Genomic DNA, 57,671 nt, shown 5'->3' with positions numbered 1-57,671 from the left:
CAGCTTTAATGCTATTGGCAGTATTCGGTATCAGTGGTTGCACTGCTGATGGTCGTATGGTGCTGAAAAAGCACGATCCTCAATTAGTTTATAGATGCGACATGGATCCTTACAGGCCTGAGTGCGTCAATAAGTGACTCTAGAGAGGCGGCAGTGAAAACGACCAAGTTTTAATTTCAAAGTCCTCAAATAAAATTTTGACCCGCTTTGGCTTGGACATACGTCCCGGGACGAAGCCAAAGCGAGCCCAGCATAGCTTTCCCGTTCGCCTGTCATGGATGACCAGGTTGCCGTCATCCTGAATGACCATACAAGCGTTGTACCAAAGCGACTTGTCCCTGCTATGGCTACTTTCAGCAATCCATAAGCGTCTTCTGGATGGATCATAAAGAAAGCCACTATTAGCGATTACAAATTGCAGGGGCTCTCGCATTCTCTTTGGATACAAGGTTGCACTATAACGTTGATTGCTGTCTGCAATCCAGACGACAGTACCGCCGTCCTTGATAACCAAATTCCCATCAGCCTGCAATATCAGTCGAAACTTTCCGTTTGGGGACTGAAGAAACTGCCCCGGCGCCATTGTTTGATTGGGCGGAAGTAGCGGCGAGCCGTTGGCTCGAAATGGGGTGTAAGGAACAGCCGTGCTTCACCTCGTTCAATAGTTGTTGAACGCCCATTTGATCAAGAGGAGAAGCGGAAATGGCGATACATATATATTGTATGGAAAAAATAGTTGGGCGATGGTGACGATTCCGACGCCGTCTTCTGTTGGAGCGAGCCTGCTGGCGATGAGGTCCTTGCAGGCACCCAACGGCTGCCTGTACCCCTCGCCATCACCACCGTTTCCCCTTTAATCTTTCCTTAACCCACCCCCTCCAGACTGATGATCGTATTTCTCGATATTTCAAAGCGAAAATTTCCGCTTTAAATCGATAGATAACTCGCTAGTCTTGATCGCAGTTTTTACAGGATATGAGCAATGCAGCTTCGCAACTCTTCTTCTCGCTATGGCTGGGTCAGTATCGCTGTGCACTGGGGCGTTGCGCTGGTGGTGTACGGGTTGTTCGCCCTGGGTCTGTGGATGGTCGGCCTGGATTACTACAGCACCTGGCGCAAAGACGCGCCGGACCTGCACAAGAGCATTGGCCTGGTGCTGCTGGCGGTCATGTTGCTGCGGGTGGTCTGGCGGTTTGTCAGCCCGCCACCGCCGACCCTGCCAACCTATGGCCGCCTGACCCGCGTCGGCGCCAAGCTTGGCCATAGCGCACTGTATCTCGGGTTGTTTGCCGTGATGATTGCCGGTTACCTGATTTCCACCGCAGACGGTGTCGGGATACCGGTGTTTGGCCTGTTTGAAGTACCCGCGCTGGTGTCCGGACTGCCCGATCAGGCAGACGTCGCCGGTGAGATCCACTTCTACCTGGCATGGGCGCTGGTCATTTTTTCCGGCCTTCATGCGTTGGCAGCACTGAAACACCACTTTATCGACCGTGACGCGACCCTCAAGCGCATGCTGGGGCGCCAAGCCTGATGTTCAACCTCGACTCCAAAGGAATAGAAAGCATGTTGAAAAAGACGCTCGCCGCCCTGGCAATCGGTTCTGCCCTGCTGTCTGCCGGCCAGGCCATGGCTGCCGACTACGTCGTCGACAAGGAAGGCCAGCACGCCTTCGTCGACTTCAAGATCAGCCACCTGGGCTATAGCTACATCACCGGTACCTTCAAGGACATCGACGGCAAGTTCAGCTTTGACGCCGCCAAGCCTGAAGCCAGCAAGATCGAGTTCAACGTGAATACCGCCAGTGTGTTTACCAACCACGCCGAGCGCGACAAGCACATCGCCAGCGCTGACTTCCTGAACGCCAGCAAATTCGGCAAGGCCACCTTCGTTTCCACCAGCGTCAAGCCTACTGGCAAGAACGCTGATGGCAAGGAAACCGCCGATGTGACCGGTGACCTGACCCTGCTGGGCGTGACCAAGCCCGTCGTGGTCAAGGCTACCTTCCTGGGTGAAGGCAAGGACCCGTGGGGCGGCTACCGTGCTGGTTTCGAAGGCACCACCAGCATCAAGCGTTCGGACTTCGGCAAGCAGAAAGACCTGGGTCCAACCTCCGACGCGGTCGAACTGTACGTCTCGTTTGAAGGTGTCAAAGCGAAGTAACCTTCGCGCCTGACAAAAAAACGATACAGAAGAGTCTGTGGGAGCGAGCTTGCTCGCGATGACGGCAGTTCTGTCACATTGATGTTGGCTGATACACCGCTATCGCGAGCAAGCTCGCTCCCACATGGAACACATGGAATGTGTCGGGCCAAAAAAAGCCCCGGGTCGCGAGACCCGGGGCTTTTTCACGGCTTGGAAAAACTCAGCGATTGCGCGTCAGCAATGCCGGTTTCTCGCCCCGTGGACGGCTTGGCAGTTGATCCAGCTGTTCAGGTGTCGGGAAGCGGTCGGCTTTTGACTCCTTGTGCATGATCTTTGGCTGGTTGCCACGCGGGGCCTGCACGGCGGGTTCCTGGCGAGGCTGGTCGTCACGGGCCGGGCGGCGCGGGCGGGTGTCGTCGCGGCGGGCCTGACCGTCACGCGGGGCGCCGTTGCGTGGGCCGCTGCGCTTGGCCGGTGGTGTGCCGGTAGACGAGCCGTTGCTGTTGCGCGGACCGTTCTGACGACCTTGTGGCTGGCCACTGCGCGGAGCGCCTGCACCTGCGCCCTGTGCCGGGGCACCCGGACGGCGACCGCGGCCCTGTGCCGGTTTCTGCTGCGGCACGTAGTCGACGCGGTTACCGAAGTTATCGACATCGTCATCCAGGAACTCGTCCGGGGCACGATCGGCTGCGGCGCGCGGAGCCGGGCGCTGCTGCTCACGGGCTGGGGTGCCTTCGCGGGGCTTCTGCTCGCGGGCAGGGCGTTCGCCACGGCCATTGCTGTTGCTGGCCGATTTTTCCTTGCCCTTGTCCTTGCCTTTGTCTTTGCGACCGCCGCCGCCACCGCCGCCGTTCGGGCCGTCGCCGCGTGGGCCACGGGCATTGCGCGGATTACGCACATCCGGACGTTCGCGTACTTCAGGCTTCTCGGCTTCGATGGTACTGGCATCGAAGCCCATCAGGTCGCCGTCGGCAATTTTCTGCTTGGTCATGCGCTCGATGCTTTTGAGCAGCTTTTCTTCGTCCGGCGCGACCAGCGAGATCGCTTCGCCCGAACGACCGGCCCGGCCGGTACGGCCGATACGGTGAACGTAATCTTCATCCACGTTCGGCAGCTCGAAGTTGACCACGTGGGGCAACTGGTCGATGTCCAGGCCACGGGCCGCGATGTCGGTGGCCACGAGGATGCGCACTTCGCCGGCCTTGAAGTCGGCCAGGGCCTTGGTGCGGGCGTTCTGGCTCTTGTTGCCGTGGATCGCCACGGCTGGCAGGCCGTGCTTGTCCAGGTACTCGGCCAGGCGGTTGGCGCCGTGCTTGGTACGGGTGAAGACCAGGACCTGTTCCCAGGCGCCGGCGGTAATCAGGTGCGCCAACAGGGCACGCTTGTGGCTGGCCGCCAGGCGGAACACACGCTGCTCGATACGCTCGACCGTGGTGTTCGGCGGCGTGACTTCGATGCGCTCCGGGTTGTGCAGCAGCTTGCCGGCCAGGTCGGTGATGTCCTTGGAGAACGTCGCCGAAAACAGCAGGTTCTGGCGCTTGGCGGGCAGGCGGGCGAGGACTTTCTTCACGTCATGGACGAAGCCCATGTCGAGCATGCGGTCGGCTTCGTCCAGCACGAGGATTTCAACGTGGGACAAATCGACGCTGCCCTGGCCGGCCAGGTCCAGCAGGCGACCGGGGCAGGCCACCAGTACATCGACGCCACGGGACATGGCCTGGACCTGGGGGTTCATGCCGACGCCGCCAAAAATGCAGGCGCTGACGAACTTCAGGTCGCGAGCGTAGACCTTGAAGCTCTCGTGTACCTGGGCCGCCAGTTCGCGGGTGGGGGTCAGGACCAGTACGCGCGGTTGGCGCGGGCCATGACGCTGGGATTTGTCTGGGTGACCGTTGGGAAACAACCGCTCCAGGATCGGAAGGGCGAAACCACCGGTTTTACCAGTACCTGTCTGCGCCGCGACCATCAGGTCGCGACCTTGCAACACGGCGGGAATGGCCCGCTGTTGCACCGGGGTAGGCTGGGTATAGCCGGCGGCTTCGATGGCGCCGACTAAAGCCTCGGAGAGACCGAGGGAAGCAAAGGACATGAGTAATCCTGTTTTAGTGAGGGCCTGGCCCAATGGGATAGTCTTGCCGGGCGCGAATGACGTTCAACCAAAAGACGTCATCCCGTCCGGTCCTGCCGGGCCTCGAAGGCGGGTCCGGACAAGGCTCGCGCGGGCTGTAGGCTGCGCTGTAGCGGTGTCGGGATGCCTTTTGCAAGACCGGGCGTCCGGGCGTGAGCCTGGCGGGAAGGCCGGAGTATAACAGAGCAAACGCCCCGCGCCGCTTTCCTGCTGCTCAACGGTTCATTTCAGCGCTGGCCCGGCTGGGCGAGGTGGCCTTGGTCAGAGTGCCTGCGCCGTAGCGGGCGCTCAGTTCGGCATAGGCTGGTTCGCGCTTGAAACGCTTGAGTTCGGCATTGAAGCGCTGCACCAGCAAATCCATCCCGGCATTGCGCCGCACCGCCAGGTATTGGCTTTGACGGCTCACCACCACCGGGTTTTCGGTGATCTGATCGCCCAACTGCATTTGTTCGAGTACATGTCGGCCGACCCTGCGGTCGGTGATGAGCAGGTCGATCCGACCCAGTTGCAACTTGCCGAAGTTGGCTTCGTGGGTGGGCGCCGCTTCACGTTTGAACAGGGTCGACTCGCTGAAGGCCTGGCTGTACAGGTAACCGGGCGAGGTGCCAACGGTCAGGCCGCCCAGGTCGTCGAGCGTGCGAAACGGATGGGGGCGGGCGTTGGCGTAGAACATCACGAATTCCACGTCCGACAGCGGTTCGCTGGGGTAAAGCAACAGGGCATCGCGCTCATCGCTGTGGAAAATGTCCAGCGCTCCGTCCGCCAACCCTTGTTCCAGCATCGCCAGGCACCGCTTCCAGGGCAGGAACTGCCATTCCACATCAATGCCCAGGCGCTTGAACACAATGGCCGTGGTTTCGTAATCCAGGCCGAGCATCTTGCCGTTCTCTTCGTAGACATAAGGCGCCCAGGGTTCGGTGACAATGCGCAACTTTTCGGCCTGGGCGGTCACGCTCAGGCACAAGAGAAGAAGGGTGGTCAGCAGCTGGGCAATGACGGGCATGGGCCTGAGGTTACGACGAGAGCTCATCAAATAGCTAGAGCGCTCTGGCCTGTGCCCTGGTGGCCTGTTTGGTTAGTGAGTCAACTTCTGCGAATTTGAACTGACGAACTAACCACGCAGGCCACTAGTTGCCTTTTGCCTGCATCAGATGCGCATAGATGGCTTCGCGGCGTTCACCCAGCACGAGACGAATCAGCGGATGATCGAGCCAGCGTTTGAGTTCATGGTCCTGCAGGGATTTTTCCAGACGATGTTCGACGTTCTCCAGGGCTTTTTCCCACCAGACCGGGGCGCAGGCCTGGTCGAACTCGTTGGTATGGCGGTAGCAGCCATAGAGGATCTCGCGCATGAACTGGCGTTTATGGCTGGGCAGCCCCAGGGTGATGAACTTATAGGCCAGGCGTTGGAAGGCCGGCGGCCGAGGCAGGGTGGCGGTGACTTGGCTGGTTTCATCCAGGGCTTGGTGGCAAGTCGGTGCGGCACCGTGTTTGTCGAGCCAGGCTTTGGTCTTGGCGCGGAACAGCTGCTTGCGGCTCCAGTAGTGGTGGATCAGGTCCGGACACTCGCGCACCCGCACCGAGCGATAGGCCGCTACCGAAAGGCAGAACTCTTCCAGCGTGTAGGCACCCTTCGCCAGTGGATACAGCTCATCCATCAGGGCGATCGAGCGATCCAGGACTGACGCATCGACACAGTTGAGACCAATGACCCCGGAGTTCAACAAGGGCATGTCGTCGTCCGCCAGTTGCCGCTGGCGCAGTGTGTCGGCCAGTGTCAGGTAAAGCCCGGCGTCCTTGTTGGCGCCATACGTCAGGCCGAAGGCATTGCACAGCAACGTGCCAGGCTGGACGCGGCGAAACAGTTCGAGGGGGGAGCAATGGAAAAAAGTGTCGGTGTCGATCAGCAGCGCCACTTCGGCTTCTTCGAGCACTTTCTGCATCACCACGTGCTTGGCACGGAAGTGATACCCGTGGGGTTCGATCCAGGCCTGGCGGGTTTCATTGTCCAACGGGCGCAAACGCACCGGCAGCCCGGCGTACGGTGCGGGATTGTCGGTGAACACCTGGATATCCAAGGCTTCGTCCGGTGTCTTGCGCAGACCGGCCAACGCGCTGGCGATGCTGAACAACGCTTCCTGGTGATAGGTTTCGGCCCCGTAGACCAGATAAATGAGTTGTGGGGTCGTTAGCCTGTGACCATTGGGCATCTACTGCGATCCTCCAGATGTCTGTGTATAAAAAAAGGCCTTGGTTTTCGCCAAGGCCTCTTTGTACCACCGCATTAAGTCAATCAGCGCGGCAGCTTGAGGTTGTTCCATATCGCGAGGCTGGGCTCGGCCTGGTTAAGGGTATAGAAATGCAGCCCCGGTGCGCCGCCCTGCAACAAACGCTCACACATTTGTGTGATGACTTCCTCGCCGAAGCTTTGGATGCTTGAGGAGTCATCGCCATAGGCTTCCAGTTGTTTGCGGATCCAGCGTGGGATTTCTGCACCGCATGCGTCGGAGAAGCGCGCCAGCTTGCTGTAGTTGGTGATCGGCATGATCCCTGGCACGACAGGAATGTCGACGCCGAGCGTGCGGATACGTTCGACGAAGTAGAAATAACTGTCGGCGTTGAAGAAATACTGGGTGATGGCACTGTTGGCGCCAGCATTGGCTTTGCGTACGAAATTGCGAAGATCGTCTTCGAAGTTGCGCGCTTGCGGGTGCATTTCCGGATACGCAGCCACTTCGACGTGGAAGTGTTCGCCGGTTTCCTCACGGATGAAGCTCACCAGTTCGTTGGCGTGGCGCAGCTCACCGCTGGCCATGCCCATGCCCGACGGCAGGTCGCCACGCAGGGCAACGATGCGCTTGATGCCGGCGGCCTTGTACTGGGTCAACAGGCCGCGCAGGTCGTCCTTGCTGTCACCGACGCAGGACAAGTGAGGGGCCGCGGGAATTTTGACTTCGCTTTCGAGCTGCAACACGGTGTTCAGGGTGCGATCACGGGTCGAACCGCCGGCGCCATAGGTGCAGGAGAAGAAGTCGGGGTTGTAGCTGGCCAACTGGCGGGCAGTGGCGATCAGTTTTTCATGCCCAGCATCGGTCTTCGTCGGGAAGAACTCGAAGCTGTAGCGACGGTCTTGGGACATGGTCATATCCTTGGAAACTCGTAGGCCGGTGAGGCACTCAGGCTTATGTGGGAGCGAGCTTGCTCGCGATTGCCATCGCCTCGGTCCGGCAGTGGGCCGAGGTGTCTGCATCGCGAGCAAGCTCGCTCCCACAAAGAGCCGGCTCCCCAGGGGGAGCCGCGCCGATCAGTAGCGGTAAGCGTGCGGCTTGAACGGGCCTTCGACGGTGACGCCAATGTAGTCAGCCTGTTGCTTGGTCAACTTGGTGACCACGCCGCCGAAACCGCGGACCATTTCCAGGGCCACTTCTTCGTCGAGTTTCTTGGGCAGTACTTCCACGGTCAGGCGCTCGGCTTTCTGGGCCGGCGACAGGTCGGCGTATTTCTGGCCGAACAGGAAGATCTGGGCCAGGACCTGGTTGGCGAACGAACCGTCCATGATGCGGCTTGGGTGACCGGTGGCGTTGCCCAGGTTAACCAGACGGCCTTCGGCCAGCAGGATCAGGTAGTCGTCGTTCTGTGGGTCGAAGCTGCCGGTGCCGGTGCGGTGCACCTTGTGGACCTGTGGCTTCACTTCTTCCCATGCCCAGTTCTTGCGCATGAAAGCGGTGTCGATTTCGTTGTCGAAGTGACCGATGTTGCAGACCACGGCGCGCTTCTTCAGGGCCTTGAGCATGTTGGCATCGCAGACATTGACGTTGCCGGTGGTGGTCACGATCAGGTCGATCTTGCCCAGCAGCGCCTTGTCGATGCTGGCTTCGGTGCCGTCGTTGATCCCGTCGATGAACGGCGAAACCAGCTCGAAACCGTCCATGCAAGCCTGCATGGCGCAGATCGGGTCGACTTCGGACACCTTGACGATCATGCCTTCCTGGCGCAGGGACTGGGAAGAACCCTTGCCCACGTCACCGTAGCCGATCACCAGCGCCTGCTTGCCCGACAACAGGTGGTCGGTGCCGCGCTTGATGGCGTCGTTGAGGCTGTGACGGCAGCCGTACTTGTTGTCGTTCTTGCTCTTGGTCACCGAGTCGTTGACGTTGATGGCCGGGATTTTCAGTTCGCCCTTGGCCAGCATGTCCAACAGGCGGTGTACGCCGGTGGTGGTTTCCTCGGTCACGCCGTGGACCTTGTCCAGCACGGCTGGGTATTTCTTGTGCAGCAGCTCGGTCAGGTCGCCGCCGTCGTCGAGGATCATGTTGGTGTCCCATGGCTGGCCATCCTTGAGGATGGTCTGCTCCAGGCACCATTCGTACTCCTGCTCGGTCTCGCCTTTCCAGGCGAATACCGGGATACCGGCGGCGGCAATGGCGGCAGCGGCCTGGTCCTGGGTCGAGAAGATGTTGCAGGACGACCAGCGCACTTCGGCACCCAGGGCAACCAGGGTTTCGATCAGCACGGCGGTCTGAATGGTCATGTGGATGCAGCCGAGGATTTTTGCGCCCTTCAATGGCTGTTCGCCAGAGTACTTGCGACGCAGACCCATCAGGGCTGGCATTTCGGATTCGGCGATGATGATTTCGCGACGACCCCAGGCAGCCAGGGACATGTCGGCGACTTTGTAATCGGTAAAAGCTGCAGGCGTGATAACAGCGCTCATGAAGAGCCTCCATTCGTAATGTATGCGAATGGGCGCCGTTGTGCGTTTAGTGTTCGTGCGGGCAGGCCCGTACAAACAACGCCCCATCCGAGCCTGACAGGTCGAGCCTGCTGCAGCGCCCCTCGGACAGGTGGCGGGAACGATCCAGCGTGTGGACCGGGTAAAGCGGGGGCGATTATAACGGGCTAATCGGATCTTCCAAAAGGGTTTCTGTCGGCAAATCGAAATTGCCGATGACCGTCATAGGGGCCGCGACGTAGAGCCGGGCAGCCTGGTCTGCCATGATGCAGGCATTCATCGGCCAGACGCTCAGGAGTGAACATGAATTTCCACACCCGCAAATGGGTCAAGCCCGAAGACCTCAACCCCAACGGCACGCTGTTCGGCGGCAGCCTGTTGCGCTGGATCGACGAGGAGGCGGCGATCTACGCCATTGTCCAGCTGGGCAACCAGCGCGTGGTCACCAAGTACATCTCGGAAATCAATTTCGTCAGCGCTTCGCGCCAGGGCGACATCATCGAGCTGGGCATCACCGCCACCGAGTTTGGCCGCACCTCCATCACCCTGACCTGCGAGGTGCGCAACAAAATCACCCGCAAGAGCATCCTGACCGTGGAGAAAATGGTCTTCGTCAACCTCGGCGAAGACGGCCTGCCCGCGCCCCATGGCCGGACCGAGATCAAGTACGTCAAGGATCAGTTCAAGGATGATGTCGTCGAGTGAGATCGGCGCGCTGTCATCGCGAGCAAGCTCGCTCCCACAAGGGGGCTGCGGTGAGGTCAGATTCAGGTTTGCCGTCAACTCCCCTGTGGGAGCGAGCTTGCTCGCGATGACGATTGCACATTCAACACCGATGCAAACCGACCCACCGCTACCGCGAGCAAGCTCGTTCCCGCATCTTGTGTTTGGGGTGTCACTGAACAGCTCTGAGCGCCGCGTGTCGTAGGTATATCACGCCACGGGTTCAGGAGTTGCATGGACACTCATAAAGACGGCAAGACCCCAGACCTTTCGGCTCAGGAGCAGCACGAAGTCGACCGTAACCAGCCGCCGCGGGCGGCCGTGTTACATGAAATCATCCGCACCCAGGGCAATCTGGAGCTGGAGCGCAGTATCGCCGCGCTCTGGTGGTCGGCCCTGGCGGCGGGGCTGACCATGGGGTTGTCGCTGATGGCGATGGGTTTGCTCAACTCTCGGCTGCCGGATCACGAGGGCTTCAAGGTGATCGCCAGTTTCGGTTACTGCGCCGGCTTTCTCGCGGTGATTCTGGCCCGCCAGCAACTGTTCACCGAAAACACCCTGACCGCCGTGCTACCGATCATGAGCAAACCCACGCTGGGCAACTTCGGTCGGTTGTTGCGGCTTTGGGGGGTGGTACTGGTGGGCAACCTGTGCGGCACTTTGCTGGTGGCCTACGTGATGCTGCATCTGCCCATTTTCGACCCGCGCACCGACCAGGCCTTCCTGGAAATCGGCCGCAAGGTCATGGAGAACGACACCGGCCAGATGTTCGCCAAAGGCATCATTTCCGGCTGGATGATCGCCACCATGGTCTGGATGATTCCCTCCATGGAAAGCGCCAAGATGTGGATCATCATTCTCATCACCTATCTGATGGCGCTCGGGGACTTCACTCACATTGTCGTCGGCTCGGCCGAAGTGTCGTATCTGGTCTTTGCCGGGCAGTTGTCGTGGGAGGACTTCTGGATGGTGTTCGCTGGGCCGACGTTGGCGGGCAATATTGTTGGCGGGAGCTTTATCTTTGCCTTGATCAGTCATGCGCAGATTCGCAGCGAAGTAGGCCTGCCCAAGGATAATTCTGCCAAAGCGGCAAGGCAGCGCATCGACGCGGAGTAGATGGGAGCCTGAGCGCAGGTGCTCAGGCGATGACTGAAAGCGGTCTTAAACAGCGACTGCCGCCAAGCGCCGTTGTCGGTAGATATAGAACAACGCTGTCAACGTCGTCAGGCCGCCGACAGCTGCCCCGGTCCATGGTAAGTCCGCCAAGTCAGCCCCACTGGCCACCACCAACCCACCCATCCAAGCACCAGCCGCGTTGCCGAGGTTGAAGGCGCTCTGGTTCAGGGTCGAGCCAAGGTTCGGCGCTTCATGGGCCTGATCGATGATCAGCAGTTGCAGGATCGGGCACAGGGCAAAGGCGAAAATACCCCACAACACCAGGGTGATCGCCGCCGGAATCACCGACCGGCTGGTCTGGCTGAACGCGGCCAATACCAGCACCACGGCCAGGGCCATGCCCACCAGCGAGGGCAGCAGGCGCCGGTCGGCCAGGCGTCCGCCGAGGAAGCTGCCCGCCGTAAGGCCGACGCCGAACAACAGCAGCATGACGGTGATGCCGTGGGGGCTGACGCCGGTGATGTCTTGCAGGATGGGTGCGATGTAGGTGAACACGCTGAACAGGCTGGTGGAGGCCAGTACGCTCATGCCCAGGGCGAGCAACACGTTGACCTTGCCCAGGACCTTGAACTCGCTGGCCAGGTTGGCTTTGTCCATGGGAATGTCCTTGGGCAGCCAGATCCATTGGGCAATGGCCGCGATCACGCCGATGATCGAGACCGCCCAGAAGGTCGAACGCCAGCCGGCGTATTGACCCAGGGCCGTGCCCAACGGGACACCCAGCACGTTGGCCAGGGTCAGGCCGGTGAACATCATGGCAATCGCCTGGGCCCGTTTATTCGGCGCCACCAGCCCGGCGGCCACCACCGAACCAATGCCAAAGAATGCTCCGTGGCACAGCGCAGTAATGACCCGGGCAGCCATCAGCGTGGTGTAGTTCGGCGCCAGGGCACAGAGCACATTGCCGAGGATGAACATCAGCGTCATGCCCAGCAGCGTCGCCTTGCGCGGCATGTTGGCGGTGCCGATGGCCAGGATCGGCGCGCCAAACACCACGCCCAGGGCGTAGCCGGTGATCAGCAGCCCGGCTTGGGGAATGCTCACGGCCAGGTCCCGGGCGACATCGGGCAGCAGCCCCATGATGACGAATTCAGTCGTGCCGATGCCAAAAGCGGCAACGGCCAAAGCAAGCAAGGCGAGTGGCATGCGCAGGGTCTCTGTCTGTAGTCTTGACGCCCGGATCAGGCATACGCATGCCGGCGCCCTATTCGAGTGAACGGGACAACCGCGAGATTATTGGAATTAGGGGTATGCGCAACTGAGTGCGGCGTGATCGGCTTGAAGTATAAACGATAGCGAATCAATTCATGAGCCCGCTGATCGTAGGAGCTGTCGAGTACAACGAGGCTGCGATCTTTCCACTGACAATTGCGTCTGGCGTGAAAGATCAAAAGATCGCAGCCTTCGGTAGCTCCTACGGGCGGAGGGACAAGACAAGGAGCGTGCCGTGCTTGCGACGGCCTTGGTGTTGGTAGCGGCGCTGTTGCATGCGGCGTGGAATACGCTGATCAAATTCAGTGGCGAGCGTTTGCTGGTGGTGGCGTGCATGGACAGCGTCGCCCTGCTGTTCGTCGCGTTGGCCCTGGGTTTCGTGGCATTGCCGCCGTTGGAGATCTGGCCGTGGATCCTGGCCTCGGCGGCGTTCGAGCTGTTGTACCGTTATTTGCTGATCCAGGCTTATCGGGTTGGTGACCTGGGGTTGGTCTATCCACTGATGCGCGGCCTGTCGCCGCTGGTGGTGTTGGCCCTGACGTTTATTTTCGCTGGCGAAGCGCTGACGACCCAGCAGGTCATCGGTATTTTGCTGATCCCGTTCGGCATGCTTTGCCTGTTGTGGCAGGGCGGTGGCGGCGACCGGCTGCCCTGGTCGATGCTGCCGGTGGTGGCGTTGATCGGCCTGTGCATCGGTTGCTACACCTTTATCGACGGCCACGCCCTGCGGCGTTGGTCCCATCCGCTGGATTACCTGGTCTGGGTCACGCTGCTCAGTGCCTGGCCCTTCCCCTTGCTGGCGTTGGTGAGCAAGCGGGCGGCGTTCATGCGGTTCTGGCACGAACAGTGGCGGCTGGGGTTGGCGGTCGGATTCTGCGTATTGTTCAGCTACGCTCTGGTGCTATGGGCCATGCAACTGGGTTCGATCGCCGAAGCGGCGGCGCTGCGGGAGATCAGCGTGATCCTGGTGGTGCTGTTCGGCATGCGCTACCTGAAAGAACCTTTTGGCCGGCCGCGGCTCTTAGCCTGCGCACTGGTGCTGATCGGCATGCTGGTGATGAAAGCCTGACCGGCGCTTGGCGCTCGATTCTCTATAAAACTCAAAAAGGAAGTGCGGTATGACGGTTGCCCTGTGGTGTGTGTTGATTGCTTTTCTCCTGCCTTACCTGTGTATCGGGATCGCCAAGGCCGGTGGGAAATACCGGTTGCAGGATAATCACGATCCCCGGGACTTTCTCGATTCACTCGAAGGCGCTCCCCGGCGTGCCTACGCAGCGCAACTGAACAGCTTTGAAATCAGCCCGTTTTTCGCCGCCGCCGTGATCGTCGCGCACCTGGCCGGCAACGCCGAACTGGTCACCATCAACGTGCTGGCGGTGCTGTTCATCACCAGCCGTCTGCTCTACATCATTTGCTATCTGGCGGACTGGGCGATTCTGCGTTCGCTGGTATGGTTCGTGGGGGTGGGGCTGGTCTTGAGTTTCTTCTTTGTTTCGATTTGAGCCTGGCGGCTGAATCGTCGGCGTCTGTACAGGCCCTATCGCGAGCAAGCTCGCTCCCACATTGGATCTAGCTGCACACAAGATATGTGTCCACTGGAGATCAACTGAGGGAGCGAGCTTGCTCGCGATGGGGCCGGGACAATCAACACATCTCTCAAGGATTGGCGGTCACCGCATTCGCCACTTGCGGCACTTGCGGCAATGCCATGCCCTTGGGCCAGAGCATCCAGATCTGTCCCTGTTGCTTCATGTCCCCGGCCAACTGCCCTGCGGCCTCGCCCGTGCCCCAGAACAGGTCCGCCCGCACTTCGCCGGTAATCGCACCGCCAGTGTCCTGGGCGGCGACGGGGCGGTTCAAGGCGCTGCCGTCGGGGCGAGTGGTGGATAACCACAACAGGCTGCCCAGCGGAATCACCTTGCGGTCCACCGCCACGCTGTAGCCGGCGGTCAGCGGTACATTCAGCGAACCTCGCGGGCCTTCGTTGCTGTCGGGGTTGCGGTTGAAGAACACGTAGCTGGGATTGCTGCCGAGCAATTCGGGTATGCGGTTCGGGTTGGCCTTGGCCCAGGCACTGATGGTGCCCATGGTCACGTCTTCTTTCTTGAGTTCGCCTTGTTCGACCAGCCAGCGTCCGATGGGGCGGTAAGGATGGCCGTTCTGGTCGGCATAACCGATGCGCAGTTGGCGGCCATCAGCCAATTGAATACGTCCCGAACCCTGGATTTGCAGGAATTGCAGGTTCATGGGGTCGGTCAGCCAGGCAATGACCGGCGCCTTCACGCCATTGGTTTCGATGGTGGCCGCGTCGTCGTACGGTTTGAGCACCCGGCCTTCGAGGCGGCCGCGCAGGCGTTTGCCCTTGAGCTCAGGGTAGAGGCTGTCCAGCGACACGATGATCATGTCCTCCGGTACACCGTAGACCGGGACATTCGCCGTGGTGGTCTGGGTGAGGCTGCCGGGATAGACCGGCTCGTAATAGCCGGTAATCAGGCCGTTGGGGCTGTTTACCCCCGAGCGCAGGCCATAGACATCCAGGTTCTGTTTCAGGAAGTTGCGTACGTCCTGTGGGGTTTGCGGCACATTGGCCGCTGCCGCACAGGTCGGGCCCCAGGTCGCATCGGCCTTGAGCCGGGTGCACGCGCTGCGCCAGGAACCGAAACCGGCCAGCAGGTCTGTATCGGACACCGCCGGCAGCGCCTCCCAGGGGGCGCTGACATAGGTGGCGAGGGCGTGGGTCTGGGGTTCTTCGATCTTTTCGCCGCGATTGCAATCGGCCAACAGTGCCATCAGCGGTAGGGTCAATGCCAGGCCTTTGTGCCAGGGCTTGATGCGGCTGTTCATGAAGATTTCCTTTGCAGCCATTCGGGCGCTGTCAGGCGCTCGAACAACCCGTATTGTTGATAGGGCCATTGGTCTTTACCGATGACCCGAGGATACTAACCGCCGTTTCCTGCCCCGAGGCCAAGATGTTTGTAAAACGATTTTCCATGGCCGTGCTGGTCTGCCTGATGTTGTCCGCTTGTGGCGGCGTCGATCCCAATTCTCCCCTGGGCCAGCGCAAGACGATTTTCAAGCAGATGCTCAAGACCAATGAAGAGCTGGGTGGCATGTTGCGCGGCCGAGTCCCGTTTGACGGCGCGCGTTTCGCCGAGGGCGCGGCGCAACTGGACCAATTGTCCCATGAGCCGTGGAAGCACTTCCCCCAAGTACGCGAGCAAGATCACACCAGCGCCCGGGATGACGTCTGGCAAAAACAGGCGCGCTTCCAGGAACTGGCCCGCAACCTTGAAGCGGCCACCGGTGAGTTGGTGATCGCCAGCAAAGTCCAACCGTACAGGGCCAGTTACCTGGGGCCGGCGGTGCAGAAGGTCGAAGATGCGTGCAGTGCCTGTCATAAAGAGTTTCGGGATTATTGACTTGCCTTGAAAGATCGCTGGCGAAGCCTGCGATCTTTTCAACGTTCACTTATCCAACTCATCCACCGCTTCCTGCAATTCCTTGCGGGAGGTTGCCAGCTTGTCCTTGCGTTTGTTGATCCGTTCGGCATCGCCTTTCTTCATGGCCTTTTCCAGGTCGGCCTGACGCCGGCTGACCTCGTGCTTGGCATCGAGCACCTTGTTTTCACGTTCCTTGCGCAAGGACGCATCGGTGCAATGGGTGGTGACTTCACTCAATGCGGTTTCCAGGCCTGCCTGCTGGTCCTGGTTGCCACGGGACTTGGCCAGTTCGATCTGGTTGATGATGCCCTGGCGCTTGGCCGCGCAGCCGGTGAGTTCCGGGGTTTGCTCGTCCGCCAGCAAAGGGGCGGCCATGGCGCTGCATAAGACCAGCAGGGCAACGGGGGACAGGAAATTCATAGCAACTCCGTAAAAAATCGCGAGCGGTCGGTACAGATGCGCTGTTGGAACGCATGTTCGCCCCTGGGGTTCAACCGCACGGGGGCGGATTAAAAACCGTCGACCCCGGCGGAGCGTAATACGTCACTCAAGGCCAGCACCTGCGGGTCGCGAAAAAAGGCGCTCAATTGCGCGGCGCGTCCCGGTCCGATGCCGACTTCGGCTTGCCATTGTTCAGTGCTGCGCTCGGCCAGCGCCTGCCACGGCCCTTCCAGCCGAGCCTCACCGATGGGTGGCAGGCCCAAGGCCTTGAGCCATTGCCCGAAAGGGCGTTGCCGGGCGCTGTCGAAGCTGGCGAGCAAGCGGGCGCTGCTGCGCTCGCCGAAGCCGTCAATGTTAGCAAGCTCGGCGGCATCGAGGGTCAACCAATCCAATAATCCGTGAAGCCTGCCGGCAGCCAGGAGCTTTTCCCAGGTGCCGGGGCCGACATGGGGCAGGGCGAGACCGTGTTTGCCGCTGAGCCAGTTCAGGCGTGCGAGGAATTGGCTTTCACAGCCGGGCGTCGCTTGCCAGCAACTCAAGAAGTGGTGATCGCTTGCCGCGGGGGCATTGACGTCCTGGCGCTCAAGGCTGCGCAGCACCACCTCATCGAGTCGTGGAATGGTCAGCCCGGCCAGGCTGATGGCGACCCGATCGCCGGGGCGGATGTCCATTTCCTCCCAGCGCTTGAGAGAGCTGACGCTGACCCGGCGAACCCGCCGGTCGTCCAGCAGGGTCGGTTCAAGTTCCAGCACGGGGGTGATGCGCCCGGTACGCCCGACCTTGAAGCGCACCTTGCGCACTTCGGCCAGGGCCTGGGCATACGGGTATTTCCAGGCCACGCTCCAGAACGGCGCCCTGGCCTGCCAGCGTTCGGCGGGTGGACGGCGGCTCTGGCGCAGGACGATCCCGTCGCTGGCGAAGGGCAGCGGCGTGCGATACCCCAGTGGTTGCGCCACCGCTCGGCATCCCTCAGCGTCCGGACAGGCTGGTTGTAGTCGCGGGTGTCAGCGAAACCCAGCGCGTTCAGCGCGGCCATCCGCTCGGGCAGGGTGCCGGGCCCTTCAGGCCAGTCCCAGACGAACAGGCCAATGGAGGATGCCTCCTGCGCCGTCAAATTGTTGCGCGCCATCAAACCCGCCACGGTTGCGCGGGCGTTCAGGCTGCCGCGGCTGGCTTGGACATGGGCGTCCAGGCGCCAATACAACTCGCCCTGGACGACCAGATCCGCGGGCTGGCGCAGTCGCTGCGCGATGGCGCCGATCTGGTGCGCACTCGCGGTCCAGTCATGCCCCAGGACACCATCGCCGCGGCTGATCGCTTGATGCAGGCGCCCCTTGCGGTAAACCAGGGAGACCGCCACGCCATCGACTTTCGGTTGCGCCCAGACGTCCTCTCGAGCAAGCAGCCAGGCCTCCACGGCGTCGGCGTCCTTCAGTTTTTCCAGGCCGGTATGGACGACGGGGTGACGTACCTTTCCGCCCGCTGAGCGCAGGGGATCGTCGGGTGCCGCGAGATTGAAGCAGCGGCGCCATTGGCCCAGCTGTGTACGGGATTGATCATAAAGCTCATCGGCCACCAGCGACTGGCCGAGGCGGTGGTAACGGTCATCCCAGGTGTCGATTTGTTGTTGCAGCGTGGCAATCTCCGCCCGGGCCCGTTCAGCGGGCCAGCCGGGACAGGGTGCGGCTACCGCGGGAAGGACCATGAATACGAGACAGGCGAGTGCATAGAAGAACGGTGGCATCGAAGCATCCTTGCTCGGTTGAATCTCTGAAGGCTAGTCAGCGCCCCGGTTGTTGCGAGGGGCGGAGCGTTACCGGATTTTGCGGCGCCTGGTGGCAAAGTCGCGGCGGTACAGTCCTGCGCGATTTCGCCACGCAACTGTCCCTTGAACCCCTCAATGACCGGTGCAGAATGAGCCTTCGATCCACCTTTGCCTGGAACGCCCGAATGGACCTGCCGACACTCGCTGTTTTCATTCCGGCCTGCTTTGCGCTGAACATGGCGCCGGGGCCGAACAACCTGCTCTCCATCAGTAACGCCTCGCGTTATGGCTTCGTCCGGGCGTGCAGTGGCGGCATCGGTCGGTTGCTGGCGTTTGCGATCATGATCGCCCTGGCTGCGGTGGGGCTCACCGCCGTGTTGCACACATCGGAGCTGCTGTTCCTGGGGATCAAGCTCGTCGGTGCCGGTTACCTGTTCTATCTGGCCGTGCAGTTGTGGCGGGCCCAGCCCGAAGCCGACAGCGAAGCCGGGCTCGCATCGATGACCCGGGCCGGTCTGGCGCGCCAGGAGTTCCTGGTGGCCATTGGCAATCCGAAGGCAATTTTGTTGTTCACTGCGTTTCTGCCGCAATTCGTCGACCGCACAGGTATCGTCACCCAACAATTCGCCGTGCTGGGTGGCTTGTTCCTGGCGCTGGAGTGCATCGCCATCGGGTTGTATTGCTACATGGGTATTTACGCGCGGCGGCTGTTCGCCCGGCCCAGTGGCAAACGCCTGTTCAATCGGATGTGTGCGGGACTGCTCGCCAGTGCGGCTTCGTTTTTGCTGGTGGCACGGCGGGCCTAGACTCTCTGAGGTCCCTGTTGGCAGCGGAAACATGGTCCCCTGTGGCGAGGGGATTTATCCCCGCCGGGCTGCGAAGCAGCCCCAAAATGGTCAAGCACCGTTAACCTGACACACCGAGGCAGCTGATTTGGGGCCGCTGCGCAGCCCAACGGGGATAAATCCCCTCGCCACAGGAGCGGTGCCTGACTTTGATTTTTTGATAAAAAAAGCCCCTGGCGACCCAGTCGCCAGGGGCTTTTCCTTACACGCGGGTGTTACAGGCCGGCAGCGGCGCGCAGGGCGTCCGCGCGGTCGGTTTTTTCCCAGGTGAACGTGGTGAAGGTATCGCCATCGACGGTCCTGGTCTCTGGTGTACGACCGAAGTGACCATAGGCGGCGGTTTCCTGGTACATCGGGTGCAGCAGGTCGAGCATGGTGGTGATGGCGTATGGACGCAGGTCGAACACTTCGCGGACCAGGTTGATGATCTTGTCATCGCCGATCTTGCCGGTGCCGAAGGTGTTCAGCGAGATCGACGTAGGCTGGGCGACGCCAATGGCGTAGGACACCTGGATCTCGCAGCGCTCGGCCAGGCCGGCGGCCACGATGTTCTTGGCGACATAACGACCAGCGTAGGCGGCCGAGCGGTCAACCTTGGAAGGGTCCTTGCCGGAGAACGCGCCACCGCCATGACGGGCCATGCCGCCGTAGCTGTCGACGATGATCTTGCGACCGGTCAGGCCGCAGTCGCCCACCGGGCCGCCGATGATGAACTGGCCGGTCGGGTTGATGTGGAACTGGGTGTCCTTGGACAGCAACTCGGCAGGCAGCACGTGCTTGACGATCAGTTCCATCACGCCTTCGCGCAGGTCTTTGTAGGACACCTCAGGGTTGTGCTGGGTCGACAGGACGACGGCGTCGATACCGACCACCTTGCCGCCTTCGTAACGGCAGGTCACCTGGGACTTGGCGTCTGGGCGCAGCCACGGCAGCAGGCCGGATTTACGGGCTTCGGCCTGGCGTTTAACCAACTGGTGCGAGAAGGTGATCGGGGCCGGCATCAGCACATCGGTCTCGTTGCTGGCGTAGCCGAACATCAGGCCCTGGTCGCCTGCGCCCTGATCTTCAGGCTTGGCCCGGTCAACGCCCTGGTTGATGTCCGGGGACTGCTTGCCGATGATGTTCATCACGCCGCAGGTCGCGCCGTCGAAGCCGACGTCGGAGCTGTTGTAGCCGATGCCCAGGATGACGTCGCGAACGATCTGCTCCAGGTCGACCCAGGCCGACGTGGTGACTTCGCCAGCGATGATCGCCACGCCCGTTTTCACCAGAGTCTCGCACGCCACGCGGGCGAACTTGTCTTCAGCAATGATGGCGTCCAGCACCGCATCAGAAATCTGGTCGGCGATTTTGTCCGGATGCCCTTCAGACACGGACTCGGAGGTGAAAAGGGAGTATTCGCTCATCTCGATGTTTTCCTACAAGTTACCGTTGGTGAGTGTCGCCAGTGGGTCGCTGAAAGTGGCGAACCTGGATCTGGAAACCATTACGTAAGCCTACATAGAGGCTTTCCCCGGGCACGAGGCCCGCTGCGGTGGCCCAGCGGGCCAGGTCGTCCTGTTCAAAGCCGAGCCAGAGGTCGCCACAGGCTTCCCTGGCCCAGCTCTGGTTGTGGCTGCATAACTCGGTCACCAGCAGGCTGCCGCCCGGTTGCAGCAGGCGGGCCATGTGCTTGAGTGCATCGGCCGGCGCGGCGAAATGATGCAGCACCATGTTCAATACCACGCAGTCGGCCTGCAGGCTCATGCCATCCAGTGCATCGGCCAGTTGCAGGCGCACGTTAGCCAGAGCCTCGCGCTCACACACCTGGCGCGCCAGTTCCAGCATGGCCGGGCTGTTGTCCAGCGCCGTCACCTGGCCGAAGCGCCGCGCCAGTTCCGGCAGAAAGGCGCCATCGCCGGGGCCGACTTCGATCGCCGTGGCCGCAGGCTCGAAGCTCAATTTGTCGAGCAGCGCCACCACGCTTTCACGATATTGCGGCAAGCCGGCGATCAGGTCCTGCTGGGCGCGAAACTTCTCGGCGACCCGTGCGAAGAAGTCCTGGCTGGCGGCTGCCCGTTGTCCGTGAACCTGGGCGATGCGAGCCTGCACGTCGGTCGGTAGGCTCAGTGCGTCCACTTCGTCCAGCAGCGCTGCGTGTAGCTTGCCGCCCAGCAGATCGGTGTGGGGCAGGGCGCGGCGATAGAAAATGGCGTTGCCTTCCCGGCGGGTCGCCACCAGGTCGGCCTGGGCCAGGACCTTGAGGTGGTGACTCATGCCGGACTGGCCGATGCCGAAGATCTGCGCCAGTTCCAACACGCCGAACGAATCGTTGGCCAGGGCGCGCAATACATTGAGCCGCAACGGATCGCCGCCGGCCTTGCAAAGGGCCGCCAGCTCATCGCAGTCGTCGTGGCGAATGGAGGGCACGGGCAGGTTCATAGTGGGGCCGTCTGTTTCATTAGTGGGGCGGTCCGTTTCAGTGGGGCAGTCTAGTGAGGGGTTGGGATCATCGCAAGTTCAATATCAAAAAGTTTTGATATTGGATGATAAATGGCACTTCCCGATCCGTGCTTGACTCTACAGGCCATCAGCGGAAAGGTTTCACCCGGCGAATGCGACTTTATCCACCGGAAAAACGCTCAAGGATCGCTATCTGTCATTGCCCCGGGGCGGGTGGGTGAGGGAAAATGCTCGCCTTTTTCAGTTTCGTTTTATTCATTCTCGATTCAATACCCGCAGGAGAACAGCGATGCCCAGCCGTCGTGAGCGTGCCAATGCCATTCGTGCCCTCAGCATGGATGCCGTGCAGAAAGCCAACAGCGGCCATCCCGGTGCCCCCATGGGTATGGCGGATATCGCCGAGGTGCTTTGGCGCGACTACCTCAAGCACAGCCCGAGCAACCCCTCGTTCGCCGACCGTGACCGCTTCGTGCTGTCCAACGGCCACGGCTCGATGTTGATCTACTCGCTGTTGCACCTGACCGGCTATGACCTGTCGATCGATGACCTGAAGAACTTCCGCCAGTTGCACAGCCGCACCCCGGGCCACCCGGAATATGGCTACACCCCAGGGGTGGAAACCACCACCGGCCCACTGGGCCAAGGCCTGGCCAACGCCGTGGGTTTTGCCCTGGCGGAAAAAGTCCTGGCAGCACAGTTCAACCGCCCAGGTCATAACGTCGTCGACCACCACACCTACGTATTCCTGGGCGATGGCTGCATGATGGAAGGCATTTCCCATGAAGTCGCCTCCCTGGCCGGCACCCTGGGCCTGGACAAGCTGATCGCGTTCTACGACGACAACGGCATCTCCATCGATGGCGAAGTCGAAGGCTGGTTCACCGACGACACCCCCAAGCGCTTCGAAGCCTACAACTGGTTGGTAATCCGCAACGTCGACGGCCACGATCCGGAAGAGATCAAGACCGCCATCGAGACCGCTCGCAAAAGCGCCCAGCCGACCCTGATCTGCTGCAAGACCACCATCGGTTTCGGCTCGCCGAACAAGCAAGGCAAGGAAGACTGCCACGGCGCGCCGTTGGGGGCCGAGGAAATCGCCCTGACCCGTGCCGCACTGAAGTGGAACCATGGCCCGTTCGAAATTCCGGCCGACATCTACGCCGAATGGGATGCCAAGGAAAAGGGCCGTGCGCTCGAAGCCGAGTGGGACCAGCGCTTCGCTGCCTATTCCGCCGAATTCCCCGAGCTGGCAAACGAGCTGGTGCGTCGCCTCAGCGGCGAGCTGCCGGCCGACTTCGCCGAAAAAGCCTCGGCGTACATCGCTGAAGTCGCCGCCAAGGGCGAAACCATCGCCAGCCGCAAGGCCAGCCAGAACACCCTGAACGCCTTCGGCCCATTGCTGCCGGAACTGCTGGGCGGTTCGGCCGACCTGGCCGGTTCCAACCTGACCCTGTGGAAAGGCTGCAAAGGCGTCAGCGCCGAAGACGCCAGCGGCAACTACATGTACTACGGCGTTCGTGAGTTCGGCATGAGCGCAATCATGAACGGTGTCGCGCTGCACGGCGGCCTGGTACCTTACGGCGCCACCTTCCTGATGTTCATGGAATATGCCCGCAACGCCGTGCGCATGTCGGCGCTGATGAAAAAACGCATCCTGTATGTGTTCACCCACGACTCCATCGGCCTGGGCGAAGACGGCCCGACGCACCAGCCGATCGAGCAACTGGCGAGCCTGCGTTGCACGCCGAACCTGGACACCTGGCGTCCGTGCGATGCGGTGGAGTCGGCGGTGGCCTGGAAATACGCCATCGAGCGTAACGACGGCCCATCGGCGCTGATCTTCTCCCGTCAGAACCTGCAGCACCAGAACCGCGATGCCGACCAGATCGGTGACATCACGCGCGGCGGTTACGTGCTCAAGGACTGCATCGGCGAGCCTGAACTGATCCTGATCGCCACCGGCTCCGAAGTCGGCCTGGCCGTCCAGGCCTACGACAAGCTGACCGAGCAGGGCCGCAACGTACGCGTCGTGTCCATGCCGTGCACCAGCGTGTTCGACGCCCAGGATGCCGGCTACAAGCAGGCGGTATTGCCGCTGCAAGTCAGCGCGCGGATCGCCATCGAGGCTGCCCATGCCGATTACTGGTACAAGTACGTGGGCCTGGAAGGCCGCGTGATCGGCATGACCACCTACGGCGAATCGGCGCCTGCGCCGGCGCTGTTCGAGGAGTTCGGCTTCACCCTGGAAAACATCCTGGGTCAGGCTGAGGAGCTGCTGGAAGACTGATCCGAAAGTTGCATCGTCCGGGCTGACGCCATCGCGAGCAAGCTCGCTCCCACAAGGTTCTCCAGCGATCCTGTGGGAGCGAGCTTGCTCGCGATGGCGGAGCTTCAGGCAATACTGGACTGAAGGATTCACCACGGTAATCGAGAACCCCATGCCCCAACCGCGTCCCTACAAAGTTGCACTCAACGGCTACGGCCGGATAGGTCGTTGCGTCTTGCGTGCGTTGTTCGAACGAGGGGCCAAGGCCGATTTCGAAATCGTGGCGATCAATGACCTGGCCGACATGGCCAGCATCGAATACCTGACACGCTTTGACTCCACCCACGGTCGGTTTCCCGGCGAAGTGCGGGTCGAGGGCGATTGTCTGCATATCAAGGGCGACTGCGTGAAAGTGCTGCGCAGTGCCACTCCCGAAGGCATCGATTGGGCGTCCCTGGGTGTCGACCTGGTGCTTGAGTGTTCCGGTGCCTACCACACCCGCGAAGACGGCCAGCGTTTTCTCGCGGCCGGCGCGCCACGGGTCCTGTTCTCCCAGCCGATGGCCAGCGAAGCGGATGTCGACGCCACCATCGTCTATGGCGTGAACCAGGATTGCCTGACCGGCGAAGAGCTGCTGGTGTCCAATGCGTCCTGCACCACCAACTGCGGCGTGCCGCTGTTGCGCCTGCTGGACCAGGCCATTGGTCTGGAATACGTGTCGATCACCACGATCCACTCGGCGATGAACGACCAGCCAGTGATCGACGCCTACCATCATGAGGACTTGCGTCGTACCCGTTCGGCGTTCCAATCGGTGATTCCGGTGTCCACTGGTCTGGCGCGCGGTATCGAACGGCTGCTGCCGGAACTTGCCGGGCGAATTCAGGCCAAAGCCGTGCGGGTGCCGACGGTCAACGTGTCCTGCCTCGACATCACGATGCAGACCGTGAGCGATACCGACGCCACCGAGGTCAACCGGATCCTGCGCGAAGCCGCCACCAGCGGCCCGCTCAAAGGCCTCCTGGCTTACACCGAGTTGCCTCACGCCAGTTGTGATTTTAACCATGACCCTCATTCGGCCATTGTCGATGCCAGCCAGACCCGTGTTTCCGGGCCGCGGCTTGTGAACATCCTGGCCTGGTTCGACAACGAATGGGGGTTTGCCAACCGAATGCTGGACGTTGCCGAGCATTACCTGCAAACCGCTTCGAAAAAACCTGCTCTCTAAACAGTTACCCAGGAATTGCGACCCATGACCGTGTTGAAGATGTCCGACCTCGATCTGCAAGGTAAGCGCGTACTGATCCGCGAAGACCTCAACGTCCCCGTCAAGGACGGTGTCGTCACCAGCGACGCGCGTATCCTGGCTTCGCTGCCGACCATCAAGCTGGCCCTGGAAAAAGGCGCGGCCGTGATGATCTGCTCCCACCTGGGCCGTCCCACCGAAGGCGAGTTCTCGGCGGAAAACAGCCTCAAGCCGGTAGCCGATTACTTGAGCCGCGCCCTGGGCCGCGACGTGCCGTTGGTTGCGGACTACCTGGGCGGCGTCGATGTGAAGGCCGGTGATGTCGTGCTGTTCGAAAACGTGCGCTTCAACAAGGGCGAGAAAAAGAACGCCGACGAATTGGCCCAGCAATACGCCGCCCTGTGCGACGTGTTCGTGATGGACGCCTTCGGCACTGCACACCGCGCCGAGGGTTCGACCCACGGCGTGGCGAAATTCGCCAAAGTCGCCGCCGCAGGCCCGCTGCTGGCGGCCGAGCTGGACGCACTGGGCAAGGCCCTGGGCTCGCCGGCCCAGCCGATGGCCGCCATTGTGGCCGGCTCCAAAGTCTCCACCAAGCTGGACGTGCTCAACAGCCTGAGCCAGGTGTGCAACCAGTTGATCGTCGGTGGCGGTATCGCCAACACGTTCCTGGCCGCCGCCGGTCACCCGGTTGGCAAATCCCTGTATGAGCCGGACCTGCTGGATACCGCGCGGGAAATCGCCGCGAAGGTCAGCGTACCGTTGCCGGTGGACGTGGTGGTGGCCAAGGAATTCGCTGAAAGCGCGACGGCCACCGTCAAGCTGGTGGCCGACGTGGCCCGACGATGACATGATCCTGGACATCGGCCCGCAAACCGCAGCCAACTTCGCCCAATTGCTGAAATCCTCCCAGACGATCCTGTGGAACGGCCCGGTCGGCGTGTTCGAGTTCGACCAGTTCGGCAACGGCACCAAGGTGCTGGCCCAAGCCATTGCCGAAAGCTCCGCGTTCTCTATCGCTGGCGGCGGCGACACCCTGGCGGCCATCGACAAATATGGCGTGGCCGACCAGATCTCCTACATTTCCACCGGTGGCGGCGCGTTCCTCGAATTCGTCGAAGGCAAGGTGTTGCCGGCCGTGGAAGTCCTGGAAAGCCGGGCCAAGGCCTGAGGCTGCGTTGACCAGGCAAAGGAGTGTTCTGATGGTCAAGACGTTCACGTTGTTGCTGGCGGCAACGATGCTGGTGGCTTGCTCGAGCAGCCCGGAGGCTCCGGCCCCGCAAACCGGCGCGCCGACGCCCGAAGAAGGCTGTTACCAGGCCGACTGGCAGGCCGAGACGAATCCGGTGCTGAACAAGCGTTCCGGACCGGACGGCCTGGACAAATACGAGACGCAAACCCCGGCCAAGGAACATGGTTGTCCTTGACGGGTCTGACTCTTAACTCATGGCGGGTGGCGTGTGCCGTCCGTCGAGGAACACGGATGAAAGGCTTGATCGCCGTTATGGCGTTGGCATTGCTGGCCGGTTGTTCGCAACTGGGTTTTTTGCAGTCGTCCGAGCCCGTTGCAGAGGGCTGGACAAGCTGGACCTGTGACAGCGAGGCCAAAGTGCTCTGGCGCTACGCCGATGCCGCCCGCAAGGAAGTCGATGTACGCCTGGGCGGCGCCGATAAGGTTTATCGCCTTACGCTTGAGCCGGGTGCCGAAGGCTCGTTGTACAGCGATGACATGCTGGCGTTTCACGTCAAGGGTGAGGAAGGCCTGGTGTACTGGGTCGCCACCAATGACTTGATTGGGCGTGGCTGCAAGGCGCAGTAATACGATTGAACTGATCCACAGAGATCCAAATGTGGGAGCAGATCCAGTGTGGGAGCGAGCTTGCTCGCGATAGCGGTGTACCAGGCAACAGTGATGTTGAATGTACCGCCCTCATCGCGAGCAAGCTCGCTCCCACACGGATCGCGTCAGTATTTGGATTTAGCGATACCGAACACGCAGCTCGGGCCAACCCCCGATCCGCAATGACTTGAATAGCCGCCGCCGCTCCGGCAGGCTGGCACGATTAACGACCCTCGACCGGGAGAGAGACACAATGGCACTTATCAGCATGCGTCAGATGCTGGACCACGCAGCCGAATTCGGCTACGGCGTTCCAGCCTTTAACGTCAACAACCTTGAGCAGATGCGCGCCATCATGGAAGCCGCTGACAAGACTGACTCCCCGGTGATCGTCCAGGCTTCGGCCGGTGCCCGCAAATACGCCGGCGCGCCGTTCCTGCGTCACCTGATCCTGGCGGCGATCGAAGAATTCCCGCACATTCCGGTGTGCATGCACCAGGACCACGGCACCAGCCCGGACGTCTGCCAGCGCTCCATCCAACTGGGCTTCAGCTCGGTGATGATGGACGGTTCCCTGGGCGAAGACGGCAAGACCCCGACCGACTACGAATACAACGTCCGCGTCACCCAGCAGACTGTGGCCATGGCCCACGCCTGCGGTGTGTCGGTGGAAGGTGAGCTGGGTTGCCTGGGTTCGCTGGAAACCGGCATGGCCGGGGAAGAAGACGGCATCGGTGCCGAAGGCGTGCTGGACCACAGCCAGATGCTGACCGACCCGGAAGAAGCGGCGGACTTCGTCAAGAAAACCCAGGTCGACGCCCTGGCCATCGCCATCGGCACCAGCCACGGCGCCTACAAGTTCACCAAACCACCGACCGGCGACGTACTGGCAATCGATCGCATCAAGGAAATCCACAAACGCATCCCCAACACCCACTTGGTGATGCACGGTTCGTCCTCGGTGCCGCAGGAATGGCTGGCGATCATCAATCAGTACGGCGGCGACATCAAGGAAACCTACGGCGTGCCGGTTGAGGAAATCGTCGAAGGCATCAAGTACGGCGTGCGCAAGGTCAACATCGACACTGATTTGCGCCTGGCGTCCACCGGTGCCATGCGTCGTTTGATGGCGACCAACCCGAGTGAGTTTGATCCGCGTAAGTTCTTCGGTGCTACTGTGACGGCCATGCGTGATGTGTGCATTGCGCGTTATGAGGCGTTTGGGACTGCGGGTAATGCGTCGAAGATCAAGCCGATTTCGTTGGAAGCGATGTATCAGCGGTATTTGAAGGGTGAGTTGAACGCTAAGGTCAACTAAGGCTTCAGTGGTGTGAGAAAACCCGCAGTGATGCGGGTTTTTTTGTGTTTGGGATTTGTGTGTATATCCGTTTTTTTTGTTACGGCTACTTAGGGTTCCGCCCTTACGGCGGGTCACTTTTGAAAAGCGCAAAAGTAACCAAAACGCTTCTGCCCCACCACTCGGTGCCTCGCCTAGGCTCGGCATGCCCGAACGCAGGCATTGCTCCGTGGGCCCGCCGCGAAGGGCCATCCATGGCCCAGCGCGGCTATCCCGGCATCCATGCCGGGATGCCCACTCCACAATGCCTGCGTTCGGCCATCGTGGTTAACGGGGCGTCCGAGATCAACGTCCACTGCGAGGCGGCCTTATAGCCGGCCTGGTTTAGGGGTGACCGTGTTTCTCCTGTGGGAGCGAGCTTGCTCGCGAAGGCGGTGTCACTGTCGACGAGGATATTGAGCAAGCTTGCTTCTTAGGGGAGCTTTACTGCCCTTCGAGCCCGCGCTGTTCAATCACTCCAAAAACATCCGCTACATCCTGGACCATGATTCGGGCGATGTTCGTGATGGTGTTGATGTCGGTCTCGGCTGAATCGCGCAGTGTGGTGCAGGCCATCAGCGTCAGGTAGTCGAGGGTGGCGTGCAGGCGTTCGCTGGCGCAGGCGTGGAGTTCGGGCAGTGGGGCGGTTTTATCGATGAACAGGACGGGGTGGGTGGTGGCGATTGGGGTTAGCGGGGTGAAGCGGCGGAACGATTGTTCGGTAGACATAGTAAATCCCTAACTCAAGAGAAAATTTGCCACCGTTTTGCTGCGAAACAATTGGGTGGCAGCCATGTGCGGGTTCGCAGACCGAGGAGTTAGGACTCGGCAGACCCGAAGATCTCCCACACACAGCCGCCATGAAAAGCCGAACGTAGGTGCGTATGCCTATGCCGATTTTTTTGACGGTTGTGATTCTAACTCACCAGGGCTGCGAAACCCTCCCACCGACCAAAGCCAGCAGGTGAACCAAACTATAGAAGGGGATTTTTGAGGCAACAACCGACCTGTAGGACGCCGACAACCCCTGTGGCGAGGGAACTTGCTCCCGCTCGGTGGCGCAGCTGCCGTAAATCCTGGGTATGGGGATGGTCTGACGAAAAGAGGGGGCTGCTTCGCAGCCCAGCGGGGATAAATCCCCTCGCCACAAAGGGGGGATTCCTACGAGATTTTCAGAAGGCCAGGGGGGCGAACAAAATCTCCGGCCATCCCACCAATCCTAGTCGGCTGTCAGGTCGCCATCGCGAGCAAGCTCGCTCCCACAATTGGAGCGGAGTACGACTGTGAGAGCCAGGCCGGCTGGCAGGCCGCCTCGCGGTGGACGTTGATCTCGGCGCCCCGTTAACCACGCTGGCCGAACGCAGGTATTGTGGAGTGGGCATCCCGGCATGGATGCCGGGATAGCCGCGCTGGGCCATGGATGGCCCTTCGCGGCGGCCCACGGAGCAATGCCTACGTTCGGGCATGCCAAGCCTAGGCGAGGCACCGAGTGGTGGGGCAAGAGCGTTTTGGTTACTTTTGCGCTTCTCAAAAGTGACCCGCTGTAAGAGCGGAACCATAAGCCGCCGTTACCGCAGCAACGGATATACACACGGTATCTCTCTATCGAAAGCACCCAGTCAAGTGTTGTGATCGATATCCAACTTGCTGAACGTCACCTTCCCACCCTCGCTGGTATAGCCACTGTTGTCCTGCACATACACGCCAGCCTTGAAGTACAACGGCTTGACCTTCCATTTGGAACTGACGGTGGTGTACCAACTACGACCCGCCGCAGTAATACCCAAGTCACCCGTACGATCGAGGTGAAGCCGATAACTGAAGGACTGAGCCAGCTTCACGCCGGTCGCGACGGTGACAACCCGACCCTCATCGTCATCGGGGCGCATGCGGACCTTGGCAACGATGTCGCCAGTCTTGCCGTCATCCTTGTACTGGTACTCCAGTTTCACCATGGGCTTGCTGCTGTCCTTGGCATGAATCTGCCCGATCACGATCTTGCCGCTGCTGGGCACCTGATTGACCACCAGGGTCGCGCTCAATTTATTGTCGGCGTCAGGGTAGACCCAGTTGCGCAAGGTGCCGTCCTTGTAGGTTTCCCGTAATTCACTGCGTGGGTAGATCGCGTTTTCAGTCTTGGTGCCGGTGACCGGTGACCAGAAATACACCGTGCTGCCTTCGGAGTTGAAATATTTGTCCCGGAACCCATCCACCAGCCGAGGGGTTTCGATGGTCTTCGGCGGGCTGCCTTCGGGAATGCTTAGGTTCCAAGTTGCAAGATCGACCATGTTCGGATCCTTTCTGAGAAGAAGAAATGATTTACGCCACAGCCGGAGGGCTCTAAGACGCGCTTTTTGCTGAGGCCAAGAGGGGGCGCGAACGAGTACTTGGCACGTTCGTACGGCGGAGGGTTGGCGTCAACAGTCCGTCAGAGTTGTGTTTGCCGGTTTGGTGCCCGAGACCGACGACCGTTAGTCGGCTAGTTGGAGTTTTTCGGGAACATGGCGATATGGCATCTGTCTATGGCGCCCAGTTGTAGGGCATCAAGCAGCGGACAGGGAGGTTTTTGTCGCACGTGGCAAGCAGCGTTCCCTGCTGCTATGGCGCTACGAGAGGGCGCAATCACAGGTTGTGATCGATATCCAGCATGCTGAAGGTCACTTTCCCGCCTTCGGTGACGTAGCCGGTGTTGTCTTGCACATACACGCCTGCCTTGAAGTACAGCGGCTTGTCGCTCCAGGTGTTGCTGATGTTGGTATTCCACTGATAGCCGGCGCCGTTGATGGTCAGGACGCCGGCGGGGCTGAGGTGAATCAGGTAGGAGAACGACTGGTTCAGCTTGATGCCCGTGGCGATGGTAATGACCTGGCCCGATTCGTCATCTGGGCGCATGCGGACCTTGGCGACGATGTTGCCGGTGGAGCTATAGGTCTTGTACTGGTACTCCAGCTTCACCATGGGGCTGGTGCTGTCCTTGGCGTGGATCTGGCCGATCACGATCTTGCCGCTGCTGGGCACCTGGTTGACGGTCAGGGTCGCGACCAATTTGTTGTCCGCCGCCGAGTACAGCCAGTTGCGCAACGTACCGTTGCTATAGGTCTCCCGCAGTTCGCTGCGCGGGTAGATTGCGTTTTCCGTCTTGGCGCCGGTCACCGGCGCCCAGAAGAACAGGGTCCCGGTTTCGGAGTTGAAGTATTGGTCCTTGAACCCCTGTACCAGCAGTGGGGTTGAAATGGTTGCCGGTGGGCTGCCCTCGGGGATGCTCAAGTTCCAGGTGGCGAGATCGATCATGTCCGGATCCTACGTAACGAAGCGAAAAAAGTTGAAGCCCTGGCGCGGGCTCTAACTCGCGCGTTGTGGGCGTGTTGATCACGCAGGATGGGTATTTCTCGATGACCGTCCGGCGGATGATTGACGTCAATTGTTCGTCGTAGGTGTCTGTGCAGTTTTTGTGCCCGAGGTGGGTGACCGTTAGTCGGCTATTTCCGGCTTTGCCTGGATGATGGCGCGATGACACCTACTGCTTTTCAAAATCCCGGTCTAGAGTGAGGGGACAGTATTTGTCCGCTTTGCTACGTAAAAACGGACGTGGCGCCCGATAAGAGAAGCAGCATGGAATGCGCGCAACCAACGCCCGGCGAAGACAGCTCTGTCCTTTTGATTGTTGATGACTACCCTGAAAACCTGCTCAGCATGAGGGCCTTGTTGCAACGGCAGGATTGGCAGGTGATGACTGCGTCCTCGGGGGTCGAGGCGCTTAACCTGCTGCTCGAACACGACATCGATCTGGTTCTGCTGGATGTGCAGATGCCCGACATGGACGGTTTCGAAGTGGCGCGGCTGATGCGCGGCAGCCAGCGCACGCGGCTCACGCCGATCATTTTCCTGACCGCCAACGAGCAATCCCAGGACGCGGTCATCAAGGGCTACGCCAGTGGCGCCGTGGATTACCTGTTCAAGCCCTTCGATCCGCAAATTCTCAAACCCAAGGTCCAGGCATTGCTCGAGCACCAGCGCAATCGCCGGGCCTTGCAGCGCCTGAGCCAGGATCTCGAAGCGGCCAGGGCCTTCAATGCCTCGGTGCTGGACAACGCCGCCGAAGGCATCCTGGTGGTGGATGAGAATGGGTGTATCCGCTTCGCCAACCCGTCGACCTGCCGTTTGCTCAATGCCACCGCCGACCAGTTGCAGGGGATGCCGTTCCTGGATTTCCTGCAGAAACCCCATATTCCCGAGTGGGTGGATTCCGATATCCATAACGCCTATCGGCGTGGTGAAACCTGGCGACTGCATGACGCGGTGCTGCGCACGGCGCCCGGCCAGCAGGTGTCGGTGGCCTTGTCCTGCGCGCCGCTGCCCTTGGAGCAGAAGGCGATGGTGGTGACGCTCCAGGACATGTCCGTGGTTCGCCACTTGCACCAGCAGCTCGAATACCAGGCCGTCACGGACCCGCTGACCGGCTTGCTCAACCGCCGGGGCTTCTACCAGACCGCGGAAAACCTGTTGATGCGCAGCGAGCGGCTGGAAAGCAACTGGGTACTGCTGTACCTGGACCTTGATGGCTTCAAGCGGGTCAATGACTCGCTTGGGCACGACGCTGGGGACCGGGTTTTGCGCTGGGTGTCGGAGCAGTTGAAGGCGTGCCTGCGCCCCTTCGATATCCTGGCGCGGCTGGGCGGGGACGAGTTCACGGCCCTGCTGGACCTGGAGTTTCCCGAGCAGGCGGCGAAGGTCGCGGAGAAACTCATCGAGCGCGTCGCGATCTGCCAGCAGATCGAAGGCATGGACGTGGCGCTCGGCGCCAGCATCGGCATCGCGACGTACCCGGACTGTGGTGCCAACCTTGATGGCTTGCTACGGGCCTCCGACATCGCCATGTACGAAGCCAAGCGTGCCGGTCGCCAGCAATACCGTTTCTACGACCACGAAATGAACGGTCGAGCCCGTTCACGGCTGATGCTGGAAGAGAGCGTGCGCTCGGCCATCGAAAACCGCGATTTCAATATGGTCTACCAGCCCCAGGTGAGTATCGTCGACGGGCGGATCCGTGGGTTCGAGGCGCTGTTGCGCTGGCAGCATCCGAGCGTCGGTGATGTGCCGCCGGGCCTGTTCCTGCCGTTGCTGGAAGAGGCACGATTGATCAGTCGGCTGGGCAGTTGGATTTATCATCGCAGCGCGGCCCAGCGCAAAGTCTGGGAGCGCTTGTTCGCTGACGACCTGGTGTTGGGGGTAAGCCTGAGCAGCACTCAGTTCGGCATGCCCAACCTGGTGACCGAGTTGCGCCAGGTCCTGGAACGCCACGCCTTGAAGCCTCGGCAGTTGGAGGTCGAGGTGACCGAGGATGCGCTGATGCGCAATCCCGATGAAACCCAAAAGCAACTGCGGTTGCTGCGCCAGCTCGGGGTGCGCGTGGCATTGGATGACTTCGGTTCGGGCCCGTGTTCGCTGACGCATTTGCGCGACCTTGAGCTCGATACCCTCAAGCTGGATCGGCACTTGATTGCCCGCTTGCCGGGGTCGCCTCGGGACGCCGCGTTGGCCGCCTCGGTCATCGACCTGTGTACGCAGTTGGGCTTGCGGGTCATCGCCGAAGGGGTGGAAACCCGCGAGCAGTATCTGTGGCTACACGCCCACGGCTGTGAGTTCGTGCAGGGGTTCCTGGTGGCGCGACCGTTGATGGCCGAAGACACCAATGTCTTCGCCACGCCCTTCGACTGGAGCGCGGTGCAGGCCTGAATTCGCTACACTGGCGGCCTCTTGTGACTGTGTTGCCCACCGATGACCGCGCTCAAATACCTTCAGGCCTACCCGGCTGCCTTGCAAGCCCAAGTGCAGCAATTGATCGCCCAGGGCCGCCTGGGCGATTACCTGCAACAGCGCTACCCGGGGCGGCATCCGATCCAGAGCGACAAGGCCCTGTACGGTTATGCGCTGGACCTCAAGCAGCAATACCTGCGAAACGCGCCGGCCATCGACAAAGTGTTGTTCGACAGTCGCCTGGACCTGACCCACCGCGCCCTCGGCCTGCACACCGCGGTGTCGCGGGTGCAGGGCGGCAAGCTCAAGGCCAAGAAGGAAATCCGTATCGCGGCGCTGTTCAAGGACGCGGCGCCCGAGTTCCTGAAGATGATCGTGGTACACGAGCTGGCGCACTTCAAGGAGTCGGACCACAACAAGGCTTTCTACCAGCTCTGCGAACACATGTTGCCGGGTTATCACCAGTTGGAATTCGACCTGCGGGTGTACCTGACCTGGCGTGACCTGCAACCTCACAAGGACTGACCGGATGGACGTGAGCAAGACCAAGACCAGTTTCTACCGCCGCCTGTACGTGGCTTACCTGATCGACAGCGGCCTGGCCAGCAATGTCCCCACGCTCACCGAAGCCACCGGTATGCCCAGGCGCACAGCCCAGGACACTATCGCCGCGCTGGCTGACCTGGATATTGCGTGTGAGTTCGAGCAGGAGGACGGCGCGCGCAACCATGCCGGGCGTTATCGGATTCGCGACTGGGGTGCGATTGACCGGGGGTGGATCGAGGCGAATCTGCCGCGGATCAAGGCGGTGTTGGAATACCCCTGATTGTAGGGTGGTGTTTGGGCTGGCCCTATCGCGAGCAAGCTCGCTCCCACATCGATCTTCGGTGAACATGCGATTGATGTACGACCTGAACCCACTGTGGGAGCGAGCTTGCTCGCGATGCCGTCATCAAGGCCGATGCATACCGATGTGTGGAATCCCATCCTCCAGGTATTCCACCCCCACCGCTTCAAACCCGTACCGCCCGTAATACCCCTGCAGATGCGCCTGGGCCGACAATGAGATCGATGTGCCCGGCCAATGTTTCTCGGCCTGCTTGAGCGCTTGTTCCATCAGCGTGTGGCCCAACCCCTGGCCGCGTGCCTGGGGGGCGATGATCACGCGCCCGATCACTACGTCGCTGTTCTGCGAGTGTGGGTCGAGCAGGCGCAGGTAGGCCACCAAATGGTTGTCGTGCCAGGCCATCAGGTGGCAGGTGTCGCCCTCCAGATCCAGTCCGTCGACGTCCGGATAGGCGCAGTTCTGCTCGACGACGAACACGTCGGAGCGCAATTTGAGGATGGCATACAGCTGTTCCTTGCCCAGGTCACTGTGATGTTTGCAGATCCACTCGATATCCATTTTTGAATTTCCTGAAGAACCTGATGCCGATATTAAGCGTGGTTGGCGCGGAAGTCTCTTGCTCGCGCGACAGGAAAATCTGTGACAAAGACCAAAATGCCATCATTCCTTTGTCGCGGCGCTGTCGTCTTTGTGTAATCTTCGTGACAGCCCTGCGCCGCGGTTCCGATGAGCTAATGTTAGGACCGGGTGTCTGAGGATGCCTGTTGAGTTTCGGCTAAAAAAACCGGGCATTGAACCCGTCAAGGACGTTTGGCATGCCGCGATTGCATCGAGCTCTTGCATTGATCGGGTTGCTGTTGCTGAGCTACGAGGCCTGCGCGCAGAAGTTGCGCCTGGTCGCCGATGCCTGGCCACCCTTTACCGATTCCACCTTGATCAATGGTGGCCTGGCGACCGATATCGTCAGCACCGCCCTGGCGCGGGCCGGCTATGCCACGGACTTCGAACAGGTGCCCTGGGCCCGGGCGATGCTGGGCATCGGCGAGGGCCGCTATGACGTGCTGATCAATGCCTGGTACAGCGAGGAGCGCACCCATATAGGCCGGTTCTCGGCCGAATACCTGCTCAACCGTGTGCGTTTCATCAAGCGCAAGGGCGAGGCGATCCAGTTCGACAGCCTGCAACAGCTGCGTACCTATCCCATCGCTGTCGTGCGCGGTTATGCCTATTCCAAAGACTTCGATGAAGACCCACAGATGCAGAAAGTCCCGGTGCATAACTTCGCCATGGCGGTGCGCATGCTGGCTGCCGACCGCGTGAAGTTGACCCTGGAAGACGAGTTCGTCGCCCGCTATTACCTGGCCCGCGAATCGCCCAAGGTGCGCAGCGCCGTGGAGTTCCTGCCCAAACCCTTGAGCGAAAACAGCCTGCACATCCTGGTCAGCCTGAAGAACCCGGAGCATGAGCAGATCGTGGCCGGGTTCGATCGGGAGATCGCGGCGATGAAGGCGGATGGGAGTTATGAGCGGTTATTGAAGGCGCACGGGATGTAAGGTGTCTGGGCTGGCCCCATCGCGAGCAAGCTCGCTCCCACAGGGGTATGTCGTCCATCCACAGGGGGAGGCATTCCTAATGTGGGAGCGAGCTTGCTCGCGAAGAGGCCCGCTTGGACACCACAACCCCTCAAGCCTCGCCAGTGTCCTTGATCAAATGCGCCGCCAGCGTGCGCAACGGCCCCAACTGTCGACAGATCAACCCCAGTTGCGTCTGCACCAGGCGCTGTCCTTCGTCGATTTCATCGGGCATCTGCTCAAGCTCGCTGGCCAGGGCTTCCTCCTCGTCGCTCTGGATCGCGATCGGCTGTTTGCTCGCCAGGCCCTGGGCGATTTCGTCGATGCTCGCTGCCAGTTTCACCCCGGCACCGTCGATCAACTGTTCGCGCACTTGCGTCGGCAGTTCGGTGCCCCGGTGGGCACCCAGGCCGGACAAGTAACTGAGCAGGGTGTGGGACAGCACCAGGAAGCGGAACCCCACATCGGCTTCCTTACGGAAATGCCCCGGCTCCATCAGCATGTTGGCCAGCGTGGTGGACAGCGCGGCATCGGCGTTATGGGCGTTGCGTCGGGCCAGGCGGTAGGCCAGGTCGTCACTTTTGCCAGCGGCGTATTGCTGCATGATCTGGCGCAGGTAAATGCTGTTGCAGGTCAGCGTGTTGGCCAGCACTTTGTTCAGCCGCCGACCTTGCCAGTCGGGCAGGAACAGGAACACCGCCAACCCGGCGATCAGGCTGCCGAGCAAGGTATCGAACAGGCGCGGCAGCAGCAGACCATAGCCGTCGCCCACCTGGTTGAAGCAGAACAGCACCATGATGGTGATCGCCGCCGTCGCGAGGGTGTAGCGGGTGGTGCGGTTGGTAAAGAACACCACCCCGGCGGCAATGGCGAAGCACGACTGCACCAGCGGATTGGGAAACAGGTCGAACAACGCCCAGGCCACCGTCAGGCCGATGGCGGTGCCGATGATCCGCTGGCCGAGCTTGCGTCGGGTGGCGCCGTAGTTGGGCTGGCACACGAACAGCGTGGTAAGGATGATCCAATAGCCCTGGGACGGGTGGATCATGTGCACCACGGCGTAACCCACGCTCAAAGCCAGGGGCAAGCGTAAGGCATGGCGGAACAGCAGCGAGGTGGGCGTGAGCTGGGTGCGCAAGCGCAGCCAGACATCCTTGAGGTTGCGCGGCGAACGGTCCAGCAGGCTGCTGTCGGTGGCGTCGGCCAGGGCGTCGGGGTTGCTCGCGTCGCTGAGCAGGCGGTCCAGGGTGCCCAGGTTCGCCGCCAGCGCCCGTAACGAGCGCAGCAAGCCACGCCAGGCCGGGTTGCTCTGGATGCGCAGGTGCTCAAGGGACGCGTGCAGGTCGTTGAGGGCCTCGGCGAAGGTATCGTCGTAGACGAACGGCTGGCGCAGTTGGATCGACTCGGCCAGTGCCTGGCAGGCCTTGCCCTGCTGGCGCAGCAGGCGCTGGCAGCGGAACAGCACGTCGCTGTGGAAGAAAGCTTCGGCTAGGGCGTTGTAGGGATAGTGGGAGGAACTGGCGCGTTCGTGGATGTCCTGGGCCAGAAAGTACAGCTTCAGGTAGCGACTGACCTTCGAGCCCGGCCGGCCGTTGCCTACGCGGTGCAGGATGATTTCCTTCGCGCTGTTGAGCGCGGCGACCACTCGGCCATTCTGCTGGGCCAGTTCCAGGCGACGGGCCTCGACGTCCAGTTGGCGGATCGGCTCGAGGAGCGACGATTTGAGTTTCAGGTACCGTCCCAACTCGCGGAACAGCCGCGCCAGGCTTTGCTGCACCGGTTGGTTGGAAAACAGCGCATGCCATAGCACCGAGAGCAGGCCGTACCACGCGGCACCGGCCACCAGCAGCAGCGGCTCATGCCAGAAATCGGTGACCGCGCCGCCGCGCTGGTCCACGCCGATCATGGTGTAGACCGAAAGAATCAAGGTGGCCGAGGCAATCGCGCCATAACGTTCGCCCAGGGCCCCGAGCATGGTCAGGCCGAAGCTCGCCAGGGCCAGCGCGATGATGAACAGTAAGGGATACGGGAACAGCAACTCCACCGACAGCGCCGCGATGGTGAAGCACACCAGCGTTACGGCCAGCGCGTTGAGGCGACCCTGCCAACTGTCGTCGGTCTCGGCCAGGGCGCTGGAGATGATGCCCAGGAAGAGGGGAATCAGCAGCGCCATCTCGTCGAGATACCAGCACAGCCCCATGCTGCCGGTCAGGGCGATGAACACCCGCACGCTATAACTGAACTTATCCAACGCCCAAAGGCGACGCAAAGACTGGCTAAACGAGTTCGATGACATGAAGTGCATGGGCCTGACGGGCAATGACGCTAAATTGAGGCAGTAATGACGCCGACGCAATGGCGGCGATCACATCTGACAGCAAAAAGTGTTCCGGTGCGTGTGAGTGCGATCCAGAAAACACCACTGGCCCCCTGTGGGAGCGAGCTTGCTCGCGATAGCGGCAGTCCTGTCACATTGATGTTGACTGAACCACCACTATCGCGAGCAAGCTCGCTCCCACAGGGTTACTGCCACATTCAAATCGTGCCGGATCAGACGTACTGCGCGGCGGCATACCCCGAAGCCCACGCCCATTGGAAGTTGAACCCGCCGAGGTGCCCGGTGACGTCCAGCACTTCGCCGATGAAATACAGGCCGGGGCTTTTCAACGATTCCATGGTCTTGGACGAGACTTCCCGGGTGTCGACGCCGCCCAGGGTGACTTCGGCGGTGCGGTAGCCTTCGGTGCCGGCAGGGACGACGTTCCAGCTCGCCAGTTTCTCGGCGATGTCCGCCAGTTCCCCGTGGGTGTACTGCTTCATGGGTTTGGAGACGAACCAGGTGTCGGCCAGCAGGTTGGCCATCTTCTTGGTGAACAGCTCGCCCAGCAGGGTCTTGAGTTCGCTGTTGGGGCGTTCGGCCTGTTGCTGTTGCAGCCATTGCGGCACATCGTGATCCGGCAGCAGGTTGATCTGTACCGTGTCCCCTGGTTCCCAGAACGAGGAAATCTGCAGGATCGCCGGGCCGCTCAGGCCACGGTGGGTGAATAGGATGTTCTCGCGAAAGCTCTGGTCGTTGCAGCTCACCAGGCAATCCACCGAGGTGCCCGACAGTTCGGTGCACAAGGCCTTGAGCTGATCGGTGATGGTGAACGGCACCAGCCCGGCGCGGGTCGGCAGCAGTGCATGGCCAAACTGTTTCGCCACCTGATAACCGAAGCCGGTCGCTCCGAGTGTCGGGATCGACAGCCCGCCCGTGGCGATCACCAGGGATTGGCAGGCGAGGGCGCCGAGGGTGGTTTGCAGCAGGTAGCCGCCGTCGGTTTTTTCGATCTGGGTGATCGACGTGTCGAGGTGCAGGCTGACGCCGGCCTGGTCGCATTCATCCAGCAGCAGGCCAAGGATGTCGCTGGACTTGTTATCGCAGAACAACTGGCCGAGCTTTTTCTCGTGATAGGGCACGCCGTGCTTGGCCACCAGTGCGATGAAATCCCATTGGGTATAGCGGGCCAGGGCCGACTTGCAGAAGTGCGGGTTCTGCGACAGGAAGTTGCCCGGCTCGGTGTACATGTTGGTGAAATTGCAGCGCCCACCACCGGACATGAGAATCTTCTTGCCGGCCTTGTTGGCGTGGTCCAGCAGCATCACCTGCCGCCCGCGCGCGGCCGCGGTCAGCGCACACATCAACCCCGCGGCGCCAGCGCCAATGATCACGACTTCGGTAGAGCGCAAAACGGTGTCCTCTCAACTTTCTCGCACACTGAATGTGGGAGCGAGCTTGCTCGCGATGGCGACGTGTCAGACAGCATCAATGCCGCTGATCCACCGCTATCGCGAGCAAGCTCGCTCCCACAGTTTGATCTCTGTTGGGTTGCAGATCGCTTTACAGGATCCGCACCCGCAACGAGCGGCCCTTGATCTTGCCATCGTTCAGGCGTTGCAGGGCCTGCTTGGCGATGCCGCGTTCCACGGCCACATAGGCCTGGAAATCGAAGATCGCGATCTTGCCGACCTGGGCGCCGGGAATGCCGGCCTCGCCGGTCAGGGCGCCGAGGATGTCGCCGGGACGGACCTTGTCTTTGCGCCCGGCGCCGATGCACAGGGTGCTCATGGCCGGCAGCAGCGGGCCGCCGCCTTGGGGCTTGAGGTTGTCCAGCTGGTCCCAGCTCAGGGGCGACTTCTGCAGTTGCTCGATGGCCTGGGCGCGGTGGGCTTCGGACGGCGCCACCAGGCTGATGGCGATGCCTTTCTCTCCGGCGCGACCGGTGCGGCCGACGCGGTGGATATGAATTTCCGAGTCCCGGGCCAGTTCGACGTTGATCACCATGTCCAGGGCATCGATGTCCAGGCCGCGGGCCGCCACGTCAGTAGCCACCAGCACCGAGGTGCTGCGGTTGGCGAACATCGCCAGCACCTGGTCGCGGTCGCGCTGTTCCAGGTCGCCGTGCAGGCCAACGGCAGAAATGCCCTTGGACGTCAGGTGATCGACGGTTTCCTGGACCTGCTGCTTGGTGAAGCAGAACGCCACGCAGGAGGCCGGGCGGAAATGCGCCAGCACCTTGACCACCGCGTCCATGCGCTCCTCGGGGGAAATCTCATAGAAGCGCTGCTCGATCTGCGCGTCGGAGTGAAACGCCTCGGCCTTCACTTGCTGCGGGTTGCGCATGAACTTGGACGACAGTTGCTTGATGCCCACCGGGTAGGTGGCGGAGAACAGCAGCGTCTGGCGGCGTTCCGGGGTCTGCTGGATGATGTCTTCGATGGCGTCGTAGAAGCCCATGTCGAGCATGCGGTCGGCTTCGTCGAGAATCAGCGTGTTGAGGCCGTCGAGCACCAGCGAACCCTTGCGCAGGTGCTGTTGGATGCGCCCTGGTGTGCCGACGATGATGTGGGCGCCGTGTTCGAGGGAAGCGATCTGCGGGCCGAAGGACACGCCGCCGCATAGGGTCAGGACCTTGATGTTGTCTTCGGCGCGGGCCAGGCGACGGATTTCCTTGGCGACCTGGTCAGCCAGCTCGCGGGTCGGGCACATCACCAGTGCCTGGCAGCCGAAGAAACGTGGGTTGATCGGGTTCAGCAGGCCGATGCCGAAGGCGGCGGTCTTGCCGCTGCCGGTCTTGGCCTGGGCGATCAGGTCCATGCCCTTGAGGATCACCGGCAAGCTTTGCGCCTGGATCGGCGTCATCTGGGCATAACCGAGTGATTCGAGGTTAGCCAGCATGGCGGCGGACAGCGGCAAAGTATTAAAAGCGGTGGCAATGGTGGTCACGGGACTGGCCTGCAAAACAAAATGTCGCGCAGTGTAGCAGCCTCGTGCCACTTTCTTCGAAAGTTCTGGACGAGCGTGGTGTGGCCCCTGTGGCGAGGGAGCTTGCTCCCGCTCGGCTGCGCAGCAGTCGTAACCCAGGCGACGCGATATTTCAGGTACACCGTGTTGACCGATTTTGGGGGCGCTTCGCACCCCAGCGGGAGCAAGCTCCCTCGCCACAAGAGCCAACATGCCCAGGCAGCGTTCCAAGCACCTGGTTTAATGCTCGATATGCTCATCGGGACGCTTCTGCCGCCGGCCATCCTGCTTGGACAACTGGGAAAAAATCGTCGCCGCCAGCATCGCCATGATCCCCACCGTCACGAATGTCAGCTGGAACGCGCCGAGTACGGTGTCGACCCCGTCGTTGCCCACCTGGGCGGTAAAGCCACCGAGCAGGGCGCCGGCACAGGCCACGCCGAGGCTCAGGGACAGTTGCGCCACCACCGACAACAGGCTGTTGCCGCTGCTGGCGCTGGCGTCGTCCAGGTCGATCAGGGTCACGGTGTTCATCGCGGTGAATTGCAGCGAGTTGATCGCCCCCAGCACCGCCAATTGCGCCAGCAACAGCCAGTACGGTGTCTGTTCGCTGACCAGGCCCATGCTCGCCAGCATTACGCCCAGGGCCACGGTATTGCCGGTCAGGACGATGCGATAACCCAGGCGTTCGATCAGCGGTCGGGCCACGGACTTGGCGACCATGGCCGCTGCCGCCAGGGGCAGCATGCTCATGCCGGCCTGGGACGGTGAATAGCCGAGGGCGACTTGCAGCAGCAACGGCACCAGAAACGGCAATGCGCCGCTGCCCAGGCGCGCGAACAGGTTGCCGAGGATGCCCACCGCGAAGGTGCGGGTCTTGAACAACGACGGCGGGAACAGCGCGTTCTCGATATGCCCGGCCCGCAGCCAGTAGGCCGCCAGGCAGGCCATGCCGCCGAACAGCAGCAACATCACCCGCAGGTGTGGCAGGTGCAGTTCGCCCAGGCCCTCCATGGCGATGGTGATCAACACCATCGCCGCGCCGAACAGCAGGAACCCCAGCCCATCGAACCGGGTGCGCTCGCTGCCGCGCAAGTCGGGGATGAATTTCCACACCGCGTAACAGCCGATCACGCCCACCGGCAGGTTGATGATGAAGATCCAGTGCCAGGTCAGGTACTCCACCATCCAGCCGCCCATGGTTGGGCCGATCAGCGGGCCGAGCAGGCCGGGAATGGTGATGAAGCCCATGATCCGCACCAGTTCCGAGCGCGGGTAAGCCCGCAGCACCACCAGCCTGCCCACCGGCAGCATCAGCGCACCGCCCAGGCCCTGGATGACCCGGGCGCCGATCAGCATGCTCAACGAGTTGGACAGGGCGCACAGCAGCGAGCCGAAGCTGAACAGCAGGATCGCCCCGAAGAAGATCTTCTTGGTGCCGAAGCGGTCGGCGATCCAGCCCGAGGCCGGGATCAGCAACGCTACGGTGAGCATGTAGGCGATGATCACGCCCTGCATGCGCAGCGGGTTTTCCGCCAAGTCACTGGCCATGGCGGGCAGGGCGGTGTTGAGGATGGTCCCGTCCAGGGACTGCATGAAGAAGGCGATCGCCACGACCCATGGAAGCCAGCGGGCGGTGACGGCGTCGAGCGGAGCGCGGTTGGGCATGGGGCCTCTTGTTTGTGGTCGGGTGTCTGTTGGCTTCATCGCGGGCAAGCCTTGCTCCCACATGTGCGGCGTACATCCTGTGGGAGCATGGCTTGCCCGCGATGCTTTTTTACAGCGTCAAGGTCAACCGCTTCACCAGCGCTCCCGGCAACAGCATCGAGGCCGTGGCTCGCTGGCTGTAGGTGCTGGCCGAGAGCAGAAGTTCCCGCTCTCGGGTCAGGCTTTCCAGTTGTGAGCCGAGCAGGCTGTAGACGCTGTCGTCGAAACGCATGGTATTGACCGGCGCCTGGATCTGGCCGTTCTCGACCCAGAACGTGGCGAAGCGGGTCATGCCGGTCAGGCGCGCCGCCGGCTGGTCCGAATAGTTCAGGTACCACAGGTTGCTGATGTACAGCCCGGTGCCGAGTGCTTCGAGGATGTGTTTTTGCTCCAGTTGTCCGCCCCGCATGTCCAGCGCCGTCGGGTATTCGTAGCTGCTGGCGCCGTTGGCCGCGAGGCCGTATTCGGCGGCGCTGCGGGAGTTGACCAGTCGCGCATTGGCCGTGCCCTTGGCGATCAGTCCCAAGTCATCGCGGGGATAACCTTCGTCGGAAAACGCCGGGCTCAAGGAGCCGCTGACCTGCTCCGTCAGCCACACGTTGGGGCTGAAGTGGGCTTCGCCAGCGTAGAACTTCTGCAGCGGGCTTTGCTTGCTGGCGATTGCACGGGCCGAGAACCCGCCCCAACTGAGCATGCCCATGATCTCTTCCAGCGCGGCCGGCGCCAGGTAAGCGCGATATTCCCCTGGCGGCAACGTGCGCAGCGGGCGGCCGAGAAACTCCAGTTGCTCGCGGGCCTGTTCGAAGCGCCGGGCAAATCCGTCACTGCTCCATTCATGTCCGGCGTAGCTGGCTTTCACCGCCTGGCCATTGTCATGGAACAGGCTGAAATCGAAGTTGAAGCTGTTGGCCTGATGCCAGCCGAACGCCCCCGAAGAACTGGCGAAACCACGGCTGATGGGCCCGGCGGCGTAAAACCCCACCAGGTCCAGGCCTTCGGCGGCGCGGGTGATTTCGGTAACGGCCTGTTCCGTCTCGGGCAATGGATGGTCCTGCACATTGTTGCTCTGCCAGGGGTCGGGGTTGAGCAGCAAGTAGGGATCGGCGGGCAGCAGTGGCAAGGTTTCGCGCAGTTGTTGCAGCCCTTCGGCCAGGCGTTGCAGGTCGGTCTCGGGGTCGCCGGACAAGGTGATCTGCAGGTCGGCGTGGCGCCCGTCGTCGATCAATTTGAAACTGACATTGGCCTGCTGCACCTGCCCTGCCTGGCGGACCTTGCCGTGGTTGAAACGTACGAAGGCCGAGGACTCGGCGGCATAGCCGAGGGTGAACTGTTCGGATTCAAGCAACGCATCGCGCAGCCAGTCGACCAGCGCCTTGAAGGCTCCGGCCTGATTATTGACGCTGCCCATCAGGCATCTCCCCCAAACACATCAACATTGCTGAACACACAGGCTGGCGACGCATGGCCGACGCGGATGACCTGGTTCGGTTCGCCCTTGCCACAGTTCGGCGTGCCCAGAACCTGGAGGGTACTGGCATCGCCCACGGCGCGCAGGCTCTTCCAGAATTGCGCGGAAATACCCCGGTAGTTGGGGTTCTTCACCACGCCCTTGAGCTCGCCGTTCTCGATCAACTGGCCCCACTCGCAGCCGAACTGGAATTTGTTGCGGGCGTCGTCGATGGACCAGGAGCGGTTGGTGCGCATCAGCACGCCACGTTCGATGCCCTGAATCAGTTGTTCCAGGGATTGGTCGCCGGGCTCGATGTTCAGGTTCGCCATGCGGTCGATGGGCGGGCGGTTCCAACCGCAGGCGCGGCTGTTGGCGACACCGTCGAGGCCGGCGCGGAACTGCGACAGCGCGCCGCCCAGAGGACGCAGCAACAGGCCTTCGCGAATCAGGAATTGTTTGCTGGCGGCGCTGCCGTCGTCGTCGTGGCTGTAGCTGGCCAGTTCTTCGGGAATGTTCGGGTCGAAGGTCACGTTCAACAGGCGGGAGCCGTATTGCAAGTGGCCGAAATCGCTGGCCTTGACGAAGCTGGTGCCGGCGTAATTGCGTTCGTCCCCCAGGATGCGGTCCAGCTCCAGCGGATGGCCGATGGACTCATGGATCTGCAGCATCATCTGGTCGGGCATCAGCAGCAGGTCGCGGGGGCCTTGCGGGGTGTTCGGCGCCATCAGCAACTGCAGGGCCTGGTCGGCGATTTTCGGCCCGGCACCGATCAGGCCGCAGCGGCTGATCACATCGAAGCCGCCCTGCTGGCCGAAATTTTCCCGGCCCAGGGTACGGGTCTGGCTGTCGTGGCCGTCGAAGGCGGTGACATCCAGGGCCGGGTAGATGAAGCGTTGGGCCTGGCGCAGTTCGGCGCCGGCACTGTTGAGGTAGATCTGCTCGACCTGGGTCAGGCCGATGCTGGCCTGCCAGTTCACCAGGCGCTCGTCCTGGGGCACTGCGGCCGATTCGTCGCCGAGCAATTGGTAGCAGTCGCTCAGGGGTGGGAAGGCCTGGTCGAAATGCGGCGAGAAGTAATCGGCGCGGTCGCTGGATACCGCTTGTTCGCGCAAATCCAGCAAGGCATGGGGCTTGAGCCGTCGGGCCTGTTGCTCGGCCCGATCCAGTGCCGCTTGCAGACCGGCCTGGGACAGGTCGTTGGTGGCGGCATACGCCTCGACACCGTTGACCCGCACGGTGAGCATCGCACCTTCATCACGGTTCAGGCTGGGCGGTTCGGCGACGTTCTTGCGCACCGACAGATGCTGGCCGGATTCGCGCACGTAACGCAGGGAAAAGAATTCAGCACCCGTGCGCAAGGCAGCAAAACGCTCCTTGAGCCGGGGGTGGAAGTCGAACATGAAACCTCCTTGTCTGGAGTGGCGATGCAGCGAGGTGCGGTGCATTGACGCTGTGGCTCTAGAGTAGGCCTGGGGCGGGGGAGGGATCAAGGTAGGAGGGAATACTGAGGTTGTCAGGGCGGACGCTATCGCGAGCAAGCTCGCTCCCACACTGAATCTTCGGCGACCGCGGAATCCGTGCCGGCCGTCGTGCCTTTGTGGGAGCGGGCTTGCCCGCGAAGACAGCGGTACATCCGACATTGATGCAAGCTGATCCACCGCTATCGCGAGCAGCTCGCTCCCACACTGGATCTTCGGCGACCGCGGAATCCGTGTCGGGCGGCGTGCCTTTTGTGGGAGCGGGCTTGCCCGCGAAGACAGCGGTACATCCGACATTGATGCAAGCTGATCCACCGCTATCGCGAGCAAGCTCGCTCCCACACTGGATCTTCGGCGACCGCGGAATCCGTGCCGGCCGTCGTGCCTTTGTGGGAGCGGGCTTGCCCGCGAAGACAGCGGTACATCCGACATTGAAGCAACTGATCCACCGCTATCGCGAGCAGCTCGCTCCCACATGGGCCCTTCGGCGAGCACAAGATCCGCGCAGCCACCGTGCCCTTTGTGGGAGCGAGCTTGCTCGCGATGGCGGTCCTGAGTCTTACTGAGCCATTGGCCCCACTTCCCGCATCGGCTTGCCGCGCACTGGCGCGTCGCCGGCCACGTAGTACGGGGCGGTGCTGCGTGGCAGGGGCTTGCGGCCGCGGATCTTGTCGGCGATTTTCTCGGCGATCATGATCGTCGGCGCGTTCAGGTTGCCGGTGGTGATGATCGGCATGATCGAGGCATCCACCACGCGCAGCCCTTGCATGCCATGCACGCGGCCTTCGCCGTCCACCACGGCCATGTCGTCGGTGCCCATCTTGCACGAGCAGGATGGGTGGAACGCGGTTTCGGCGTGTTCGCGGATGAACTGGTCCAGTTGCGCGTCCGTCTGCACCTCGATGCCCGGGCTGATCTCGCGACCCCGGAACGGGTCGAGTGCCGGTTGCTGCATGATCTCGCGGGTCAGGCGGATGCCGTCGCGAAATTCCTGCCAGTCCTGTTCGGTCGCCATGTAGTTGAACAGAATGCTCGGATGCTGGCGCGGGTCCTTGGACTTGGCCTGGATCCGGCCGCGGCTTGGCGAGCGCATGGAGCCCATGTGCGCCTGGAAACCATGTTCCTTCACGCCGTTGCTGCCGTTGTAGTTAATCGCCACCGGCAGGAAGTGATATTGGATGTTCGGCCAATCGAATTCCGGGCGGGTGCGGATGAAGCCGCCGGCCTCGAACTGGTTGCTGGCGCCGATACCGGTGCCGTTGAACAGCCATTCGGCCCCGATGGCCGGCTGGTTGTACCAGAGCAGCGACGGGTACAGCGAGACCGGTTGGGTGCAGGCGTATTGCAGGTACAACTCGAGGTGATCCTGCAGGTTTTCGCCGACCCCCGGCAGGTCGTGGACCACCGGGATGTCGAGGCTTTCCAGCAATTGGGCCGGGCCGACGCCGGAGCGCTGCAGGATCTGTGGCGAGGCGATGGCGCCGGAGCACAGCAGCACTTCCTTGCGCGCCCGGGCCTCGACGCGCTCTTCAGCCGCACCCACCAGGTAACGCACGCCGACCGCGCGTTTGCCTTCGAAGATGATCTTGTCGGTCAGGGCGTGGGTGACGATGGTCAGGGTCGAGCGCTTCTTGGCGATGTCCAGGTAACCGCGCGCGGTGCTGACCCGACGGCCGTTGGGCGTGACGGTACGGTCCATCGGGCCGAAACCTTCCTGCTGGTAGCCGTTGAGGTCTTCGGTACGCGGGTAACCGGCTTGCACACCGGCCTCGACCATGGCGTGGAACAACGGGTTGTTGCCGGCCTTGGGCGTGGTCACGCTCACGGGGCCGTCGCCGCCGTGGTAGTCGTTCGGGCCGATGTCTCGGGTCTCGGCTTTTCTGAAGTAGGGCAGGCAGTCCAGGTACGTCCAGTCCTCGAGGCCAGGCAGTTTTGCCCAGTTGTCATAGTCCAGGGCGTTGCCACGGATGTAGCACATGCCATTGATCAGCGAAGAACCGCCCAGGCCCTTGCCACGACCGCATTCCATGCGGCGGCCGTTCATGTGCGGCTCCGGGTCGGTCTCGTAGGCCCAGTTGTAGCGCCGGCCTTGCAGCGGGAACGCCAGGGCGGCGGGCATTTGCGTGCGGAAATCCAGGCGATAGTCCGGGCCGCCGGCTTCGAGCAGCAGGACGGTGACGCCCTCGTCTTCGGTCAGGCGGGTGGCCAGCGTGTTACCGGCCGAGCCGGCACCGATGATGATGTAATCGAATTCTTGGGACATGAAATGCACCCTCTTTTTGAATTGGGTTCAGGTCGCGGTTGCCTTGACGCCGTATAACCTGTGGCGAGGGGATTTATCCCCGTTCGGCTGCGCAGCAGTCGTAAATCAGCGACTGGGTTTGTCTGAAGAATGGGCGGCCTTGGGAGGGGCTGCTACGCAGCCCCACGGGGATAAATCCCCTCGCCACAACAGCGTTCACTCAAGGCCTCATGTCCAATCAGAACACCGACGCGTAATCGCCCAGTTCGACCTGCACCGACTTGATGCGGGTGAAGTTGTTCAGCGAACTGATGCCGTTCTCACGGCCCACGCCCGATTGCTTGTAGCCGCCGACCGGCATCTTGGCGTCGGACTCGCCCCAGGCGTTGATCCAGCAGATACCGGCTTCCAACTGGTGGATGATGCGGTGGGCGCGGTTCAGGTCGCGGGTCACGACGCCAGCGGCCAGGCCGAAGTCGGTGTCGTTGGCCCGGCGAACCACTTCTTCTTCGGTGTCATAGGTGAGGATGCTCATCACTGGGCCGAAGATTTCCTCGCGCACGATGGTCATCTCGTCGGTGCAGTCGGTGAACACGGTCGGGGCGACGAATGCGCCCTTGGCGAATTCGCCGTCGGTCAGACGACCGCCGCCGCACAGCAGGCGTGCACCTTCGGCCTTGCCTTTCTCGATGTAGCCCAACACGCTTTCCATGTGGGCGAAGCTCACCAGCGGGCCGAAGTTGGTGTTCTCGTCCTCTGGATTGCCGATGCGGATGCGCGCCACGCGCTCGGCGATCTTGGCTTCGAAGGCCGCCTTGAGGTGGCTCGGTACGAACACGCGGGTGCCGTTGGTGCAGACTTGGCCGGAGCTGTAGAAGTTGGCCATCATCGCAGTGTCGGCAGCGCGATCCAGGTCGGCATCGTCGCAGATGATCAACGGCGACTTGCCACCCAGCTCCATGGTCACCTCCTTGAGCGAAGAACTCGAAGCGCTGGCCATGACTTTCTTGCCAGTGTCGGTGCCGCCGGTGAAGGAGACTTTCTCGATGCGCGGGTGCTCGGTCAGCCAGGTGCCGACTTCACGGCCGCTGCCGGTCAGGACGTTGAAGACGCCTGGCGGAACGCCGGCTTCGGTATAGATCTCGGCCAGTTTCAAGGTGGTCAGCGAGGTGACTTCGCTCGGTTTGAAGATCATCGCGTTACCGGCTGCCAGGGCCGGTGCGGATTTCCACAGGGCGATCTGGATCGGGTAGTTCCACGCGCCGATACCAGCCACTACGCCCAGGGGTTCGCGACGGGTGTAGACGAAAGACGTGTCGCGCAACGGGATCTGCTCGCCTTCGATAGCGGGCACCAGGCCGGCATAGTATTCCAGCACGTCGGCGCCGGTGACGATGTCGACGTAGCGGGTTTCGGAGTAGGCCTTGCCGGTGTCCAGGGTTTCCAGGGCGGCCAGTTCATCGTTGCGCTCGCGCAGGATGTCCACGGCGCGGCGCAGGATGCGCGAGCGCTGCATGGCGGTCATGGCGGCCCAGACTTTCTGGCCCTTTTCGGCGCTGGCCACGGCGCGCTCGACGTCCTCGAACGTTGCGCGCTGCACCAGGGCGAGTACTTCACCGTTGGCCGGGTTGATGGCTTCGAAAGTGGCGTCGCCGCTGGCATCGCTGTACGCGCCATCGATGTAGAGTTTTTGCAGTTCGAAACGGGCCATAAAGTCCTCGCAAGTGCATGAGTGGTTGGCTGGCCACCGAGCGTGTCGTTTATAGCTGACTACGCGCTGCGGTGGGGGTTCAGGAGTCGAGCGGTTCTGTGTGCTCTGGCGCCCCTGCCTTGGCCAGTTGGAAATCCATGTATTCGTAAGCGATCTGGTGCGCCTGGGCGGTATCGAACGCGTCTCCGGACAGCGCTCCGCGCAGCCACAAACCGTCAATCAGCGCGGCCAGGCCCCGTGCCGCGCTGCGTGCCTGATCAACGGGCAACACGCGGCGGAACTGGCAACACAGGTTGGAATACAGACGGTGATCGTTGATCCGCTGCAACCTGTGCAAAGACGGGTGGTGCATGCTGGTGGCCCAGAAGGCCAGCCAGGTTTTCATTGCCGGGCCATTGACCTGGCTGGCGTCGAAGTTGCCTTCGATGATCACCTTGAGGTGAGCCCGCGGGCTGGTGTCCTCCAGTGCCTGGCGGCGTGCGGTGACGTTTTCGCTCAGGACACTCATCAGGTACTGGGCCGTGGCCGCGATCAGGCCGTTCTTGTCCTGAAAGTAGTGACTGATGATGCCGTTGGAGACACCCGCCAAACGAGCGATCAGCGCAATGCTGGCGTCCCCCATGCCGACCTGATCGACCGCTTGCAGCGTGGCTTCGATCAATTGTTGGCGGCGGATGGGTTGCATACCGACCTTGGGCATCTAGCACATCTCCTTAGGCCATCCGGCGGGCGAGTGTCGTCTGCCAGAATGAAAGCCAGTCTATTTTGTTTTGATTGAACGTTCAATCAACAAAAACAAAGTTCTATGACAAGTCGTCGCTGTTTGTCGGGATTCCATGTGTGAAACCCGCGGTACAGGGGCGAGGACTTTTTCGGGATGTCTTTATAACACTCGTCGGTTGGTGTGAAGGCCTGATGCCGATTGATAGTTGGAATACTGTTGTGGCGAGGGGATTTATCCCCGCTGGGCTGCGCAGCAGCCCCAAAAGCTGTGAACTCATTCTGTCTGACACACCGAGACACCTGGCTATGGGGCTGCTGCGCAGCCCAGCGGGGATAAATCCCCTTCGCCACAGTTGTTTGCATTCCAGGTCAAGCTTGCCAGCAGTCAGCACTGCACAAACAAAAACGCCGCGATCATCTCGCGGCGTTTTTGTTTGCGTGGCCTCAGCCCAGGTTCTTGCCGAGCAGTGCGTGGTACAGCTCGCTGTCGCCCAGGATCCCGACGACTTTCTGGTTATCGTGGAGCACCAGTTTGTTGCCGGTCTGGTAGCGAATCTGCAACGCGTCGCGCATGCCGATGTTGGAATCCACCAGGGTTGGACGGCGGCCCAGGTCTTCCACTGATTGGCCCGGCGCCCAGTTTTGCAGGTCCAGGGCCGCGCCGTTCTGCCGGGCGCCCTTGATGGTGTTGCCTTCGGCCAGGTCGAGCCAGGAGTCGCCGCCCGGATCCAGGCAGACCGAACCGTTGATGCGCTTGCAGTTGTCCAGGGTGCGCATCAGGCTGCGACCGCAGAGCACGTTGAGTGGGTTGGTGTGGGCGACGAAGGTGCGCACATAGTCGTCCGCCGGGTTCAGCACGATCTCTTCCGGCTTGCTGTACTGGATGATCTTGCCGTCTTTCATGATGGCGATCCGCGTGCCCAGTTTCAGGGCTTCGTCCAGGTCATGGCTGACGAACACGATGGTCTTTTGCAGTTTGCGTTGCAGTTCCAACAGTTCGTCCTGCAAACCCTGGCGGATCAGCGGGTCGAGGGCCGAGAACGGTTCGTCCATCAGCAGGATGTCGGCGTCCATCGCCAGGGCGCGGGCCAGGCCGACCCGTTGCTGCATACCGCCGGACAGCTCGTCGGGTTTCTTGTTGCGCCACTGGGTCAGGCCCACCAGCTCGAGTTTTTCATCCACCAGCTTGCGCCGTTCTTTCTCGGGACGGCCCTGCATTTCCAGGCCGAAGCTGATGTTCTCGCGCACCGTCAGCCAAGGCATCAAAGCGAACTTCTGGAACACCATGGCGATGCGCTTGGTGCGCATCATCTTCAGTTCAGCGGGGGAGCAGGAGGCGATGTCGATCTGCCGTCCTTCATGCTCGACGAACAACTTGCCACGACTGACGGTATTCAAGCCGTTGATGCAGCGCAGCAGGCTGGATTTGCCTGAGCCGGAAAGGCCCATCAAGACGCAGATCTCACCCTTCTCGATGGATAGGCTGGCTTTTTCCACGCCGACGATCAGGCCGGTCTGCTGCAGGATCTCGGGGCGCGAAAACCCCTTGTCCAGCAGGTCCAGCGCGGCCTTGGGGCGGTTGGAGAAAATAACATCGACGTCTTCGAAACGAATGATGCTCATGCGTCACCCCCTACTTTAGCGTCGGGTTGTTTGCAGATTCGGTCGAGCATGATCGCCAGCAATACGATCGCCAGGCCGGCTTCGAAGCCCAGGGCGATATCGGCGGTGTTCAGTGCGTTGACCACGGGTTTGCCCAGGCCATCGGCACCCACCAGCGCGGCGATCACCACCATCGACAACGACAGCATGATGCACTGGGTGATACCGGCCGCGATGCTTGGCATCGCATGGGGCAGTTCGATGCGCGACAGGAGTTGGCGGCGGGAGCAGCCGAAGGCTTTGCCGGCGTCCATCAGTTCGTCCGGAACGTCGCGGATGCCCAGGTAGGTCAGGCGGATGGGCGCGGCAATCGCGAACACCACCGTGGAGATCAGGCCCGGGACCACACCCAGACCGAAAAGGGTCAGGGTAGGAATGAGGTAGACGAAGGTCGGTACGGTCTGCATCAGATCGAGTACCGGCCGCATCATTGTGTAAAACATCGGCTTGTGCGCGGCAACAATGCCCAGCGGCACGCCGATCAGCACGCAGACCAGGGTCGCGAACAGCACCTGGGCGAGGGTTTCCATGGTTTCTTGCCAGTAACCCAGGTTGAGGATCAGCAGGAAGGACGCGATGACAAATACGGTCAGGCCCCATTTGCGCTGGATGAAGTGCGCCAATAGCGCGATGAGGCCGATCAGGGCCAGGGGGTTGAACCAGGTCAGCGCAAACGTCACGCCGTGAATCATCGTTTCCAGAAACAGCGCGATTGCGTCGAATGTGTTGGCGCCGTTTTGCGTCAACCATTCGACAAAGCCCGCGATGTACTGGCCCAAAGGTATTTTCTGATCAATAAGCATGGTAGTGAACGTCCGCATGCAAGGGAATAAACAGCCCGGGCGAGCGAACTCGCCCGGCATAACATAAGCAGTTATTGCGCAAGCTTGGCTTTCACGGCTTCCAGGCCAGGTTTACCGTCAATGGTGGTCACGCCAGCGAGCCAGGTATCGAGTACCTGAGGGTTTTTCTTCAGCCAGGCCTTGGCGGCGGCCTCAGGTTTCATCTTGTCGTCGAGCACGTTGCCCATCAGCGTGCTCTCCATGTCGACGGTGAACTCCAGGTTTTTCAACAGTTGGCCAACGTTGCTGCATTCCTGGCTGTAGCCCTTGCGGGTGTTGGTCGCCACGGTAGCGGCACCGAAGTCGGGACCGAAGAAGTCGTCGCCGCCGGTCAGGTACTGGATCTTGAAACGCGTGTTCATCGGGTGTGGTGCCCAGCCGAGGAACACCACGTCGGTGCCTCGCTTGGAGGCGCGGTCGACCTGCGAGAGCATGCCCGCTTCGCTCGACTCGACGACTTTGAAGCCGGCGTCCTTCAGGCCGAAGGCGTTCTTTTCGATCATGCTCTGGATCAGGCGGTTGCCGTCGTTGCCCGGTTCGATGCCGTAGATCTTGCCGTCCAGCTCTTTCTTGAATTTGGGGATGTCGGCGAAGTCATGCAGGCCCTTGTCATACAAGGCCTGGGGCACGGCGAGGGTGTACTTGGCGCCCTTGAGGTTGGTGCGCACGGTTTCCACGGTGCCGGCTTCGCGGTAGGCCTTGATGTCGTTTTCCATGGTCGGCATCCAGTTGCCGAGGAATACATCCATGTTCTTGCCATCGGCCAGGGACTTGTAGGTCACCGGCACGGAAATCATGGTGGTCTTGGTCTTGTAGCCCAGGGCGTCCAGCACCACGCTGGTGGTCGCCGTGGTCACGGTAATGTCGGTCCAGCCGACATCGGAGAAGTTGACGGTGCTGCACTTTTCGGGTTCTGCAGCGTTGGCCAGCATCGGAAGACTCAGCATGGCGGCCAACAACAACGGCTTGGAACCTTTCATGGGTGGACTCCTGGTGTTTTATCGGCGGTGTCCGGTCAGGACAACCACGCTTAATTGGATGTTGCGGTTGGTGGCGCGTGGGCACTCTCTGACACGCGGCCTTGCAAACGAGCCGTAACCGATCATGTACCAGTGCAAATCTGACGCCTACAGGGTGGGTCGTATCCAGTACAGGGATGGTCGCATCCAGTGTCGGTGACGTCGTTTACAGATTTTTTCCGCCCCTGACGGGCCTCTGACACGCAGAAAAACGCCGCAGAACCGGGGTCAGGGACGGGCGGCGCTGGTGGGCATGATTGCGTCGGTGTCAGACGTCGGGCGCCAAGGCAAAAACCGGATGATGCGGCCATCCCGGCGTTGAGCGTAGCAGCTCCGTCACCGGACGCTCCTGCGCCCGGATGTGCCTGTTCTGGAGGTTATCGGCAATGGCAATCAGCGTTTTCGACTTGTTCAAAATCGGTATCGGCCCGTCCAGTTCCCACACCGTGGGCCCCATGCGTGCCGCGGCGCTGTTCGTTGAAGCGCTGAAGGCAAAGGCCCTGCTCAATGATGTGCGCCGGGTCGAGGTACAGTTGTTCGGATCATTGTCGGCCACCGGTATCGGCCACGGCAGCGACAACGCCGTGATCATGGGCCTGATGGGGGAGTGGCCGGACGCAATCGACCCGTCGAAGATCGGCCCGCGCATCGAGCTGCTGCGTGAAACCCAGACCCTGCTGCTCGACGGTCGCCTGCCGGTGCCGTTCGAATGGTCCCGGGACATGCGTCTGATCGACGAGAACCTGCCGTTCCATCCCAATGCGATGACGCTGGTGGCCGAGGGCGCCGGCGGCGAGCTGCACCGTGACACTTATTACTCGGTGGGCGGTGGTTTTGTCGTCGATCAGGCCCAGGCCTCCAGCGGCGTGGTGGATCTGGACAGCACTGAGCTGCCTTACGATTTCTCCAGTGCCGAAGAATTGCTTGAGCTGTGCCGTACCCACAACTTGCGGGTAGCAGAGTTGATGCTAGCCAACGAAAAGGTCTGGCGGTCCGAAGAGGAGATCCGCAGTGGCCTGATGAAGCTGTGGCGGGCCATGCAGGATTGCGTCGAGCAGGGCCTCAAGCACGAAGGCATCTTGCCGGGCGGTTTGAATGTGCGCCGACGGGCGGCCAAGTTGCACCGCAGCCTGCAAGAGCTGAACAAGCCCAATGTCATTGGCTCGACCCTCAGCGCCATGGAGTGGGTCAACCTGTTCGCCCTGGCGGTCAACGAGGAGAACGCGGCCGGCGGGCGCATGGTCACGGCGCCGACCAACGGTGCGGCGGGGATCATCCCGGCGGTGCTGCACTATTTCATGAAATTCAGCGAAGCGGTCACCGACGCCAACGTCGTGGATTATTTCCTCGCTGCGGCGGCCGTCGGGATCCTGTGCAAAAAGAACGCATCGATCTCCGGCGCCGAGGTCGGTTGCCAGGGCGAGGTGGGATCGGCCTGCGCCATGGCGGCGGCGGGCCTGGCGGAAATCCTCGGGGCCACGCCGGAGCAACTGTGCAACGCGGCGGAAATCGGCCTGGAACACAACCTGGGCCTGACCTGCGACCCGGTGGGCGGCCTGGTGCAGGTACCGTGCATCGAGCGCAACGCGATCGCCGCGGTCAAGGCCATCAACGCCGCACAAATGGCCCTGCGCGGGGATGGCCAGCATTTCATCTCCCTGGACCGGGTGATCCGCACCATGCGTGATACCGGTGCCGACATGCATGACAAATATAAAGAGACCTCGCGCGGCGGCTTGGCGGTCAGTGCGGTGGAGTGCTGACCCGAGGCTGCACATTCACTGTGGCGAGGGGATTTATCCCCGCTGGGCCGCACAGCGGCCCCCTACGGTCTTTCTGATACACCGAGGCGTTTGAGTTTAGGGCTGCTTCGCAGCCCAGCGGGGATAAATCCCCTCGCCACAGACCTGAAAATCGCTCACAAAATGCACACCCATCCTGAAACACGCCACCTTTTAGCGCGTCGCAAACAGACAAGACACCCGTTGTCGAGCCAGCCGCTGAATCGCGCTCGACCGTCCGTCACCCGCACCTGTGGTGCTACTCCTTGCGCAAGCCGCGCAGCCCAGTTCCCACAAGTGCTACCGAACTGCTCACAGCCTTCTGTGATCGGTACCTGCCGCCATTGATGGCACCTAAAACCCGGACTCGATGCACGCCTTATATAGACAGGCCGCGATGTCGTTTTCAGGATTTATTGAACACACATTCAATTTTAGGCATGGCAATTGCTCTATCCCGATAAAGCCCTGTCTCGCGCAAGAGAACGTGGCAATAACAAGAGCCTCCGCCTGAGGCCATCACCCGCTTTGTGTGAGGAGATACCGCGATGACGACGTCCAACTCCGGGGCCCAACCCCAGAACCGTGCGCCTCAATCCATCGGCTTTTTGCTGCTGGACAATTTCACGCTGATTTCCCTGGCGTCCGCGGTGGAACCGCTACGCATGGCCAACCAGCTATCCGGTCGCGAGCTGTATCGCTGGACCACCCTCACGGTCGATGGCGGCCAGGTCTGGGCCAGCGACGGTTTGCAGATCACCCCCGACGCCTCCATGCACAAGGCGCCGCCTTTGGACACCGTCATCGTTTGTGGTGGCATTGGCATCCAGCGCACCGTGACCCGTGAACACGTGTCGTGGCTGCAGAGCCAGGCCCGCCAGTCCCGTCGCCTCGGCGCGGTTTGCACCGGCAGTTGGGCCCTGGCCTGCGCCGGCCTGCTGGACGGTTTCGATTGCAGCGTGCACTGGGAATGCCTGGCGGCGATGCAGGAAGCGTTCCCGCGGGTATCGATGAGCACCCGCCTGTTCACCCTCGACCGCAATCGCTTCACCAGCTCCGGTGGCACCGCGCCGCTGGACATGATGCTGCACCTGATCAGTCGCGATCACGGTCGCGAGCTGTCGGCGGCGATCTCCGAAATGTTTGTCTACGAGCGTATCCGCAACGAACAGGATCACCAGCGCGTGCCGCTCAAGCACATGCTTGGCACCAACCAGCCTAAGTTGCAGGAAATCGTGGCGTTGATGGAAGCCAACCTCGAAGAGCCGATCGACCTGGACGAACTGGCGGTGTATGTCGCCGTGTCCCGGCGTCAGCTGGAGCGGTTGTTCCAGAAATACCTGCACTGCTCACCGTCGCGCTATTACCTCAAGCTGCGGCTCATCCGTGCGCGGCAACTGCTCAAGCAGACGCCGATGTCGATCATCGAAGTGGCCTCGGTGTGCGGCTTCGTTTCCACCCCGCACTTCTCCAAGTGCTACCGCGAATACTTCGGCATTCCGCCGCGGGACGAGCGCGTCGGTTCAAACACCACGCAACAGGTGGCGATGATGCCGCTACCGCAGGCGTTGGTGCTGTCGCCATTGTCCGGGCCGCTGTCGGCACTGAGCCAGGCGCGCAATGAATCGACGTTCGCCAGTGTGAGGCTCTAAGACCTCTAGCGCCTTCATCGCGAGCAAGCTCGCTCCCACAGGGAGATCGCCTGGGTGCAATAGAGCGTGTGCACACCAGGGATCACTGTGGGAGCGAGCTTGCTCGCGATTGGTTTTTCAGGTGTTGTGGTTTTGCTGGTAATCCATCAGCGCCGGCAACAATTGCTTGTCGATTGCCTGGCGCACGGCTGGCAGGATGGTGGCGCTG

Annotated in this window: 45 protein-coding genes, 3 pseudogenes and 1 riboswitch (1 of these 49 running past the window's edge); of the genes and pseudogenes, 20 read left to right on the top strand and 28 right to left on the bottom strand. The window is 61.5% G+C overall.

The window, feature by feature from the left end:
* Positions 1-982: 982 nt before the first annotated feature.
* Entirely contained in the window at positions 983-1,534 is a 552-nt protein-coding gene (locus AB7M32_RS02635; RefSeq protein ID WP_072405882.1) for a cytochrome b, read from the top strand.
* Positions 1,535-1,566: 32 nt separating this feature from the next.
* Positions 1,567-2,163 (top strand): YceI family protein, encoded by a 597-nt coding sequence (locus AB7M32_RS02630; protein ID WP_072405881.1) that lies wholly within the window; start codon positions 1,567-1,569, stop codon positions 2,161-2,163.
* A 202-nt stretch (positions 2,164-2,365) separates the two neighbouring features.
* Here the strand turns inward: AB7M32_RS02630 and AB7M32_RS02625 are convergent, their stop codons facing one another.
* The 5 genes and pseudogenes from AB7M32_RS02625 to ahcY form a co-directional block, all read right to left on the bottom strand.
* On the bottom strand, positions 2,366-4,234 hold the full coding sequence (locus AB7M32_RS02625; protein ID WP_072405880.1) for a DEAD/DEAH box helicase: 1,869 nt from the start codon (positions 4,232-4,234) through the stop codon (positions 2,366-2,368).
* A gap of 234 nt (positions 4,235-4,468) precedes the next feature.
* Positions 4,469-5,276 (bottom strand): annotated as a pseudogene (locus tag AB7M32_RS02620) (substrate-binding periplasmic protein); the annotation flags it as partial.
* Between the two features lie 124 nt (positions 5,277-5,400).
* Positions 5,401-6,483, bottom strand: a complete 1,083-nt coding sequence (locus AB7M32_RS02615) for a hypothetical protein (protein WP_454249005.1) — start codon at positions 6,481-6,483, stop codon at positions 5,401-5,403.
* Positions 6,484-6,566: 83 nt separating this feature from the next.
* Positions 6,567-7,412 carry a methylenetetrahydrofolate reductase [NAD(P)H] gene (metF, locus tag AB7M32_RS02610; RefSeq protein WP_454249004.1) on the bottom strand — a complete coding sequence of 282 codons (846 nt, stop codon included), beginning with the start codon at positions 7,410-7,412 and terminating at the stop codon, positions 6,567-6,569.
* A 165-nt stretch (positions 7,413-7,577) separates the two neighbouring features.
* Positions 7,578-8,987 (bottom strand): adenosylhomocysteinase, encoded by a 1,410-nt coding sequence (ahcY, locus tag AB7M32_RS02605; RefSeq protein WP_454249003.1) that lies wholly within the window; start codon positions 8,985-8,987, stop codon positions 7,578-7,580.
* A gap of 23 nt (positions 8,988-9,010) precedes the next feature.
* Positions 9,011-9,117: riboswitch (S-adenosyl-L-homocysteine riboswitch) on the bottom strand.
* 191 nt (positions 9,118-9,308) lie between these two features.
* Here ahcY and AB7M32_RS02600 point away from each other — a divergent pair.
* Positions 9,309-9,710, top strand: coding sequence for an acyl-CoA thioesterase (locus AB7M32_RS02600; protein WP_072346269.1), 402 nt, complete (start codon positions 9,309-9,311; stop codon positions 9,708-9,710).
* Between the two features lie 252 nt (positions 9,711-9,962).
* Positions 9,963-10,844, top strand: a complete 882-nt coding sequence (locus AB7M32_RS02595) for a formate/nitrite transporter family protein (protein ID WP_072405875.1) — start codon at positions 9,963-9,965, stop codon at positions 10,842-10,844.
* A 45-nt stretch (positions 10,845-10,889) separates the two neighbouring features.
* Here the strand turns inward: AB7M32_RS02595 and AB7M32_RS02590 are convergent, their stop codons facing one another.
* Positions 10,890-12,050 (bottom strand): MFS transporter, encoded by a 1,161-nt coding sequence (locus AB7M32_RS02590; RefSeq protein ID WP_454249002.1) that lies wholly within the window; start codon positions 12,048-12,050, stop codon positions 10,890-10,892.
* 301 nt (positions 12,051-12,351) lie between these two features.
* Here AB7M32_RS02590 and AB7M32_RS02585 point away from each other — a divergent pair, with 301 nt between their 5' ends.
* Together AB7M32_RS02585 and AB7M32_RS02580 are read left to right on the top strand one after the other, a co-directional pair.
* Entirely contained in the window at positions 12,352-13,185 is an 834-nt protein-coding gene (locus tag AB7M32_RS02585) for an EamA family transporter (RefSeq protein ID WP_158455214.1), read from the top strand.
* 49 nt (positions 13,186-13,234) lie between these two features.
* Positions 13,235-13,618, top strand: coding sequence for an MAPEG family protein (locus AB7M32_RS02580; RefSeq protein ID WP_072405872.1), 384 nt, complete (start codon positions 13,235-13,237; stop codon positions 13,616-13,618).
* A gap of 154 nt (positions 13,619-13,772) precedes the next feature.
* On the opposite strand, the gene mltA is transcribed toward AB7M32_RS02580, so the two are convergent.
* Positions 13,773-14,960, bottom strand: a complete 1,188-nt coding sequence (mltA, locus tag AB7M32_RS02575) for a murein transglycosylase A (RefSeq protein ID WP_454249001.1) — start codon at positions 14,958-14,960, stop codon at positions 13,773-13,775.
* Between the two features lie 125 nt (positions 14,961-15,085).
* Between mltA and AB7M32_RS02570 the strand changes: the two genes are divergently transcribed.
* A complete protein-coding gene (locus tag AB7M32_RS02570) occupies positions 15,086-15,535 on the top strand; it encodes a c-type cytochrome (protein WP_454249000.1) in 450 nt (149 codons plus the stop codon).
* A gap of 45 nt (positions 15,536-15,580) precedes the next feature.
* Here the strand turns inward: AB7M32_RS02570 and AB7M32_RS02565 are convergent, their stop codons facing one another.
* Together AB7M32_RS02565 and ligB are read right to left on the bottom strand one after the other, a co-directional pair.
* Positions 15,581-15,976 carry a DUF1090 domain-containing protein gene (locus AB7M32_RS02565; protein ID WP_060740242.1) on the bottom strand — a complete coding sequence of 132 codons (396 nt, stop codon included), beginning with the start codon at positions 15,974-15,976 and terminating at the stop codon, positions 15,581-15,583.
* A gap of 89 nt (positions 15,977-16,065) precedes the next feature.
* Positions 16,066-17,741, bottom strand: a pseudogene (ligB, locus tag AB7M32_RS02560) (NAD-dependent DNA ligase LigB).
* 206 nt (positions 17,742-17,947) lie between these two features.
* Here ligB and AB7M32_RS02555 point away from each other — a divergent pair.
* Positions 17,948-18,568, top strand: coding sequence for a LysE family translocator (locus AB7M32_RS02555; RefSeq protein WP_454252090.1), 621 nt, complete (start codon positions 17,948-17,950; stop codon positions 18,566-18,568).
* Between the two features lie 254 nt (positions 18,569-18,822).
* On the opposite strand, the gene metK is transcribed toward AB7M32_RS02555, so the two are convergent.
* Together metK and AB7M32_RS02545 are read right to left on the bottom strand one after the other, a co-directional pair.
* Positions 18,823-20,013: a methionine adenosyltransferase gene (gene metK, locus AB7M32_RS02550; protein ID WP_060740245.1), complete on the bottom strand. Its 1,191-nt coding sequence runs from the start codon at positions 20,011-20,013 to the stop codon at positions 18,823-18,825.
* Between the two features lie 19 nt (positions 20,014-20,032).
* Positions 20,033-21,028 (bottom strand): ArsR/SmtB family transcription factor, encoded by a 996-nt coding sequence (locus AB7M32_RS02545; protein WP_454248999.1) that lies wholly within the window; start codon positions 21,026-21,028, stop codon positions 20,033-20,035.
* A 310-nt stretch (positions 21,029-21,338) separates the two neighbouring features.
* Here AB7M32_RS02545 and tkt point away from each other — a divergent pair, with 310 nt between their 5' ends.
* The 6 genes and pseudogenes from tkt (at position 21,339) to fba (ending at position 27,719) form a co-directional block, all read left to right on the top strand.
* Positions 21,339-23,336, top strand: a complete 1,998-nt coding sequence (gene tkt, locus AB7M32_RS02540) for a transketolase (protein ID WP_454248998.1) — start codon at positions 21,339-21,341, stop codon at positions 23,334-23,336.
* 151 nt (positions 23,337-23,487) lie between these two features.
* Positions 23,488-24,543, top strand: coding sequence for an erythrose-4-phosphate dehydrogenase (gene epd, locus AB7M32_RS02535; RefSeq protein ID WP_454248997.1), 1,056 nt, complete (start codon positions 23,488-23,490; stop codon positions 24,541-24,543).
* Between the two features lie 24 nt (positions 24,544-24,567).
* Positions 24,568-25,732, top strand: a pseudogene (locus AB7M32_RS02530) (phosphoglycerate kinase).
* A gap of 31 nt (positions 25,733-25,763) precedes the next feature.
* Positions 25,764-25,988, top strand: a complete 225-nt coding sequence (locus AB7M32_RS02525; RefSeq protein ID WP_072405864.1) for a hypothetical protein — start codon at positions 25,764-25,766, stop codon at positions 25,986-25,988.
* Positions 25,989-26,044: 56 nt separating this feature from the next.
* Complete coding sequence (locus AB7M32_RS02520; protein ID WP_454248996.1) at positions 26,045-26,380, top strand: MliC family protein; 336 nt, start codon at positions 26,045-26,047, stop codon at positions 26,378-26,380.
* 274 nt (positions 26,381-26,654) lie between these two features.
* Positions 26,655-27,719, top strand: coding sequence for a class II fructose-bisphosphate aldolase (fba, locus tag AB7M32_RS02515; protein ID WP_003177554.1), 1,065 nt, complete (start codon positions 26,655-26,657; stop codon positions 27,717-27,719).
* Between the two features lie 462 nt (positions 27,720-28,181).
* Here the strand turns inward: fba and AB7M32_RS02510 are convergent, their stop codons facing one another.
* The 3 genes from AB7M32_RS02510 to AB7M32_RS02500 all read right to left on the bottom strand — a co-directional run bounded on the left by AB7M32_RS02510 (position 28,182) and on the right by AB7M32_RS02500 (position 31,028).
* Complete coding sequence (locus AB7M32_RS02510; RefSeq protein ID WP_092259536.1) at positions 28,182-28,466, bottom strand: fructose-bisphosphate aldolase; 285 nt, start codon at positions 28,464-28,466, stop codon at positions 28,182-28,184.
* An 890-nt stretch (positions 28,467-29,356) separates the two neighbouring features.
* Entirely contained in the window at positions 29,357-30,025 is a 669-nt protein-coding gene (locus AB7M32_RS02505) for a polysaccharide lyase family 7 protein (RefSeq protein WP_454248995.1), read from the bottom strand.
* A gap of 334 nt (positions 30,026-30,359) precedes the next feature.
* Complete coding sequence (locus AB7M32_RS02500) at positions 30,360-31,028, bottom strand: polysaccharide lyase family 7 protein (RefSeq protein ID WP_454248994.1); 669 nt, start codon at positions 31,026-31,028, stop codon at positions 30,360-30,362.
* 321 nt (positions 31,029-31,349) lie between these two features.
* Between AB7M32_RS02500 and AB7M32_RS02495 the strand changes: the two genes are divergently transcribed.
* The 3 genes from AB7M32_RS02495 to AB7M32_RS02485 are packed head-to-tail and all read left to right on the top strand — an operon-like array spanning position 31,350 to position 34,320.
* The gene (locus tag AB7M32_RS02495) at positions 31,350-33,473 is read left to right on the top strand and encodes a putative bifunctional diguanylate cyclase/phosphodiesterase (RefSeq protein ID WP_454248993.1); all 2,124 of its coding nucleotides are present in this window, start codon (positions 31,350-31,352) and stop codon (positions 33,471-33,473) included.
* Between the two features lie 42 nt (positions 33,474-33,515).
* Positions 33,516-34,019, top strand: a complete 504-nt coding sequence (locus AB7M32_RS02490; RefSeq protein ID WP_454248992.1) for a M48 metallopeptidase family protein — start codon at positions 33,516-33,518, stop codon at positions 34,017-34,019.
* Positions 34,020-34,023: 4 nt separating this feature from the next.
* Complete coding sequence (locus AB7M32_RS02485; protein WP_454248991.1) at positions 34,024-34,320, top strand: winged helix-turn-helix domain-containing protein; 297 nt, start codon at positions 34,024-34,026, stop codon at positions 34,318-34,320.
* Between the two features lie 126 nt (positions 34,321-34,446).
* On the opposite strand, the gene AB7M32_RS02480 is transcribed toward AB7M32_RS02485, so the two are convergent.
* The gene (locus tag AB7M32_RS02480; protein ID WP_454248990.1) at positions 34,447-34,899 is read right to left on the bottom strand and encodes a GNAT family N-acetyltransferase; all 453 of its coding nucleotides are present in this window, start codon (positions 34,897-34,899) and stop codon (positions 34,447-34,449) included.
* A gap of 257 nt (positions 34,900-35,156) precedes the next feature.
* Here AB7M32_RS02480 and AB7M32_RS02475 point away from each other — a divergent pair, with 257 nt between their 5' ends.
* On the top strand, positions 35,157-35,894 hold the full coding sequence (locus tag AB7M32_RS02475) for a substrate-binding periplasmic protein (protein WP_454248989.1): 738 nt from the start codon (positions 35,157-35,159) through the stop codon (positions 35,892-35,894).
* A 130-nt stretch (positions 35,895-36,024) separates the two neighbouring features.
* Here AB7M32_RS02475 and yccS read toward each other — a convergent pair whose 3' ends face one another.
* From yccS to AB7M32_RS02415, 12 genes are all read right to left on the bottom strand, one after another.
* Positions 36,025-38,208, bottom strand: a complete 2,184-nt coding sequence (gene yccS / locus AB7M32_RS02470) for a YccS family putative transporter (RefSeq protein ID WP_454248988.1) — start codon at positions 38,206-38,208, stop codon at positions 36,025-36,027.
* Positions 38,209-38,462: 254 nt separating this feature from the next.
* Positions 38,463-39,641 (bottom strand): BaiN/RdsA family NAD(P)/FAD-dependent oxidoreductase, encoded by a 1,179-nt coding sequence (locus AB7M32_RS02465; RefSeq protein ID WP_092202832.1) that lies wholly within the window; start codon positions 39,639-39,641, stop codon positions 38,463-38,465.
* Positions 39,642-39,792: 151 nt separating this feature from the next.
* The gene (gene dbpA / locus AB7M32_RS02460; protein WP_230149652.1) at positions 39,793-41,130 is read right to left on the bottom strand and encodes an ATP-dependent RNA helicase DbpA; all 1,338 of its coding nucleotides are present in this window, start codon (positions 41,128-41,130) and stop codon (positions 39,793-39,795) included.
* Positions 41,131-41,436: 306 nt separating this feature from the next.
* The gene (gene mdtD / locus AB7M32_RS02455) at positions 41,437-42,864 is read right to left on the bottom strand and encodes a multidrug transporter subunit MdtD (RefSeq protein WP_092175145.1); all 1,428 of its coding nucleotides are present in this window, start codon (positions 42,862-42,864) and stop codon (positions 41,437-41,439) included.
* A gap of 109 nt (positions 42,865-42,973) precedes the next feature.
* A complete protein-coding gene (locus AB7M32_RS02450; protein WP_454248987.1) occupies positions 42,974-44,311 on the bottom strand; it encodes a TldD/PmbA family protein in 1,338 nt (445 codons plus the stop codon).
* A complete protein-coding gene (locus AB7M32_RS02445) occupies positions 44,311-45,753 on the bottom strand; it encodes a TldD/PmbA family protein (protein ID WP_454248986.1) in 1,443 nt (480 codons plus the stop codon). The genes AB7M32_RS02450 and AB7M32_RS02445 overlap by 1 nt, the downstream gene beginning before the upstream one ends.
* A gap of 637 nt (positions 45,754-46,390) precedes the next feature.
* Complete coding sequence (gene betA / locus AB7M32_RS02440; RefSeq protein ID WP_454248985.1) at positions 46,391-48,094, bottom strand: choline dehydrogenase; 1,704 nt, start codon at positions 48,092-48,094, stop codon at positions 46,391-46,393.
* A gap of 217 nt (positions 48,095-48,311) precedes the next feature.
* Positions 48,312-49,784: a betaine-aldehyde dehydrogenase gene (gene betB, locus AB7M32_RS02435; RefSeq protein ID WP_454248984.1), complete on the bottom strand. Its 1,473-nt coding sequence runs from the start codon at positions 49,782-49,784 to the stop codon at positions 48,312-48,314.
* A gap of 79 nt (positions 49,785-49,863) precedes the next feature.
* Entirely contained in the window at positions 49,864-50,484 is a 621-nt protein-coding gene (gene betI, locus AB7M32_RS02430; protein WP_158457288.1) for a transcriptional regulator BetI, read from the bottom strand.
* A 467-nt stretch (positions 50,485-50,951) separates the two neighbouring features.
* The gene (gene choV, locus AB7M32_RS02425; protein WP_072405847.1) at positions 50,952-52,130 is read right to left on the bottom strand and encodes a choline ABC transporter ATP-binding protein; all 1,179 of its coding nucleotides are present in this window, start codon (positions 52,128-52,130) and stop codon (positions 50,952-50,954) included.
* Positions 52,127-52,972: a choline ABC transporter permease subunit gene (choW, locus tag AB7M32_RS02420; protein WP_014340605.1), complete on the bottom strand. Its 846-nt coding sequence runs from the start codon at positions 52,970-52,972 to the stop codon at positions 52,127-52,129. The genes choV and choW overlap by 4 nt, the downstream gene beginning before the upstream one ends.
* Positions 52,973-53,043: 71 nt before the next feature.
* Entirely contained in the window at positions 53,044-53,991 is a 948-nt protein-coding gene (locus tag AB7M32_RS02415) for a choline ABC transporter substrate-binding protein (protein ID WP_072405846.1), read from the bottom strand.
* A 425-nt stretch (positions 53,992-54,416) separates the two neighbouring features.
* On the opposite strand from AB7M32_RS02415, the gene AB7M32_RS02410 reads away from it, so the two are divergent.
* Both AB7M32_RS02410 and gbdR read left to right on the top strand, forming a co-directional pair.
* Complete coding sequence (locus AB7M32_RS02410; RefSeq protein ID WP_454248983.1) at positions 54,417-55,793, top strand: L-serine ammonia-lyase; 1,377 nt, start codon at positions 54,417-54,419, stop codon at positions 55,791-55,793.
* 566 nt (positions 55,794-56,359) lie between these two features.
* Complete coding sequence (gbdR, locus tag AB7M32_RS02405; RefSeq protein WP_060740272.1) at positions 56,360-57,463, top strand: choline metabolism transcriptional regulator GbdR; 1,104 nt, start codon at positions 56,360-56,362, stop codon at positions 57,461-57,463.
* 117 nt (positions 57,464-57,580) lie between these two features.
* Here the strand turns inward: gbdR and AB7M32_RS02400 are convergent, their stop codons facing one another.
* Positions 57,581-57,671 carry the 3' portion of a hypothetical protein gene (locus AB7M32_RS02400; RefSeq protein WP_072405844.1) on the bottom strand. It continues 173 nt past the right edge of the window, so 91 of the gene's 264 nt are visible here — the last part of the coding sequence; its start codon lies beyond the right edge, outside the window; its stop codon occupies positions 57,581-57,583.

The sequence above is a fragment of the Pseudomonas sp. R151218B TE3479 genome (genome assembly GCF_053629195.1).
The sequence above is the reverse complement of the archived record's forward strand: the minus strand, read 5'-3'. Positions and strand labels throughout refer to the sequence as shown.

Coding starts and splice junctions, on each gene's coding strand:
- AB7M32_RS02635 (WP_072405882.1), top strand. CDS start 983: ATGCAGCTTCGCAACTCTTCTTCTCGCTATGGCTGGGTCAGTATCGCT.
- AB7M32_RS02630 (WP_072405881.1), top strand. CDS start 1,567: ATGTTGAAAAAGACGCTCGCCGCCCTGGCAATCGGTTCTGCCCTGCTG.
- AB7M32_RS02625 (WP_072405880.1), bottom strand. CDS start 4,234: ATGTCCTTTGCTTCCCTCGGTCTCTCCGAGGCTTTAGTCGGCGCCATC.
- AB7M32_RS02615 (WP_454249005.1), bottom strand. CDS start 6,483: ATGCCCAATGGTCACAGGCTAACGACCCCACAACTCATTTATCTGGTC.
- metF (WP_454249004.1), bottom strand. CDS start 7,412: ATGTCCCAAGACCGTCGCTACAGCTTCGAGTTCTTCCCGACGAAGACC.
- ahcY (WP_454249003.1), bottom strand. CDS start 8,987: ATGAGCGCTGTTATCACGCCTGCAGCTTTTACCGATTACAAAGTCGCC.
- AB7M32_RS02600 (WP_072346269.1), top strand. CDS start 9,309: ATGAATTTCCACACCCGCAAATGGGTCAAGCCCGAAGACCTCAACCCC.
- AB7M32_RS02595 (WP_072405875.1), top strand. CDS start 9,963: ATGGACACTCATAAAGACGGCAAGACCCCAGACCTTTCGGCTCAGGAG.
- AB7M32_RS02590 (WP_454249002.1), bottom strand. CDS start 12,050: ATGCCACTCGCCTTGCTTGCTTTGGCCGTTGCCGCTTTTGGCATCGGC.
- AB7M32_RS02580 (WP_072405872.1), top strand. CDS start 13,235: ATGACGGTTGCCCTGTGGTGTGTGTTGATTGCTTTTCTCCTGCCTTAC.
- mltA (WP_454249001.1), bottom strand. CDS start 14,960: ATGAACAGCCGCATCAAGCCCTGGCACAAAGGCCTGGCATTGACCCTA.
- AB7M32_RS02570 (WP_454249000.1), top strand. CDS start 15,086: ATGTTTGTAAAACGATTTTCCATGGCCGTGCTGGTCTGCCTGATGTTG.
- AB7M32_RS02565 (WP_060740242.1), bottom strand. CDS start 15,976: ATGAATTTCCTGTCCCCCGTTGCCCTGCTGGTCTTATGCAGCGCCATG.
- AB7M32_RS02555 (WP_454252090.1), top strand. CDS start 17,948: ATGGACCTGCCGACACTCGCTGTTTTCATTCCGGCCTGCTTTGCGCTG.
- metK (WP_060740245.1), bottom strand. CDS start 20,013: ATGAGCGAATACTCCCTTTTCACCTCCGAGTCCGTGTCTGAAGGGCAT.
- AB7M32_RS02545 (WP_454248999.1), bottom strand. CDS start 21,028: ATGAACCTGCCCGTGCCCTCCATTCGCCACGACGACTGCGATGAGCTG.
- tkt (WP_454248998.1), top strand. CDS start 21,339: ATGCCCAGCCGTCGTGAGCGTGCCAATGCCATTCGTGCCCTCAGCATG.
- epd (WP_454248997.1), top strand. CDS start 23,488: ATGCCCCAACCGCGTCCCTACAAAGTTGCACTCAACGGCTACGGCCGG.
- AB7M32_RS02525 (WP_072405864.1), top strand. CDS start 25,764: ATGGTCAAGACGTTCACGTTGTTGCTGGCGGCAACGATGCTGGTGGCT.
- AB7M32_RS02520 (WP_454248996.1), top strand. CDS start 26,045: ATGAAAGGCTTGATCGCCGTTATGGCGTTGGCATTGCTGGCCGGTTGT.
- fba (WP_003177554.1), top strand. CDS start 26,655: ATGGCACTTATCAGCATGCGTCAGATGCTGGACCACGCAGCCGAATTC.
- AB7M32_RS02510 (WP_092259536.1), bottom strand. CDS start 28,466: ATGTCTACCGAACAATCGTTCCGCCGCTTCACCCCGCTAACCCCAATC.
- AB7M32_RS02505 (WP_454248995.1), bottom strand. CDS start 30,025: ATGGTCGATCTTGCAACTTGGAACCTAAGCATTCCCGAAGGCAGCCCG.
- AB7M32_RS02500 (WP_454248994.1), bottom strand. CDS start 31,028: ATGATCGATCTCGCCACCTGGAACTTGAGCATCCCCGAGGGCAGCCCA.
- AB7M32_RS02495 (WP_454248993.1), top strand. CDS start 31,350: ATGGAATGCGCGCAACCAACGCCCGGCGAAGACAGCTCTGTCCTTTTG.
- AB7M32_RS02490 (WP_454248992.1), top strand. CDS start 33,516: ATGACCGCGCTCAAATACCTTCAGGCCTACCCGGCTGCCTTGCAAGCC.
- AB7M32_RS02485 (WP_454248991.1), top strand. CDS start 34,024: ATGGACGTGAGCAAGACCAAGACCAGTTTCTACCGCCGCCTGTACGTG.
- AB7M32_RS02480 (WP_454248990.1), bottom strand. CDS start 34,899: ATGGATATCGAGTGGATCTGCAAACATCACAGTGACCTGGGCAAGGAA.
- AB7M32_RS02475 (WP_454248989.1), top strand. CDS start 35,157: ATGCCGCGATTGCATCGAGCTCTTGCATTGATCGGGTTGCTGTTGCTG.
- yccS (WP_454248988.1), bottom strand. CDS start 38,208: ATGTCATCGAACTCGTTTAGCCAGTCTTTGCGTCGCCTTTGGGCGTTG.
- dbpA (WP_230149652.1), bottom strand. CDS start 41,130: ATGCTGGCTAACCTCGAATCACTCGGTTATGCCCAGATGACGCCGATC.
- mdtD (WP_092175145.1), bottom strand. CDS start 42,864: ATGCCCAACCGCGCTCCGCTCGACGCCGTCACCGCCCGCTGGCTTCCA.
- AB7M32_RS02450 (WP_454248987.1), bottom strand. CDS start 44,311: ATGGGCAGCGTCAATAATCAGGCCGGAGCCTTCAAGGCGCTGGTCGAC.
- AB7M32_RS02445 (WP_454248986.1), bottom strand. CDS start 45,753: ATGTTCGACTTCCACCCCCGGCTCAAGGAGCGTTTTGCTGCCTTGCGC.
- betA (WP_454248985.1), bottom strand. CDS start 48,094: ATGTCCCAAGAATTCGATTACATCATCATCGGTGCCGGCTCGGCCGGT.
- betB (WP_454248984.1), bottom strand. CDS start 49,784: ATGGCCCGTTTCGAACTGCAAAAACTCTACATCGATGGCGCGTACAGC.
- betI (WP_158457288.1), bottom strand. CDS start 50,484: ATGCCCAAGGTCGGTATGCAACCCATCCGCCGCCAACAATTGATCGAA.
- choV (WP_072405847.1), bottom strand. CDS start 52,130: ATGAGCATCATTCGTTTCGAAGACGTCGATGTTATTTTCTCCAACCGC.
- choW (WP_014340605.1), bottom strand. CDS start 52,972: ATGCTTATTGATCAGAAAATACCTTTGGGCCAGTACATCGCGGGCTTT.
- AB7M32_RS02415 (WP_072405846.1), bottom strand. CDS start 53,991: ATGAAAGGTTCCAAGCCGTTGTTGTTGGCCGCCATGCTGAGTCTTCCG.
- AB7M32_RS02410 (WP_454248983.1), top strand. CDS start 54,417: ATGGCAATCAGCGTTTTCGACTTGTTCAAAATCGGTATCGGCCCGTCC.
- gbdR (WP_060740272.1), top strand. CDS start 56,360: ATGACGACGTCCAACTCCGGGGCCCAACCCCAGAACCGTGCGCCTCAA.